Consider the following 57529-nt stretch of genomic DNA (forward strand, 5'->3'; position numbering starts at 1 on the left):
GCCGACGGGATCCCCGTGGCGGTGACGTGCCGGGTGTTGAAGATCGCTCGTCAGCCCTACTACCGGTGGCTGGCCCGACCCGTCACCAGCGCCGAGGAGGTGGCGGCGTATCGGGCCAACGCGTTGTTCGACGCCCACCGTGATGATCCGGAGTTCGGCTACCGGTTCCTCGTCGACGAGGCCCGCGACGCCGGGCAGCCGATGGCCGACCGCACCGCGTGGCGGATCTGCTCCGGCAACGGCTGGTGGAGCGCATTCGGCAAGCGCAAGCGTCGCGGCAAGGCCGGCAAGCCAGGCCCACCCGTGCACGACGATCTCGTGCGCCGGAACTTCACCGCCGACGGCCCGAACCGGCTGTGGCTGGCCGACATCACCGAGCACCACACCGCCGAGGGCAAGCTCTACCTGTGCGCGATCAAGGACGTCTGGTCCCACCGCATCGTCGGCTACTCCATCGACTCGCGGATGAAGTCCCGCCTGGCCGTCGCCGCACTGGACAACGCCGCCGCCAGACGCGCCGGCCTGGCCGGCTGCATCCTGCACACCGACCGCGGATCCCAATTCAGGTCCAGGAAGTTCGTCCGAGCCATCAACCGCCACCACATGACCGGATCGATGGGCCGAGTCGGCGCCGCCGGCGACAACGCCGCCATGGAATCCTTCTTCGGACTCCTGCAGAACAACGTCCTGAACCGGCGATCATGGACCACCCGCCAGCAACTCCGGATCGCGATCGTGACCTGGATCGAACGGACCTACCACCGCCGCCGACGCCAGCGATCGCTGTCCCGGTTGACCCCTGTTGAATTCGAGACCATCATGCACGCACCGGCCAGTCAGGCCGCGTGACTACACCTGTCACCTGCCGGTGCAGCAGACCCGGACGACCCCCATCCGGTACGTCGAGCAGGTCCGGGTCGAGGCCGCGAAGACCCTGCTCGAAGCCACCCACGACGGGGTGGCTCGCATCGCCCGCGCCTGCGGCTTCGGCTCGGACGACAGCATGCGCCGCGCGTTCCTGCGCGGCATCGGCATCACCCCGGCCGAGTACCGCCAACGCTTCAGGTCCACGCACCCGACACCCGAAAGATGAGATACCCGTGACGCCTTCCTTCTCGCGGCGAACCGCCCTCGGCACCGGCCTGGCCGCCGGCGCCAGCATGCTCACCGGGCTGGTGCCCGCCGCCCCGGCCGCCTCCCACGCCGCGCCGGACGCCGACCTGTCCTTCCCGTCGACCCGGCTGGCCCGGGAGGCTGCCCGACTGATCGGCGAGGCGCAGGAGGCCTACCTGCGCAACCACAGCCTGCGTAGTTTCCTGTTCGCCCGCGAGGCCGCCGCGCAGGCCGGTCGGCGGCCCGGACGCGACTACGACGAGGAGGTCGTGTTCCTGATCTGCGCCCTGCACGACATGGGCCTGACCGCACGCGCCAACTCCGACCAGCGGTTCGAGATGGACGGCGCCGACTTCGCCGCCCGGTTCCTCGAGGAGCGGGGCGTCACCGACCGCCGGGTCGACACCGTGTGGGACGCGATCGCCATGCACACCACGCGCAGCTTCCGCGACTCACCCGTCTTCCAGCGTCGCCGGCCGCCGGAGATCGGCATCGCCCAGACGGGAATCAGCATCGACCTCATGGGCATCAACAGCCCGGTGCCACCCGAGTACGCCGACCGCGTCCACCGACGTCATCCCCGCCTCGGCGGCGCCCGGGCCGTCACCGACGCGATCGTGGCGCAGGCACTCGCCAATCCCCGCAAGGCCCCGGCCGCCACCCTCCCCGGCGAGATCCTGCACCAGCGTCACCCCGAACTGCCCTACCTGACCTGGGACATGCTCCTGGACTCCAACGCCTGGGGCGACTGACCCGGCCCGTACACCAGGGCCTTCCTCGGCGACCTGACCTCGCCGTGCCGATCCCGGCAACAGAGGCGGCGGGCCGGTTACCCTCGCCGTCGTGACCCACGAGAACGAGATCACCGAGCCGGTCGACCTGTGCCTCGCGGGTGGGCGGCTCAATCCCGCCGCCGTGGGCTGGAGCCGCCGCCCGCTGCACCGGGCGAACCTGCGCGGCTGGGGCCGCAACAAGCGCTGGGAGTACTGGGGGGTCGTCACGCCGACCCACATCGTCGGCCTGGTCGCCTCGTCGCTGGACTACGCGGGAGTGCACAGCCTCTACCTGCTCGACCGCGCGACCAAGGCCGAGATCGACAGGAACGCGGTGGTCCCCTTCGCCCGGGGCGCCCTCTTCCCGCCAGTCAGCGGGGCGGGCGCCGTTCGGGCGCGCGGCGGCGGGCTCTCGATCGACATCGACCAGGCGCCGTCGGGCACCACCATCCGCGCCACCGCCCCCGGTCTGGAGGTCGACCTCGTGGTGCCGCTGCCGGCGGGTCACGAGTCGCTCGGCGTGGTGGTGCCCTGGAGCACCCGCCGGTTCCAGTACACCGTCAAGGACCTCGGCCGCCCGGTGCGCGGCACCCTGCGGGTCGACGGGGTGGCCCATCCGATCGCCGAGGCCGACTCCTTCGCCGTGCTCGACCACGGTCGCGGCAAATGGCCGTACGCGATCCGCTGGAACTGGGCCGCCGGCAGCGGCCCGGGTCGGGCGATCCAGCTCGGCGGTCGCTGGACCGACGGCACCGGCTCGACCGAGAACGGCCTCTTCCTCGACGGCCGGCTGCACAAGATCGGCGACGAGCTGCGCTGGGAGTACGACCGCGCCGACTGGTCGCGGCCGTGGCGGATCAGCGGTGCGCGGGTGGCCGTGGAGTTCCACCCCTTCCACGAGAAGATCGCCAGGACTAACCTCGGTGTGCTCGCCAACGAGACGCACCAGTGCTTCGGGCACTTCACCGGCTGGGCGGCGGCCGACGACGGCGAGCGCGTCGACCTGGACGGGCTGGTCGGCTGGGCCGAGGAGGCACGCAACCGCTGGTAGGGGCGCCGGGGCCGGACGTGGGCGCCGGGCGGGACCGAGGCGGCACCTGGCCCTATGGTGGGCGGTATGGCAAGCCCTGGCCCCTCCGCCGACGGCTCGGCGGCCCGGAATCCGCTCACCCTGCTCACGCTCGACGCACTCCGGCAGCGCACCAGCGTGAAGTGGCGCATGTTCCCGCCCGACGTGCTCCCGCTCTGGGTCGCGGAGATGGACGTGCCCCTCGCTCCCCCCGTGGCCGACGCGCTCCGCCGCGCGGTCGACCTCGGCGACACCGGCTACTCGTACGGGACGGCGTACGCGGAGGCGATCGGCGACTTCGCCGCACGGCGTTGGGGCTGGCGGGACTTCCGCGTCGCGCACACCTCGGTCGTGCCCGACGTGATGATGGGCGCCGTCGAGCTGCTCCGGCTCGTCACCGATCCCGGTGACGCGGTCGTGGTCTGCTCCCCCGTCTACCCGCCCTTCTACGCCTTCGTCACCCACGCCGACCGGCGGGTCGTCGAGGCCCCGCTCGGGCCCGACCGGCGCATGGACCCCGCCGCCCTCGACGAGGCCTTCCGCCGCGCGCGGGCCCACGGCCGCCGGCCGGCGTTCCTGCTGTGCAATCCGCACAACCCGACCGGGGTCGTCCACCGGCGCGAGGAGCTCGAGACCGTCGCGGCGCTGGCCGACCGGCACGGCGTGCGGGTGGTCTCCGACGAGATCCACGCTCCCCTGGTGCTGCCGGGGGCGCAGTTCACCCCGTACCTCACGGTGGCCGGCGCCGAGAACGCGTTTGCCCTGGTCTCCGCCTCGAAGGCGTGGAACCTGGCGGGTCTCAAGGCGGCGCTCGCTGTCGCCGGACCGCAGGCCGTGGCCGACCTCCGCCGCATGCCGGAAGAGGTCAGCCACGGGCCCAGCCACCTCGGTGTCGTCGCGCACACCGTCGCGTTCCGCGAGGGCGGGCCGTGGCTCGACCTCCTCCTCGACGGTCTCGACGGCAACCGCGCGCTGCTCGCGACGCTGCTGGCGAAGCACCTCCCGTCCGTCCCGTACCACCGCCCCGAGGGCACCTACCTCGCCTGGCTGGACTGCACGGGGCTGGGCGTCGACACGGAGCAGCCGGCCGACGACACCGGCGTGGTCAGCGACGTCGCCGGGCCGGCGAAGATGTTCCTCGACGACGCGCGGGTCGCCCTCAGCTCCGGGCACGTCTTCGGCACCGGCGGGACGGGCTTCGTGCGGCTCAACTTCGCCACCTCGCCGGCGATCCTCACCGAGGCCGTCATCCGCATGGGCGACGCGGTCCGCTGAGGACGCCCGCCGTCGGCAGGGGCCTGGGGCGACATCGCGTCCGGCGCGCGTTCGCGGTTCGCGCACGGGTCGTGGGCTGGCCCGACGACCCGAGGCGTTCAGTCACCGTCAGCGCCGCCGGTGCGCCCGGCGTCGGCCGGCTGGTCGAACAGCCGCTGGTAGCGCTGCACCGCGAGCAGGACCGCCAACTGACCGAGCGCGCTGACGGCGGCCGCGAACTGGTCGAGGTAGAACACCAGCAGGTTCACCACGCTCAGTGAGGTGACCAGGCCGGCCTGGGCGAGCTCGACGGCGCGGCGCGCCATCCCGCGCAGCAGCAGCCCGGCCGCCACGATGAGCGCGGTGCCCACGCCGGCGTCCAGCAGCGCCCGGACGAGCAGGAGCAGCACCCCACGGCGGTCCTGGATGTCGACGCGGGCGAACTCGTTGGCGGTGGCGAGCACCCCCTCGCTGGTTCCGTCACGCAGGTCGACAGCGACGGCGACGATCGTGGTGAGGTCGCTGAGGGTGGCGAAGCCGAGCAGCCCCAGCGCCAGGACCAGCCCGACGCGCAGCCGTCCCCGGGTCAACGACCGCGCCAGCCACGCCCGCACGGCGACCGCGAACCGGGCGATCCGTCCGGACCGGTGCTCGTACGGCGGCAGCACACCGGGCCCCGTCAGCTCCAGCAGCGCCGCGGCCAGCGGCTGCAACCGGTCGTCGTCCGGACTCGCGGCGGCGGCGCCGAGTCGTCTCCGCAACTGCGCCCGGTCCCGTTCGCTGAGCCTCCCGTCGACGGCCTCGCCGAGCAGTTCCAGCGCGGCGTGCAGTTGCGCCCGCGTGCCCTCGACCCGCGTGCCGCGGGCGCGCACGTACAGCCACACGCCGATGAGGAAGGCCGCGTAGGCGATGGGCGCGGCGGCCGGGAAGAAGTAGTCGTTGTCGGCGGTGATGAACTTGCCGACCTCGTCGATGAAGAGGCCGGTGCCGATCCCGGCCAGCAGCGCCGCCCCGAGCAGCGCGGCCCGGTTGACGACAAGCAGCGGGACGAGCGCGGCGACGAACAACGACAGGCCACCCCACAGGGCGTGCGAGATGTGCAACGTGCCGCCGCCGACCTGCGGATAGCCGGTCAGCGCCAGGAATGCGCGGGTGCCGAGGACCGCGCCGCCGAACCCGATCAGCATCAGCAGCATGTAGTGCTCCGCGTCCAGTCGCGCCACCAGGCGTCGGGAGGAGCGACGGTGGCGCTGCCAGTGGGACGGGAAGCTCATGTGGACAGCAAACACCTGACGGCAGGGTGCCGGTGGCGCCTCCGCCAAACGCGGGCACGGCCTCGATCCGTCGACCGGCGGGCGGTGCCGAGCGTCAACCGCCGGTGCCGGCGGTCAGGTCGAAGTCGGCGACGACCGGCGCCCGACCCACCCACACGAGGTTACCGTCGGCGAACCTGTCGCCGGCCGGATACCAGCGGCCGGGCCCGTAGGAGCAGTCGCACCGCAGCTTGACCAGTTGCCCGGGGAGCATCGGCAGTCCGTACGACGTGCCGACGTCCACCGCGCCGACGACGTCCCCGGTGAGGGCGTCGAAGGCGACGACCGTGCTGTAGGCCGCCAACTCGTCGGTGCGGACCGCGCCGCCCACGGTGGTCGGAGACCGCAGGGCCTGGTGAAGCGTCGCGGTGCCGCCGGGGCGCACCCGGACCGTCCGGGCCAGCAGGGCGGCGCCGACACCACCGGACCACTGGGTCGCGATCCCCGTGCCGGAGAACCGCAGGGCCCAGTCGTACGGCCCGAGCCCGGTGATGCTGTAGCGGCCGGTGTCGTCGGTGATCGGCGTGTCGGGGCTGTACTTCGGGTGGGGCACGAACGGCACCACGGCGACGTGGACACCCGGAACCGGACGCCCGCTCGCCGCGTCGGTGACCACGCCCGAGATCCGGCCGGGCGGGTCGAGCCGGACCGGTGGGGCGGCGGTCGTGGCACCGGCGCCGACAGTGACCACCCACGCCCGGTGGCGCTCGCCGGTGCCGCCCTGCCCGCCGACCCACTGGCGCCCGTACCGTGCCGCCTCGTAGGGCTGGGCGAAGAGCCGGTAGCGTCCCGGCTCCACCCCGGTCACCTCGATCCCGCCCCGGTCGTCGGTGCAGCCACCGACACTGCCGAGCTGGCTCTCGCCGGTGGACACCCGGGCGAGTCGTTCGCGGTCCAGCGGTACGAGGCTCACGCAGGCGCGGGCCGGCTCCCCGGTGCCGGCGTCCTGCACCGTCGTCGTCACGCTGCCGGTGGCCGCCGCGGCGCTGGCGGGAGCGGGCGCGACCGGCAGCAGGAGAAGCGCGGCGGCCACGCCGACGGCTGCCCGGATGCGTCGTCTGAGCTGAGGATCGGTCATCGAGGGCTCCGGTGGGCTGCGGTGACGGCCGGCACCCGCCACCGTAGCGGCCACCCGTGGGCCGGGCTGTCGGGTCGGTGACCGCCACGCTGTCAACCCGCGGGATGACACTGACTATGATCGATCGAATGAATCAGCATGACGGATCCGGCTGCTGCGGGGGCGGCGACGAAGGCGTACCCGGCATCAGCCGCCGTGGCGTGCTGCGCGCCGCGGCGTGGGGCGCGGGCGCCATGACCGTGGGCGGGGTTGTTTGCTGTAGCCAGTTTTGTGTGCGAATGTTGGTGGACGTGGGCTAACGTTGGCGCATGAAGCTTGCCGAGTGGGCGCGCCGTAACGGTGTGCACCCGCACACCGCTTACCGGTGGGTCCGTGAAGGAACCATGCCGGTACCGGTCCGCAAGCTTCCCTCCGGCACGATCATGGTCGACGTCGACACTCCCGCCAGTCGCGCGGAAACCGTCGTGGTGTACGCCCGCGTCTCGTCCGCTGACCAGCGCGCCGACCTGGACCGGCAGGTTGCCCGGGTAACCGACTGGTCCACCAAGCAAGGCTTGCCCGTCTGCCGCGTGGTCACTGAGGTCGGGTCGGCGCTCAACGGCAAGCGGAAGAAGTTCCTTGCGCTGCTGGCCGACCCGAGCGTCACGACGATCGTGGTAGAGCACCGGGACCGGTTCGCGCGCTTCGGTGCCGAGTACGTCGAAGCGGCGCTGACTGCACAAGGCCGGCGGCTGCTGGTGGTCGACCCCGGTGAAGTTGACGACGACCTGGTACGCGACATGACCGAGATCCTGACCAGCCTTTGCGCACGCTTGTATGGACGCCGTGCCGCCGCTGACCGGGCCAAGCGTGCTGTGGACGCGGCCACCGGGGGCGACCAGTCGTGAAGACGATGCAGGCGTATCGGTTCGCGCTCGACCCCGCCCCGGTGCAGCAGCGGGACATCCTCGCCCACTGTGGTGCGGCCCGGGTCGCGTACAACTGGGGTCTAGCCACGGTCAAGGCCGTCATGGACCAGCGGACGGCTGAGCGAACCTACGGTGTCCCCGATGAGTTGCTGACCCCTTCGATCGGATGGAACCTCCCGGCGCTACGCCGAGCGTGGAACGCTGCCAAAGGTGATGTCGCCCCTTGGTGGGTGGAGTGCTCCAAAGAGGCGTACAACACGGGTCTAGACGGTCTGGCGCGCGCGTTGAAGAACTGGGCCGACTCCCGTGCCGGTAAGCGTGCCGGCCGCCTGGTGGGCTTCCCCCGATTCAAGTCGAAGCGTCGCGCTACGCCGTCCGTGCGGTTCACCACCGGTGTCATCCGGGTGGAGCCAGACCGTAAGCACGTGGTGCTGCCTCGGCTGGGCCGGATCAAGCTCCACGAGTCGGCGCGGAAGCTGGCCCGGCGGATCGACAACGGCACCGCCCGGATCATGTCCGCCACTGTGCGCCGCGAGGGTGGCCGCTGGCACGTGTCGTTCACCTGCGAAGTTGAGCGGACCGTACGGGCGCCACAGCGGCCGAACGCGACGGTCGGCGTAGACCTGGGCGTGAAGACCCTGGCGGTGTTGTCCACCGGCGAGATGGTCGTCAACCCGAAGCATCTGGCTGGTGCGTCTCGGAAGCTGCGGCGGCTGTCCCGGTCCGTATCCCGGAAGGTTGGCCCGGACCGCCGTACCGGCCAGCGGGTATCGAAACGGTGGGAGCGTGCCAACCGGGCTCTCGGCAAGACGCACCACCGGGTCACCAGCCTGCGACGGGACGGCATCCACAAGCTGACCACCCGGCTCACCAGCGAGTACGGCACGGTCGTCGTGGAAGACCTGAACGTTGCCGGAATGGTCCGTAACCGGAAGCTTGCCCGTTCGATCTCCGATGCCGGGTTCGGGGAGATCCGCCGGCAGTTGGCGTACAAGACCGAGTGGAGCGGCGGCCGGCTGGTGACGGCTGACCGCTGGTATCCGTCGAGTAAGACCTGTTCGGGCTGCGGCGCGGTGAAAGCCAAGCTGCCGCTGCATGTTCGAACGTACGTGTGTCAGTCCTGCGGCATGTCCCTTGACCGGGATGAGAACGCGGCACGGAACCTCGCGAAGCTGGTAGTCGCCGGGAGTGGCCCGGAGACGCTAAACGGACGTGGAGCCGACCGTAAGACCCCGCTTGCGGGGCGGGTGACGACGAAGCGTCAACCTCGCGCCGCGCAAGCGGATCAGACGAGGACCGTTGGCCGGCAACGGTCAGCTGTTGATCATGTGCCTACATTTGCACACTGATCGGCAACGGTTCCGGCCCAGATCTCCCGCAGCAGCGTGATGGCGTGCTGATCCGCCCGTAGCCTCGCCATCGGCCAGCCGGAGTCGGCGCGGACACCGCCCCCGACCTTGGGGACGACCCGGATACCGCCACGCGACGAGAAGCCGCCCGAAGGCACTGATCTTGCCATTTCGATGCTCCTACGGTGGTCGCGGGTAAGGGCAGGGAGGGCGGATCCGCAGGGCTGCCTTGCCCACGCAGCCACCCGGAACGCCCGGTCTCGCTTCGGAAGTCCTTCGGCGCACCGGCGAGCAACGGTAGCGTCGCCGGTGTGAGGGTGTTGCTGCGGCACGGCCCTGGCGACGGGCAGGTGGTCGACGGCCGAGGCGAGACAGTGGTGTGGGGTGCCTGCCTGTACGAGCGGACCGGTGACCGCGAGGAGCGCCACGGTCACACCCTGATCGTGTTCCGGCACCGGCCGGACTGCTGCGAGCCGTACGGGCGGGGCGGCGAGGACCGCTGCGAATGACGCCCTCGACGATCCGGTGTTCGCGCCGGTGTTCCTCGTGCTGCCATGTGGCGGCCCGGACCCGACGGCGTCCTGGAATCGGGTACGGGCGACGGCCGCGAGGCGCGCGGGGCGGTTGACGGCGGTTCCGCCAGCCTCAGCGGCGGGCGCCGCCGGGCCGACCACGGCCGGTTCCCGAGGCCCGGTGGCCGATGCGCGGAGCCCGCACCACCGCGGCGTTGCCCGCCCCCGGGCGGAAGTCCCGCGCCGCGGCGGCGACCATCTCGTCGGGATCGCCGCCGAGCGCCTGCCGGATGTGCGGCGGCACCACCTCCGACGTCGCCAACGCCATCCGCACCTGCACCGAGCGGTCGTCGACCAGGCGGCGCAGGTCCGCGTCGTCCAGCTCGACCGCGAGCACGAGCGCGACGCGGACGTCCACCACGGGGTCCTGGGCGAGTGCGCTGCGCTGGGCGGCGGTGGTCCGCGGGTTGCGGGCGAGCCCCTTGCGTACGCGCGCGGTGCGGTCGGCCATCAGGGCGGTGATCACGTCGGGGTCGTGGGTGTGGGTGGCGAGCCGTTCCCGCACCTCGGGCGACACGTCGTCGACCAGCCGCGCGGCCAGCTCGGGCTCCAGTTCGCGCGTCTCCGCCAGGAGGCCGCGGAGCTCCTTGTCGGGAGCTTCCGCCATCACCCGGCGGACCGACTCGTTGCAGGCCGGGTTACCGGCGACCGCCCAGCGGACCCACCGGTCGGCGTCCTTGACGAGTACGAGGAGGTTGCCGATCGAGGTCGAGGGGTTTCTCGCCACGGCCTCCCGGACGTCGCGATCACGGTCCCGGGTCAGCGGGCGCAGTGCCTGCGCGGGCGCGTCGGTACGGGTCGCGACGGCCTTACGGACCACGGCCGACGGGTCGGACGCCAGGTCGATGAGGGTCATCTGTGGCGTGGTGGGGTCCTGCGCGACGGCGAGCCGCGCGTCGACGCCGCCACCCGTCGCGTCGGCGGCACCCGACCCACTGTGACGGTCGGGTCCGCCGACGTCCTGCTGTTTCCCCATGGGCGCCATCATGTCACGGGCCGTCATCGGCGCCGCGAGCCCCGCCCAGGGCTTCGACGGCGCTCGCGGCGCCGCTCCTGCGGCTGCCATGGGCAGGTCGACACCGGCGCGCTGGCGCGGCCGGCCCGGCCCACGCCGGTCAGTTCTTGGCCTTCGCGTGGTCGAAGAGGTCGGCGACGTCCTCGTCGAAGTACGGGCCGTACATGTTGCCGGAGAACTTGTACGAGGCCACCGAGTTCACGTGCCCGAAGCCCTGCGAGTTGTTCCACGCCCGCAGGAAGGGCCCGCCGCTGGTGCCCTCGTTGAGCGGGCAGTCCATGAGCTTGACCCGCTGGGTTCCCGCGGCCTTCGTCGTGCTCTGGCAGTAGTGCTGCCACTTGCCGTCGAAGGGTGCGACGCCGGGATAGCCGAGCAGGGTGGCGGCGACGCTGTGGGGGTAGTTGAAGCTGATGCCCTCCCCGCCGGTGACATCCACCAGCCGCTTACCGTTGCGCGGCCACACGGTGACGAAACCGTAGTCCCACCACAGGATGTCGTGGTCGACCCAGCCCTTGGTGGAGGTCATGCTCCGGGCACTCCACAGCCCCCAACTGGACGGGCCGTCGGCGTAGTTCGGGGCGAAGACCCAGTTGGTGTACCAGTTGTCGGAGCCGTCGCCGGGGTGCAGGCAGTGCCCGGCGGTGGAGAGCAGGTTCGCCTTGGCCGTGTTGATCGCGCTGGCGGAGCAGAAGTAGTCCTCACCGTTGACGTCGGTGAAGAAGACCCGCCCGACACCGGGCGAGGGATTGACGGACTGGGTTCCCGCCCCGGCGGAGGCGTTCCGGGCCGAGACCGATGGGCCGGGAACCGCCGTACCCGTGCCGCGCGGGCCGATCGGCTCCGCGCCCGAGCGGGGTTCACCGACCCGGCCCGGCCGGTCGGCGGCCTCCCCGGTCAGCTCCTCCTCGCCCACCAACGGTTCCAGCGGCGCCGCGGATCGCATCCGCTCCGGCGTCCAGTACGCCTCGGCCAGGGTCTGTGCGGCGGCCGCGTCCCGGATCGGTCGGCCGTGGAACGTCGCCTCCGCCTCGACAGGGATCCCGTTTGGCGTGGTCGCGCTCGCCTGTGCCGGCGTGCCGAGCAGAGCGAGCCCGCAGAACATGGCGGTGGCCGCCGAGATGATGCCGTGACGCCTTCGCACCCGATCCTCCTCAGGAGCCGGCCCGGTGGCCATCCGCCACAGGTCCGGCAGAGGTGACGCTAGGGCGCTGGCCCGCCGCCGGGCAGCGGTCTGTCAGCATTGATCCAGAGACATGTATCTGCTTGCGGCCGGGCGACTCGGGACGGCGTGGGATCGCCCAGACGGGTCAGCGCTCACGCGCAGGGCTTCCGCCCGCAGACGTCGATCACCTTGCCGGTGAGCAGGAACACCGCCTTCTGTCTCTGGGCCGCGGCCTGGGCGCGCGGGAACTCGTGCGAGTCCTCGCCGTACTCCGGCCCGGCCGGGGCGAGGTTCGTCGGCGGTGGCGCGTACGCCGCGCCGCTGTTCCAGACCACCATCGCCGAACCGGTGTACGGGTACCTGCGGATCGGCGCGATGCCCCAGTACGGGCGCACGTCCGGCGACCAGCCGTCGGCCAGCGCGGGGGTGTGCAGGCGGGCGCCGATGGTGCGCGCCTGGACCTCCGCCGCGGCGGGGGAAACCTGCTGGTCGCCGAAGGCGACGTGCATCAGCACCTGGTGTGCCGGGGTGCCCGGCAGCGGGCGGTCGGTCATGTGCTGGGCGTACCCGTTGGCCTCGGACCGGTCCCACAACATCTGCAGCAGCGCGAGGATCAACTGCTGGTCGACCTTGTCCGGGTAGTAGCCGTCCATGATCGTCTGGAACGGGGTGAAGGACACGCTGCGTTGCAGCAGCGTGGAGTAGTTCATCGCCGGCACGCCGAGCACCGACCGGGTCCAGTCCTGGGCGATGGCGGTGAGCGCGCCGCCGTTGATGCCGCCCTGGCTGTTGCCGTCGTAGTGCAGCCCGCCGGCCACGTCGATCAACGGCCGTGCGGTGGCGTCCCGGAACGCCGGGTGGGCGGCGAACCCGCCCGGGTGGATCATCGCCCGGCCCAGGAAGAGGAAGTTCAGGTAGCTCTGCTGCAACCGGTCGGCCACCGCGGGGAAGCCGCTGAGGTCGGTGAAGGCGCCGGCCACGTAGGGGACGTCGGCGGCGGCCATGCCGATCCAGCTGGTCGCGCAGAAGGTGAAGTCGTACGTGTGCGACATCGTCTTGACGTTGCCGGCGTTGATCTCGGTCGGCTTGCCGAGCAGGCCGTGGCCGTAGAGCGAGAGGTGTGCCGGCTTCGCGGCGGAGGCGCTGCGCGGGATGTTGCAGACGAAGTCGGCCGCCACCGTCTCGCCGGACGGTGTGGGCAGGGCGTCCGGCGTCGGTGGCGCTCCGCCGCCGCCGGCCGGCCCGTAGTGCAGCCGGGAGCCGGGCCCGCCGTCGCCGGTCAGATACGACGGTACGCCGATGGTGCCGGTCACCTGCCGGGCGATCAGCGGCTCCTGCTCCGGCGGGTAGTCGGTCACCTGGGTCACGGTGAAGGACGGTGCGGCCCGGCGGAGGGAGGCGAACGCGCCGTCGCGGACCGCCAGCATCCGCCCGGTCAGACCGTGCCGGCTGGCCACGGTGAAGTCCCAGGCCAGGTGGAGGCTGTGCCGCTTGACGCCGGCCCTGGTCAGGTCGGCGAGGATCCGCTTCATCTGCGGGACGCGACGGTCCCGATGGCCGAGGCCGGCGCCGGTCACGTACGCCGTGAACGACTTCGGCGCCGGGATCAGCGCCCCGGTGCCGTCGCGCATGCCGCGCAGGCCGACGACGTAGCGGGTGCCCTCGGTCAGCGCCACCGCCGGCCGGATGATCAGCACCTGCCGCTCCGGCTGGCCGGCCGCGTGCGCGTCCAGCTCGGCCCAGTACGGCGTGCGCCTGCCCGTCCGGGCGTCGAGCAGCACGATCGGCGCGTCGGGCGCCAACGAGCGGCCGATGTCAGTGACCGGCGCGATCCCGGTCGCCGCCGCGTCGAGGCCGGGCACCCGCACCAGGATCGGCGAGCCGGGACTGAACCCGTCCTGCCGGTTCCATTCCGTCGGGTCGATCGGGGTGCCCTGGACGTTGGCGGGCATCGCGGAGGCCGGGAACCGCACCCGCTTGCCGGTCGGGCTGCTGCGGTCCGGCACGGTGAAGTAGTCGTTCGGGAACGGCAGCAGGCAGGCCGTCGGGTCGATCGGGTCGCAGCCCTGGTGCCCGGCCGGTGCGGGAGCCGCGGGCGGCGCCGCGGCGGCGGCAGCGCCGAGCAGGACGGCGCCTGCGGTCACCAGCACGGACACGGCGAGACGGAGCCGTCTGGGTGTGGTCACGCGCATCTCCTTCGGCACCGGACCGTGGTCCGAGGCAGGGGCCGACGATGGTGGTGGAGCGTGGTGTTCTTCCTACGCTCGTGAATGGATCTCGGCAAGAGGGCGCTACTCGCCGCCGGTATCCCCGGCACGGCGACTCCAGCGCACCACGACACGCGTTTCGACAGCAGCGGCGATCGCACCGACTCGAAGTGGGCAGAACGCTGCCCTCGTCGCGCCGGAACCCCGTCGCCTCCCGTACGGCATCCGCCACACCGCGGCCCTGCGGACCGGCCACCAGAACAGCCCTTGGTCACTGATGCCCTTCTCTGGACAAGAAGACCATCGACCAAGGGCTGTTTCCGTGCCCGGTCGCGATTCCCGCAGGGCCCCGGGAGTCAGGAATCAAGTTGGTGGCTGGTGAGACGACGACTGCGCGTCGGGCATCCTCACACTCGCCGCAGATAGCCGCCAGGGAACCAGGTGAACATCAGTTCCTCCTTCGACCTGTCGACTTCGAAGCGCTGATCGGGCAGGAATTCCTCGAGCGCCTCCCAGGGCCCGTCGCCCGGTTCCCACGGCCCCGCCTGGACCGGGTGCCCGCTGAGGTTGGTGTCCTGCACGATCAGGTAGCAGCCCGGCGTCACCAGGTCGGCGTACGCCGCGAGTTCCGCGAGGACGTGCTGCTTGCTGTGGTCGCTGTCGAGGATCACCATGACCCGCTCGACGGCCTGCGCCTTTTCCCGCATCTGGGCGACGACGGCAGGATCGACGGACGACCCGGTCATGGTGTCGACCCGGTCGAAGTACGGCGATTCGATCGCCATTCCTTCGCCGTCGATCCAGCCGCTCGGTCCGGCGAGATGTTCGGGCTTGACGTCGACCGTGGCGACCCGGCCGTTACCGACGAGTCCGAGCATGGTCGCGTAATAGAGTGCGGACCCACCGTGCCGGGTGCCGGTCTCGATGATCAGATCAGGTCGCGTCTCGTGAATGATCTCCTGGATCATCCACATGTCCATCGGATTCTGGTGACACGCCACGCCGAGCCATGTCCGGCGACGCCACACCTTGCTCTTGTAAAAGGCCCGCTGGAACGTGTCCACAGCCCCAGAAACATCAGCATCCATGGGGGGGAAACTATCACGACAAATGCTGGCCGGTGATCATGCCTCTGACCAAAAAACGCCGGTACGGGGTGACCCCTTTTCTCGAACAAAACGCCCAGGAGGCACGCCTGAGAAAGGGTCGGGCACTGCGGCTCGTTCCATAACCGTAACCATCGGTCACGGCCGGTTCCGGACCGTGACCGTCTGATTCCCGCCAATGCCGGCAGGTGCGACAGGGGACCCGCCGGCCACGTCACCGACAAGGCGGACGGAGGCGCCTGAGCGAGGTGCCCAAGCGCCTCCTGCCGCCTTACTGGCAGGCCATCGGGCCGCCGACGACATCGTCCAGCTCGTCGTCGGCCATCTCACGGATGTCGACAGCCTCGAAAGTCACCTCGATCATGTTGGTTCACCCCCTCCCCGCATCATCGGTCACACTGCACCCGACCAGCTGGTCGGATGAATCACATGCAACGGGCCGCGCCCACCACATCGTCCAGCTCCTCGTCGGACATCTCACGGATGTCGACAGCCTCGAAAGTCACCTCGGTCATGTTGGTTCACCCCTTTCCGTATCATCGGTCCTTCTCCACCCGACGGGTTCGATCCGCAAGCCGTGGCAGCGGACTCAAGTCCACAGGTTCCACACGGATCGACAGCCCTTCCATAGCGGGCTGGGGGCCATAGGATACCTCCGTCATGTCCACGGGCGATGTCGCGTTGGTCGCGTTCAACTGACAACTGTCAGGGGGCTATCGACCCGCCTCCAGATCGGCCTTGACCGCGCGCAGGAACGCCGCCGCGGACCGACCGTTGACAAAACGATGGTCGTATGCCAAACCCAGATGGAAATAGTCACTGGTGGTGACCGAGCCATCATTCTGAAGCACCAACTCGCGCTGCATCGAGGCGAGAGAGACCGCGCATGTGTGTTCCGGGAAGATGAGCGGCTGCGCATGCACGACGTCCGCGTCCGTATGTATCGTGAGCGCGATGTTCGACCCGGCCAGATCAGCCTCGGCGAATTCCCCGCGCACGGCGGCGCGACGGAACCGCAACAGGTCGGCGGCGACGTCCCGTAGCGGCCGGGTGTCGGCGTCGGCGACGACCGGCAGGTAGAGGCCCCTCCCGACGTCGATGGTGACACCGACGTGCGCTCCCGGCCGAACCGTCGCCGCCTGATCGCCCTCCGCTCGCGCGAAGCACAGCGGGAACTCCGCCCGCCGCGCCGCGATCGCCTCGACCACCAGCTCCGGGATGCCGACGAATCCGATGGTCGCCGCCTCGGCACGCAGGCGTTGTTTCAGTCGATCGGCGACCACCTTGACGACCGTGTACGCGGCGGGGATCTCGCGGTGCGAAGTGGACACCGTACGGGCGATCCGTCGCTGGGCCGCGGACACGGTCACCCGCTCGGCCGTGGCCGGCGGCGCCTGCCCGGCGACCAGCTGTTCGATGTCCGACCGCGCGATGACCGGCTTGCCGATCGACCGTACGGCCGCCTCCGCCACACCGTGTTCGGCCATCAGCCGCCGGGCCGGCTCGGTGATGGTGATCGAATCCGGATCGGCGGTCTGCTGTGCCGGCGGCGGGCGGTCGCCCCCGCCGACGGTCGCCACCACCTCCCCCGGGCGGCAGGTCGACGGTGCGGACGTCCGCTGCCACAGGACGCCGGCGTCGTCCGCGACGAGTTCGTGCGCCGCCTTGGACGTCTCCACCAGAGCCACCGCGGTGCCCGCCTCCACCGGCGCCCCATCGCCGACCAGCCACTCGATCAGCGTGTACTCCTCGTCGGTCGCGTTGAGCCGCGGCAGCCGGATGTCACCCACCGGCGACCGCCGTCACCACAGCGCGGATGTCGTCCGCCTGGACCAGCACCGCACGCTCGAGGTGGGGTGCGGCGGGGATGGTGCTCGGCGGCGCGTGGAGCAGCCGGACGGGCTGGGACAGCAGGTCCCACATCTGCTGGTGGATGGTGTGAGCCACCTCGGCCCCCCACGTGCCGCCGGCCGTCGCGTCCTCGACGACCACCACCCGTCCGGCCCCGGCGACCAGAGCAGCCAGCGGCGCGGGGTCGAACGGGTAGAGCCGCGACGGCACCACCGCACGCACCGCGATCTCGTCAGCCAGATAGGCACCCCGCATCCCGCCGAGCACCCTGTCGGTGAGGCCGCCCGGTGCGATGACCACGACGTCGGCCCGGTCGACCCCGCGTACGCCCAGCACGGCGAAGTCGCAGGCGCCACCGATCCGCTCGCAGTGGAACAGCTCGTCTCCGGCCGCCGCGCCGAACCGCCGACGGCCGTAGAGCACCTTGTCCTCGAAGTACATCGCGGGGGCCCCCGAGTCGAGGATCCGGGCCAGTGTGGCGTGCGCGTCGTGCACCGGGCTCAGCTCGTGCACGGCGAGGTTGGGGACGCCCACGAAGTGCTTCTGCAGGCTCTGGCTGTGGGTGGGCCCGTATCCGCGGTTGCCCCCCGTCGGGCACCGGATCACCAGCGGCATCCGCACCGGTTCGCCGTACATCGTGACGGCCTTGCTGGCCAGGTTGACGATCTGGTCGAAGCACAGGGTGGCGAAGTCGGAGAACATCACCTCGACCACCGCCTCCCGGCCCCGCAGGGCCAGGCCGACCGCGAAGCCCACGATCGCCTGCTCGCTGATCGGAGTGCTGAGCACCCGTTCGGGATACCCGGTGGACAGCCCGCGGGTGACGCCGAAGGCGCCGCCGTACGGGTCGGCCATGTCCTCGCCGATCAGATGGAGATCCGGCCTCTCCGCGAGCAGGGTCGCCAGGGCACGGTTGAGGCCCTCCCCGACCCGCTCGGCCCCCGGCTCAGCCATGACCGGCACCGATCAGCGGTCGGGCGAGTACCGACTCGACCACGTCGCGGATCTTCCCGGTCGCCGCCGCGTCCAGGCGGTCGACCTGCTCCGGGAACGCCGCACGGTAGTGCGGGTACCAGTCACGCCCGGCGACGGCCTCGAGCTCCGCCGACGTGCGGGTGTCGTCGCCCTTGCTGTGCGGGCCGAGCCGCACCGTGTCGAACTCGACCACCAACGGAGACCCGTCGTCACGTACGGCGGCGACGAGCGGCGCCAGACTGGCCCGGATGGCGTCGACGTCGATGCCGGTCACCCTGACGTGACGGATGCCGAAGGCGGCACAGCGGTCGGCGACGCTACCGGCCATCTGCGCCGAGGTCGGGGTGGACTGGGCGATCCCGTTGTGTTCGACGACGACGACCATCGGCACCCGCCAGAGCGCGGCGAGGTTGAGCGCCTCGTACACCACCCCCTCGCCCCAGGTGCCGTCCCCGACGTACGCCACGGAGATCGAGTTCGCTCCGGTGCGCCGCATGTCGAAGGCGGTGCCCACCGCGACCGGGACCAGTTGCCCCTGGATGCCGGTGGACATGAAGCCCGGGCGGCGGATGTGCTGCGAACCGCCCATTCCGCCGCACACCGCGCCCTCACGGCCGGCGAGCTCGGCGAGCAGGCCCGCCGGATCGTCGTAGCGCGCCAGGTAGTGGCCGTGTCCCCGGTGGTTGCTGAACACCTCGTCGTCGTGGCGCAGCAGGGACTCGACCACGACCGGGACGTGCTCCTGGCCGAGGCAGGTGTGGCTGGTGCCCGGGATCAGTCCCCGGCCGAGCAGGTCGAGGACCGCGTACTCGAAGCGTCGGATGGACAGCATCGCCCCGAGGGTGGAGTCGGCCAGCGGGCGCAGCCGGCTCTCACGCATGGGTGACCTGTCCGCCGGCCACCAGGTCCCGGGCCCGCGCGGCGAGCACCCCACGGTCGATCTTGCCGTTCGCCGTGTGCGGGAACGCGTCGATGTCGCGGCACAGCAGCGGCACCATGTATCCCGGCAGGATCGAGGACATCGGGCGACGGATGTCCACGCCCGGGGTGCCGACGTAGAACACCGCCAGCTCCGTCCGCCCGGCCGCCTCGAACGCCACCGCCACGGCCCGTTCCACCCCCGGCAACTGCCCGACGTGCCACTCCAGCTCGTCCAGCTCGACCCGGTAGCCGCGGACCTTCACCTGCCGGTCGACCCGACCGAGATAGACGAGTTCACCGCCGGCGCACTCCCGGACCCGGTCGCCGGTGCGGTACCAGCGCACCGAGTCGCCGTCGTGGAAGCGACCCTCGTCGTCGGCCGGATCGAGATACCCGGGGAACATCTGCTCCCCGGTCACGCACAGCTCGCCTTCGGTGCCGTCCACCCCGTCCTCGACGATGCGGTACCTGAGATGCGGGTACGGCGCGCCGATGGGGACGACGCCGTGCACGGCGAGGTCGGCGGAGTCCCCGGACAGCCGGTGCGCGGAGCAGGCGATTGTCAGCTCGGTCGGGCCGTACAGGTTCTCCACCACCGATCCGGCCGCCGCCCGCTGCCAGTCCTCGGCATCCGTCATGCGCAGCGCCTCACCGCAGAAGAGGCTCCACCGCAGCGTCGGCATCGAGCCGGGGGTCAGCCCGCCCCGGCGCCGCACCAGAGCGATGGCGCTGGGCACGGAGAACCAGAACGTCACCCGCTCGGCGGCCAGGAACTCCGGCAGCGCGGTGAACACCTGCGGCGGTGTGGACACCACGGTGGCACCCGCGCCCCAGGCCACGAAGAGGTCGAACATCGCCAGGTCGAAGGTCTGGTCGAAGGTCTGCGAGCACACGTCGCCGGGGCCGAGGTCGTAGCGGTCGAGGTTGTACCGCAGGAAACTGTCCATGTTGGCGTGCGTGATCGCCGCGCCCTTGGGCCGGCCGGTGGAGCCCGAGGTGAACAGCACGTACGCCACGTCGTCGTAGCCGGCCCGGGGCAGGGCGGCCAGCGGCGTCGCGGCCTGCGCCGCCACGGTGAGGCCGGGCAGGGCCGCCGTGAGGTGCGCAAGCGCCGCCGCCCCCGACCGGTCGACGATCACCGTGTCGACGCCGGCCTGCGCCGCCATCCGGCAGGTACGCGCGGCGGGGAAGCCCGGGCTGAGCGGCACCGCCGTCGCGCCGGCGTAGAGCGTGGCGAGGAGCCCGGCGTACGACTCGATGCTGCGCACCGCGAGGATGCCGACGCTCCGCGCCCCGCACGCGACCAGCCCGCCAGCCCAGCGCCGGGCCACCTGGTCCAGCTCCGTGTACGTCCACTCCTGGCGACCGATCCGCAGCGCGACCCGGTCCGGCGCCATCGCCAGGCCGGCGATGAACCACTCGTGCAGCAGACGTCGTGGCAGCTGACCGGTCACCAGGCCACCGTGTCTTCCGTGAAGAGCCCCAACCGGTCGAAGAAGCGGGTGGTCTTGTGCATCACGGTCCGGTGGAACTCCTGACGGTACTGGTCGCCGAGCACCTCGGCGCGGATCCGCCGGGCCTCGGGAAGGGCGGCGTCCGCGTACACCTCGGGGTGGTAGAACGCCCGCAGGCACGAGCTGACGTAGCGGGCCAGGTACGTCCCGGCTCCCGCCAACTCCTCCGGCGTCGCGCTCTGCTTCGCCTCCTCGTACAGCGCCCGCATCATCTGCCGGCCGAACGCGATGTGCCGCGACTCGTCCTGGTGGTGGACGGCGTTGATCTGCTGCGCGATCTGCGGCAGCCGGCCGTCGGTCGCCATCTTCGCGTTGTAGTAGTCGCACAGCTCCTCCGCGATGAGGATGCGACCGAAGATGACGAGGTCACGGATGGCGGGGCCACCGTCGATCGCGCTGCCGGCGACGCGCTTGGTCTTGTAGACCTTCCCCCCGTACCGCTGGCAGAACTGGGCGAAGAACCACATGTGTTCGTTCTCTTCGTGGATGAAGTCGTGGAAGAACTCCGACAGGCCCGGGTACCGCGTGTCGTAGATCCGCCCGGCCACCTCGCCGATCAGCTCACGGATGAGGTGGACGTTGAGACTGAAGAAGTTCACCGCCTCGGCCTGGGTCAGGCGCACCCGTTCGGCATCCGACAGGCGGTCCCACACCGCGGTGCCGTGGCACGTCGTCAGCTCCGGGCTCATCCAGAACTGGTCCGTCGGCAGTTCCGCCGGCCAGTCGAAGATGTCGAAGACGTGGTAGCGCTGGTCCCGCGCCTGGTCGCTCAACCTGGCGGCGACCGTGGTGAGCCGCTCCCACGACTGGTGCATGTCCGCGTGTCTCTCCTCGACGGGGCCGGTCACATCAGGCTCCTGACCGCGTTCCAGATGGTGCCCGGAGTCGCGAAGACCTCCGGCTGCAACAGCTCGGGTGGGATCTCGATGTCGAACTCGGTCTCCAGGTTGACGATCAACTCGACCACTTCCAGCGAGTCGACACCGAGCTCGGTCAGGCTCTGGTCAGGCTCCAGGGGCGAGTCGGCACTGAGCAGCCGGCTGCGCTCCCGAATGAGCGGTTCAAAGGCGGGTGGCCAATCCACCATGTCACCCTCCCGTGTCGCGGTAGGTTGGGAATCTCGCGAAAACCGGCTGACCGGCATGCGTCACCAGGTCGCGCCAGCTGGGTCCGACGCGGCCGAGAATGGCACCGAGCGAGCGGTCGCGCTGCCACTCCGGCCCGGCCATGCCCCACTGCCCCAGGGCGTCCAGGAGCACCGGGTCGACCGGGACCCAGACCCCGTCGACCTGGAACTCCGCCCACGAGTGCGATGCGGAGATCGGTGGGGTCAGCGACCTGCCGAAGGAGAACCGGGCGGTCAGTCCCCGCCTGCGGGCCTCCTCGACCAGCAGGTGGGCCACGCCGACGCAGTCGCCGATCCCGGTGTCACGGACGAAGGCGCTGTCGGCGCGCAACGTCTCCGGCAGCCAGAGGAACCGGATGTGCCGGGTCTCCGCCAGCAGGTCGAGCACCGCGGTCGGCAGTTCCGGCCAGGTCCGCGGCCGGTCGAACGTCACCGAGTGCAGCACGCCGCCCCGGTCCTGTGCCGACGTCGTCTCGTGCCAGGCGTCGTCCGGCACCGCGAGGCGCCACCGGCACGGCTCGTCGTGCCCCGGCTCCGGGCACTGCGCCACGTAGTCCATCCGGTAGCGGGCGTGGGCGGTGGGGCGCCCCAGCTCGCGGATCCACCAGGAGAGGACCTTGCGCCCGCGCGAGCGCGGGTCCAGGTGCACCGAGACGTTGCGCAGGTCGGTGGCGTCGAACAGGAGGCCGTCCGCGCCGGCCGCCGAGGGCAGACCGGCGGCGACGAGGACGTCGAGGCCCGGCCCGTCGATCTGGTACTCGGCGGCGGCCGTGGCGGCGTCCATCTCGAAGCGCCGGTGCGAGTGCGGCACCTGCAGGATCAGCGGCAGCAGGGCGTCGAGCGCCTGCCGGTCGAGCCAGCGCTCGGCTGTCACGAGGCACCTCCCACGAGGCGCCGGTACAGACCGTCCTCGGCCATCAGGTCCTCGTGACGGCCACGCTGGACGAGCCTGCCATCGCTCATGACGAGGATCTGGTCGGCGGCCTCGGGATGGGAGAGCCGGTGGGCGACGACCACCAGCGAGCGCCCGGTCCGGCGCAGGTTGGCCATGATGCGGTCCTCCGTGAGCCGGTCGAGGGCGCTGGTCGCCTCGTCGAGGATCAGCAGCTCGGAGTTCCGCAGCAGGGCCCGCGCCAGGGAGATGCGTTGGATCTGCCCACCGGACAGGCCCGCCCCGGAGCTGCCGAGCAGCGTCTCGTACCGCATCGGCATCGCGTCGATGTCGTCGTGGACCTCGGCCAGCCGGGCGGCGGCGATGACGTCCTCCAGGGAGCACTCCGGCCGGCCGAGCGCGATGTTCTCCCGGATGGTCCCGCCGAACAGCCGGGCGTCCTGCCGGACGTACGCCATCGACCGCCGCGCGGCCGGCCGGTCCAGCTGATCGGTCGGCGTGCCGTCGAGGGACACCGTGCCGGCGCTGGGCAGGTAGAGCCCCGCCAGCAGCATGGCGAGCGTCGACTTGCCGGAGCCGGACTCACCGAGGATGAGAGTGAACTGCCCGGGCTCGATCTGTGCGTTGACGTCCACGAGCGCCGGCGTCCGCGCGCCCGGATAGGCGAACCGCACGTCGTCGAGCGTGATGGCGCCGGTGACGCGGGACGGCGCCACCGCGTCCGGGCCGGCTTCCGGGCGCGCGTCCAGGATGTCGGCGAGCCGGGTCAACGTGGCCCTCAGACCGGCGACCTCCAGCCCGGTCTGCACCAGACTCGCCAGCGGTACGAACATTCCCATGGCCAGAGCGGAGAAGCCCACCACCCGGGACAGGGAGATCTCGCCGCGACCGAGCAGGACCAGACCGGCGGCGAGCACGGCGAGCGGAGCGAGGAACTGGATCGCGGTGCTGGCGGCCTCGCACACGCCGAGGAACCGCCGGCTGCGGGTCCTGGCGTTCACCTCGGCGACGAACGTGTGGCTCCAGGTCTCCGCCGCGGCGCCCTCCAGCCCGGAGGCCTTGAGCGTCGGCACGCTGTCCAGCAGCTGGAACAGCTCGGTGTGGCTCTTCGCCTGCGCCTCCAACAACGCCGCGGTCAGGTATTCCTGCTTGCGCCAGCTGAACGCGAGCAGGGCGAGCTGGGCGACGGCGAGGGTGAGCACCAGGGCACCGAGGCGCCGGTCCGCGACGACGATGAGCCCGCCGTACACGAGCACCAGCACCCCGTCGAGCACGGCCGACAGCGCGGATCCCGTCAGGATCTGACGGACCGCGTTGCTGGTGCGGACCCGCATGGAGAGGTCGCCGGTGTGGCGCTGGGCGAAGTAGTCGAACGGCAGGGCGACGAGGTGGTGGACCGCTCCGAGGGTCACCGACTTGTCGGCGAGGGTCTGCACGGACAGCAGGGCCAGCCGACGGACGGTCTGCATCCAGAAGTACATCCCGAACAGCACGACCGCCGCCCCGAACAGCAGCCAGGCGCTGACCGGTTCGCCGGGCTGGCTCGCCCGGTGCACGACGTAGGTGGAGGCGGCCGGCACCGCCAGGCCGCACAGGGTCAGCGCGACCGAGGTCAGCGCGAGCGGAACCCAGGCGGCCGTACGCGGGAAGAACTTCGACAGGTACGGCAGGCGGCTCGCGCCGAGGTTCCGGGCGTTGGCCCCTCGCCGCGACGTCGTGGCGCCGACCGGTGGATGGAACTCCAGCGCCACACCGGTGAACGCCTTGCCGGCCTCGGCCAGGCTGACCTTACGGCGACCGAAGGCCGGATCGACGATGTACAGGTGGGTGTCGGTCACCCGCTCCAACACGACGAAGTGGATGAAGTTCCAGAAGAGGATGGTCGCCGGGGGGAGGTTGCGCAGCCCTTCGATGGAGACCCGGACCCCGCGCGCGACCAGGCCGCGCCGCCGCGCGGCAGCGAGCATCGCGCGGGCCGCGACTCCGTCCCGGCCCGTGTTGGTCTCGGTGCGCAGCTCGTCGAGGGGGACCGGTTGACCGAAGTAGGCGAGGACCATCGCCAGCGCGGCGGCCCCACACTCGCTCATCTGCGACTGGAGCACGACCGGAACCCGGGTGCGCGAGACCCGCAGCGCGGCCCGCACGTTGCGCCACCGCAGGCCACGCAACGCGGCCAGGCCGGGTAGCGCCCGCCAGCCGAGCTCCACCGCGTCGCCGGCGTCCCGGTTGACGCCGTGGTGACGCAACGCCTCGCGCCGGAAGCGCTGCCGTCGGTCGGTGAACTCCGTCGGTAGGCTCGTCGCCTCCGGCGGCCGGGGGGCCTGTTCCGCCTGCCCGGTCTTGTCCAGCGTGCTCATCCGCCGCTGCCCGAGTCGACCCGGAGCACCTGCGCGGTGATGGCCTCCGCGGCGGGCGAGAGCAGGAACTCCACCGACCGCGCCACGTCGGCGACGGTGGCGGCCCGGTTGAGCATGTTCCGTCGGTTGATCGCGGCACGGAGGCCGTCCTCGATCGATGCGGTCATGGCGGTGTCGATGAAGCCCGGAGCGACGCAGTTGACCGTGATGCCCCGGCTGCCGACCTCGGCGGCGAGCACCCTCGAGAACCCTTCCAGAGCGCACTTGGTCGCGGTGTACGCGCCGAGCCCGCGGAAGGTCCGATGGGCCGCGATCGAGGTGATGTTGACGATGCGCCCGCCACGGCGGTACATCGCCTTGACCGCCGCCTGGGACAGGGACATCGGGACCTCGACGTTCAGCTGCCACATCCGGGTCATGTCCGACCGTGCGGCGGCCACGTGCAGAGCCGCGCTCGCCACCCCCGCGTTGTTGACCAGACCGTGGAGATCGGCGCACTCCCGTAGCCGGTTGGCCACCGTGAGCCGATCGTCGCCGCTGGTGAGGTCGGCGGCGAGGAACGTCAGCGGGTCACCGACGGACTCCCGCAGGGCCGCGAACTCGTTGGGGGCGGTCCGTGCCACGGCGACCACCCGGTAACCGACGGTCAGCAGCTGCCGGGTGACAGCCAGCCCGATGCCCCGGGTACCGCCGGTGACGAAGACCGTCCCGAGCGCCTCACTCACCGCGGGCCGCCTTTCCGGACGGTGCCATCGGAAGCTGGTCGACGACGGTGACGCGACGCGGTTGTTCCGCCGGGGCCAGTACGCGGCGGGCATGGGCCTTGACCCGCTGCACGACCAGGTCACGGTCGGAGCCCGGCGGCGTGACGACGTCGGCGCCGACGACGGCGCCGAGCACGCTGCTGCGCACCGGGTAGACGCGGACCGCGACGACGTCCGGATGTTCCTGCAGCAGCCGGGCCACGTGGCCGGGTACGACCTTCACGCCACCCACGTTGATGACCTCGCCGCGTCGCCCGAGGATGTGCAGGCGCCCACCGTGGATCGCCGCTTCGTCCCCGGTCGGCAGGTACGGTGCGCCGGGCGCCGGGGACAGGAGCAGCTCGCCGTCACGTACCGCCAGCGCCTTCCCGGTGGGCCCGTACCCGTCGAGGACGGAGAGCGGCAGGCCCGGCAGTCCGTCGGAGACGGTGGCGATCCGGCCCAGCTCGGTGCTGGCGTAGAACTGCAGGACGCGTTGCGGCGCGAACGCCGACTCGATCAGGCGTAGCAGCTGGGCGTCCACCGGCTCGCCGCCCATCGAGACGGTGTGCACCCGCGGTCGGGCCTCGTCGGTCCCCCGGTGCAGCGCCGCCATCCGCCAGAACGACGGGGTGCCGGCGACGACGTCGTAGCGCGCGCCCGTCCCGGCGGCCAGGTCGGTCGGCGTGAGGAAGTCGATGCTGGCCGCCCTGCCCAGCGCCTGGCTCACGGCCTCCACCCCGGCGTAGGTGAAGGGTGCGTAGCCGATCCCCCACCTCTCGTCACGGTGCGCGGTCTCCCAGTCGGCGCCGCGGGTCAGCTCCGGCCAGGGCCAGTAGGTCGGGGTCGGGGTACCCGTGGTGCCCGACGAGAAGATCCACAGCCCGCCCTGCGCTGCGCCGGTGGGCCGGCCGTCTTCCCCGGTGGGCCGGATCCGCCCGCTGGCGACGTTCAGCACGGCCTGTGGGCGCAGCTCCGCCAGCGCCGACGCGGTGACGGTCGGACCCACCACGACCACTGACGCGTCGAGCGGGCGGAGCGCACGCAGTGCGGCCACGAGATCCGGCCCGGAGGCCACCTCGACCGCGAGGTGGCGCAGGCCGGTCGCCGCGACCGCCTCTCGCAGCCGGACGATCCGTTGCGCCAGCGGATCGGCATGGGTAGTCACGGGCATGGCTCAGCCTGCTGCCGGCTGCAGCGCCCGGCAGAGGTCCGCGAGCGTCTCCATCCGGTCGACGGCGACGACGTCCAGCAGTACACCCAGCTCCTGCTCGAACTCGACGATGAGTTCCGCGACGACGAGGCTGTCGATCTCCAGCTCGGCCAGCTGCATCGCGCCCGTGTAGCGCGGCGCGTCGCCGACCGGCGGCACGGTGAGCACCCGCTTCGCCACCGCGTCAAGGGTTTCCTCGTCGATCACCGTGTCGACGTGGACACTCTCCACGCTCAACCAACTCCATCCATGAATAGCTCCTCGGACCGTTCGTCGGCGGCGGTGTCGGACACCACCGCGATGCGCACCGGGACCGCCAGGAACGGCCGGCCGGCGACGTGCGAACGGACGTGGCTGGCGAGATCGTCCGCCGTGACCACGGCGTCGGCGGTCGTCACCTCGGCGGCGAGTCGCGATCCGCCGTCCTCGGCGACCTCCACCGAGACCCTGGCGGAGGCGACCGCGGGGTGCGAGTCGAGGACCGAGGTCACCTCGGCCAGGTCGACGACCAGCACGACCGCACCGTCGGGTGCGCGAAGTGGCGTGAGCCCGGGGCCGCTCTCCCTCGCCGGCGCGGCGCTGGCCGGGTCGTCTCCGGCCAGCAGTGCGCGGAAGGCGGCGACGAACCTGGTGAAGGTGGCCTGCGACATGGTCTCGCCGTCGACGGTCAGCCGGACGCCCAGCCCGTTGGGCCGCTCGTTCGCGGCGATCCGCAGGCCGTCGGCGGTCCTGGCCCACGTCGGGGTGTACGCGCCGCGCTCGATGGCGACCGCGCCGCCGTCGGCGTCGTCGCGGTCGGCGGTGTCCTCCAGGTACGTCATCGACAGGGTGTCGTGGACCGGACGACCCAGGCGTCGGACCGCTGTCGCCCACATGTCGTCCAACGCCTGCCGCGTGACGGTGCGGCGCGAGGTCGCCGACAACAGCTCCCGCCGCACCTGCACCAGCAGGTCGGCGGGCCGGTCCGGCCGGTCCAGCACGACCGGCACGACGACGTCGAACATGCCGACGACGCCCTGGTCGGCGTGACGCCGGCCGTTCAGCTTCATCGAGACGACGATGCGGTCCTGCGGCGTCAGCTGGAACACGGCGGCCGCGAACAACGTGAGGAGCCACTGGACGGTGCTGAAGCCGGCGGTTTGCCAGCGCTCGCGCACGTCCTTCCACTCGTCCTCGAGCAGGGTCAGCAGCTCGGTGTGGGCGACGGTCGCGGACGGCCCGCCGAGCCCCGGAAGGAACTGGCACCGGGGCGGCAGCCACGGGCCACGCCGCCGCCAGTACGCGGACACCGCCTGGGCGCGCGCCGAGTCGGCGGCGGCGGCCTGGCCGGTCACCGCGGCGAGGTAGTCGGCGTCCACGGGGTCGGCGTCGGTCCCGCCGCCGAAGTAGGCGCCCCACAGGTCGCGTACGACGATCATCCGGGCGGTGGCGTCGACGGCGTAGTCGGAGAACACCCCGAGCACGGCGTGCAGAGTCGGAGTGAACCGCAGCAACCGCAGCACGAACGGGTACTCGACCGCGAGGTCGAAGGGGCGCCGGAGGTCCGCCGCCAGGACGGAGCGCACGTACCGGGCGAACTGCTCGGTGTCGTTCGCCGTGACCTGGGTCATCGCCACGAGCCGGCGATCGTCGGGCATCGGCCGGACCCACTGGACAGGTTCACCGTCGAGCGTCGTGACACCGATCCGCAGCGCCGCGTGCCGGGCGACCGTCGAGCGCACCGCGCCGACGAATGCGGCGACGTCCAGCGGGCCGGTGACCTGGTAGGACATCCAGGCCGCCGCGCCCTGCTCCGCCGTCCCCGACAGGGCGCGGTGGTGCGCGAGCTGGCCCGGCAGCAGGGGATGGACAGCGGTGTCGAGATCGACCGCCTCAGGGCGGGTGGGTCGCGACGACATACGGTCCTCATCCCAGCAGCAGTGGTCACCTACCGGAGGCCAGATTCAAGATCGGCAGATTAGCAACTCCCCGGACACCGTCAAGGAATCCGCACTTGAACGGGAGTCGGCGGTGGGTGCGGACGCGCGATCGCCCGGATCTGTTGACGGTCCACCTTCCCGTGCGGGGTGAGCGGCAGCGCGTGAACCGCGACGCAACGCTCCGGCATCTTGGCCGGTTCGAGGCGGCGCGCCAGCTCCGCCAGCACGTCGTTCACCGGCAGGAGAGTGGCCACCACGACGGTGAGCGGGTTCGCCTCGTCCGGCGCGAGGGCGGCGGCCCCGTCGACGCCGTCGATGTCCATGGCCGCCGCTTCGATCTCGGCGGTGCTCGACCGTACGCCCCGGTGCTTGAAGACGTCGTCGCCGCGACCGTGCAGGTACAGGTGGCCGTCGACGTCGAGGTGGCCGCGATCGCCCGTGTGCAGCCGCCGGCCAGCCGCGGTCGCCCGGAAGGTGGCGGCGCTCAGCTGCCGGTCGCGCCAGTATCCGGCCATGACGTTCGCGCCCTCGACGACGACCTCGCCGACCTCGCCGGCGGGTAGCGGCCGGCCCTGCCGGTCGACGACGCGTACGACGGTGCCAGGGATCGCGCGCCCGACGGACCCTGGGCGTTCCAGGTCGCCGTCCGGCTCCAGGATCGTGGCCCGCTTGCATTCGGTCAGTCCGTACATCTGCACCACGGCCGCGCCCGGGAACGCGTCCCGCAGCCCGTCTGCGAGCCGTGGCGACATCCGGGCGCCGGTGTTCGTGAACATCCGGACCGACTGCGGCACCGGGAGCGCCGTCCTGGCCGCCAGCCGGAGCAGCGCGGTGGCGATCTCCGGCACGACGGGCACGACGGTGGCCCGCGCGCTGGTCATCCGTTCGAGGAGGGCGATCCCCTCGCCTGCCTCGAGCGCCTCCCACCGCGCGCCCGCAGCCGTGGCGAGCAGGAGCTGGTAGAGCCCGTAGTCGAACGAGGGCGGCACGCAGGAGAGCACGACGTCGTCCGGCCGGTAGCCGAGGACCTGTCCGATCGCCCGGGTCGCGAAGAGGACGCTGTCGTGCGGACAGACCACCCCCTTGGGCTGCGCGCTGCTGCCCGACGTGTACATCAGGAGGGCGGGCGTCTCCAGGTCACCGTCGGCGCGGCTGGCATCGGGCTGGCCCGCGTCCCCGACCGGCGCGTCGAGCGTCTCCAGGATCTCCCCGAACTGTGCCGACGACCAGGCGCGGGCGGGCGCCTCGACCACTGCGGACCCGATCCCCACCGCGAGGGCTGGTTCGATGTCGGCGAGTACCGCCCGAAGCTGGAACGGCCGCATCGTGGCCGACAGCGGCGCCAGCGTCAGGTCCGCGTACGACGCCGCGAACAGGATCGCGGCGAAGCCTGCGCCGCCGGACCGCACGGCGATCCGGTCCCCCGGCAGCAGGCCCAGTGCGCGGAACCGACCGGCCAGGTTGACGCTTCGCTGCCGGAGTTCCTGGTAGCTCCACCGGTGACTCCGGTCGACGACCGCGGTGCGCTGGGGATGCCGACGCGCGGCGGTGTCCAGCAGGGTGTGGATCCGCATGTCAGGACCGGGCTGAGCTGCCCCTGGCGGTGGGGCTCAACGCCCGACCGTCCGGTGGCGTCTGCGCTCCTCGGGCAGCATCTGGCTGAATTGGTACCAGCCCCCCGCGCAGGCCTGGGCGACAGCCCGAAGCGACTCGTGGCAGTGCGCGGGAACGTTGCCAGCGGTGTTCGACGACTGCGAGATGAAGGCGAGCGTCCCGGTGAGCAGCCGGAGCAGGGCCTTGCCGTGGTCCGTGTAGCGCAGCGCGGGATCCTGGCGGAGCCGCTCCAGCTGTAGCCGGATGCTGGCGGCGAGATCCTGATCCGTCACCGGCAGCCCGTCGGGGGACGAGACGGCTGCCAACTCGGCGAGCGGCGGCGCCGGGGCCTTCTGCCCGGCCGGGACGCAGGCGCCGCCTCCGAGCGCCTTGCGGCGGACGTCGAAAGCCGTCCCGACCGAGATGCCTGACCGGCGCGCCACCTCGCGCAGGCTGGCATCCGGCTCGCGACGCACGATCGCCTCGGCCAACCGCCGGCCCTCTTCCGTCGAGACCGGGTGCCGGCGCCCGTCCCGGCCGATCCGGACGTCCTGGTGGTGGCCCGTGTCCAGGGATCGCCGCCGCAGGCCGGCGACGGTCTTGGCGGCGACGCCACACACCGCCGCTATCCGGCGGTCGGACCACTGGGGGTGCGAGGCGAGGATCCGCTTGGCAGCGGCCAGCCGATCCCGGGCGCTCAGCGGCAGGCCGTCCTCGAGGTTCAACTGCACCGCGGCCACGAAGGCGTCCGCGTCGGAGCCGTCGAAGTACACGACCGGCACGTGGCGGTCACCCCGCACACGCGCGGCCCGCAGCCGGTGCATGCCGTCCACCACCCGCAACGAGGACCGCTGGACGACGATCGGTGGCAGCTCGACGGTCAGCTCGACGAGCGTCGTGACGTGTCTCGCGCTGATCCCGTCCAGTCTCGGCGAGAAGCCGACCCGCAACGAGCGCACGTCGGCCACGTCGACCTCCGGAGCCGCTGCCTCCCCCGCCTGAGCGGGCTGCGCGGTGGAGTCGCTATCCGGTCGTCTCTTCATTCGTCCCTCGCGCCAAGTCGCCACAGTCAGAATGGTTGCGCTGACGCTGATCGCCCGTGCGCCTGCGACAACGCACAGTCGCACTTACCCGACGATTTAGCCGCCCGCCACCATTACCCGTCCGTCACGAAATACCCGTGACGGTCATGCTACAACCGCAGGCAGGCGCCTTCCAGACACCGCCGACAGCAATTCGAACGGTAACGGCGAACGTACCGACAGTTCGACCTCAAGCAGGGCCGGGACACCTCGGCGGCATCAGCGCGTAAACGCCCCGCGGACGGTCGGTAATTGTCCGGCGCAGAAACCGCCGCAGTCCATGTCGAATTGCGACCGAGCAACACGGAGGGTGGCGACCCTCTGACGCAAATGGGATACGTGCATGCTTGTGGATCACCATCACGGTCGGTACTATGCAGGCCCCGAGACCGTTGGCCAGTGTCCGGTCGAAGGCGGGCGCGACGTTCGAGAAATGCCGTCCGTCCTTGCTCGACAAACCACTTCAGAGACACCAGCAAACCAATTAGTACGGGCGGGGCAATGCCACGGAAATTGAAGCTGCCGGCCACTGTCGCCGCGCACCGCCACCCCGCCCGGTCGACGGCAGGGTCGCCAGGATGTGGGGCACCGGCCGCCGGAGGAGGCGTCCTGCCAGGACACCGGCTCCGGGGGCGGACTCCCGCCGGCCCCGCGATACGGGCTGCGTGGTGAGCCGTACGACGCGGGCACGGACGCGCCTGAGCCCGCCCGACGGTCGATGTGCCGACCGCGGCACGGGGACAGGCACCGGCGCCGGGTCCGCGACGACGATTCGCCGGACACCGGGCACCAGACCGGAGCGGCGGTCGTGACCGAGCGGGAGACCAACCGGGTGCTGGTGGTGCGCCCCCTCGCCGTGCTCAAGCTCTACACCGCTGCCTGGCGCCGCGACACCGAGGTGACGGCGCTCGAGTCGCTGCGCGGACGCGCGCCGGTACCCGCGGTCATCGGCAGCGCGACGTTCGGACGGCACAGCGCGGCCCTCATCCGGTACGTGCGGGGCAGCGCACCGAACCCCGCCAGCGCCCTCGACGTGCGGGCATCGGTCGCCGCGTTGCGGGCCGCGCACACGATCACCGGACCCGCCTTCGGTCGGCTGCACGCGCCCGACCAACCGAGCTGGGCCGGATTCCTGGCGGGCCGGCTCGACTCGTACGCCGAGACACTGACGACGTTGGGTCTCACCACGCAGGCGCGGCAGTGCCGGACCCTGCACCACGCGCTCGACGTGCTCGAAGACACCCGCCCCCACCTGCTGCACAGCGACCCGAACCCCGGCAACGTCATCCTGACCGCACACGGCCCGGTTCTGCTCGACTGGGAGCTGGCGACGTTCGGCGACCCCGAACTGGATCTGGTCAGGCTGGCCTGGGAGTGGCGCCTGCCGCCGGCGCGGTGGGCGGAGTGGGTCGGCCTCGACCCACGGTCGCCCACCGTCGACCTCTACCTGCGGCTGCACCTGTTCAGCCGCCTGATGAGCGCGAGCAGCAGGCCGGGGGCCGCCTCGGCGGCGCTGGCGCACCGCTGCCTGACCGAGCTGACCGACCTGTACGACGGCGTCCACTCCCCCGGAGGCTCCGATGCAAGCTGACGCGCCCATCGACATCCTGACCTCGGTGGTACCGCAGGCGGCCCCGCTGGGGGCGACACCGGTCACGAAGGGCATCTTCAGCACCGGATGGCGGGTGCACACCACCGACGGCGACTACCTGGTCAAGATCAACGAAGACTCCCGGGCGGCGGACGACTTCCTGGGAGCCCGCAGGGCCACCGAGATCGCGCTGGCACACGGCGTGCCGGTGCCGCGCCTGCTGGGTTCGGGATCGGACGGCGACGGGCACGCCTTCCTCGTCCAGGAGTGGATCGACGGCACGGACGCCGAGGACCACTTCGCCGCCCGGGACGGGCGGGAGCGGCGGCGGATACTCGAACGGCTGGGCGCGGTGCTGGCCCGGCTGCACGACATCCCCTACACCGCGCAGGGGCCGACCAGCATCCACGACACGGTTGCGGTCAAGATCCGCCGCTACGCCGCCCGGGCAGCCAGATTGGAGATATTCACCCCCAGCGATCTTGATCGGCTCGTCGCCAAACTGCTGGAACTGGTCACCGAGGTGCTGCCGCCGATGTCTCCGCGGCTGACCCACCTCGATGTGCACCTACCCAACGTGCTTGTCGACGCGGCCGGCGACGTATGGCTGCTGGACATGGACTTCGCCCGGCCCGGTGACCCGGTGGAGGACCTCGTGAAGCTCGACTGGTGGTGCTTCGCGGACGACACCGAACGGGCGGCGTTCCACACCGCCTATGCGGCGCACCGGACCCACCCGACCCCGCCACGTGACGTCGAAGCCGGGCTGCACCTGCACAAAATCATCACGGCTCTTTCCTACGTCGCCCTCTTCGCCGAGAAGGAGCCGCAGGCAGTGGCCGAATGGAAGCAGCGCCTCAGCGACGAGCGCCGGTCGGCGGCCCGGCTACTCGGAGAGGCAGTGACATGACATTCGAAGGCTACGACCTGGTGATCGTCGGATCCGGCCTGTTCGGATTGACGATCGCCGAGCGGACCGCCGCCGAGTTGGACAAGCGGGTGCTGGTCCTGGAACGGCGCGACCATCACGGTGGCAACGCCTACTCGGAGGTCGACCCGGACACCGGAATCGAGGTGCACAGATATGGCCCCCATATCTTCCACACCTCCAACGAGCGAATCTGGGCGTACGTCAACCGTTTCACCGCGTTCACCGGATACCGGCACAAGGCTTTCACCCTCTATCAGGGGCAGGTGTATCCCCTGCCGGTCAACCTCGCGACGATCTGCCAATTCTTCGGCCGCTACCTCACCCCCGACGAGGCACGGGCACTGATTGCCGAACAGGCGGCCGAGATCGGCCAACTCCCCCCTGATCCGAGCCATGAGGAAAAAGGCATCTCACTGGTCGGACGGCCCCTCTACGACGCGTTCTTCCGGGGATACACGGCCAAGCAGTGGCAGACAGACCCGAAGGAACTTCCCGGGTCGGTCATCGCCCGGCTGCCGGTCCGGTTCGACTTCAACAACCGGTACTTCAACGACACGTACGAAGGCCTCCCGGTCGACGGGTACACCGCATGGCTGTCGCGGATGGCGGCCGACCCGCGCATCGACCTGCGCCTGAACACGGACTTCTTCGAGCTGGCCGACGCCATTCCGGACGGGACGCCGGTCGTCTACACCGGGCCGCTGGACCGCTACTTCCGCTACAGCGGGGGTCGGCTCGGCTGGCGCACGCTCGACTTCGAGCGGGAGGTGGCGCCGGTCCGCGACTACCAGGGCACCACGACGATCAGCTACGCCGAGGAGTCGGTGCCGTTCACCCGCAACGTCGAGTACCGCCACATGCACCCGGAACGGTCGTACCGCAGCGACCGTACGGTGCTGGTCCGGGAGTACTCGCGCTCCGCCGGCGACCAGGACGAGCCGTACTACCCGATCAACACGGCCGGCGACCGGGACGCGCTGCGGACGTACCGGATGTTGGCCCGGCAGGAGACCGCCGAGCGCAACGTGCTCTTCGGCGGGCGGCTCGGCACCTACCAGTACCTGGACATGCACATGGCGATCGGTTCCGCGCTGGCGATGTTCGAGAACCGGATCGTGCCCTACTTCCGCGATCGGCGCCCGCTCGGGTCCACCGGTCCGACCACCGACGACAAAGAGTAGGCACCATCTTGCAGACGATCACCGTGCTGGGCCGCGTCGTGGCGATCCTGTTCGCCGCGCACGCGGTCTGGGTACTCGTTTGGATCATCGTGGCGGCACGGGCGGTCCGCGACCGCCCTGCGGCGCCGGCCACGGCCCCCGCGGACCTTCCCGTCATCGTGGTCATGCTGCCGGCCCTGCGCGAGCAGCGACTGGTGCGCGAGACGCTGGAATCGTTCGCCACCGCGCGATATCCCGGGACGTTGATATCGGTCGCCATCACGAGCGAACGCGAGACGGCCGAACGTGCCGCCCAGGAGGCGGCCCTGCCCGCCGTGGTCACCGAACTACACGGTCTGGCCAGGCGTGGCAGCCGGGAGCGGGCGCTGGAGAAGGTGCTCGCGCCGTCGGTGATCGCCGCCACCCTCGACGAGCTGGAGCGGACGTCACCGGACGAGTGGCCCGGCGTGCTGCGCCGCGCCTTCGACGCGACGCCCACCACCGAGGAGCTGTGCCGGCAGATCACCGCCGAGTTGAACGGCAGGCCCGGTACGCACCGCTCGTGCCACGTCCACTTCCCCCACACCGACGGGCGCAAGGGTTCCCAGCTCAACTACGCGGTGGAGCTGCTACCCGAGCTGTTGCCGGGCGTCGACCCGGACAGCGTCTACCTGGCCGTCTACGACTTCGACGCGGTGGCCCACGGGGAGACGTTCGTGGCGGTGGGAGACCTGGTGCGTGCGGCGGTCGCCGCAGGCCGCCGCCCGCCGGCGCTGCTGCACCAGGTGCAGCTGCCGCTGCGGTTCCGGGCTCCCTTCGCCCCCGGTGCCGACGGCGCCCTGATGCGCGGACAGGTGCTGTACTGGCTGCGGCGTGGCCTGGGCGTCGAGGTCGGGCGGATACTCCAGAACGACCTGTTGCGCCGCAGCCCGCGCCTGGTGCGACTGCTCGCCGCGCCGTTCCGCCCGATGATCTACGCGATCGGCTCGGGGACGTTCGTCCATCTCGGCGCGTGGCGCGAGCTCGGCCCGTTCCCGGAGATGCAGGAGCCGGTCGGGCACCGTGCCTCGCTGCTCGGCGTCGAACAGGCGTTGGTGCCGAGCTTCAACCTGACCGAGCCCTACTACCAGACCAGGTCGATGATGAACGGGTGGGCCAACGTCTGCTACGGCAGCCTGGGGGTCGCCCGGGAACTGGACCACGTACGCCCCTACCCGTCACCGGTCAGCCGGCCGGGCAAGTGGCTGCTGGTGGCGAAGGAGCTGTTCGACATCGCCATCTGGTTCGCCGGAGTGCTGCTCATCCCCGCCGGGCTGGTGATCACGGCGATGGGGGGCGGCTGGTGGACCGTGCTCGCCGTCGGCGCCGGTGTGGTGGCGTATCCCGTCACCGCCGTCCTGCTGCTGGCGCTGCTGCCGCGACTGGGCGGAATCGACCGCCAGGACCGCTCCGTCAGCTGGTTGACCGGGATACGTCCGCGGCTGACGCTCGTGGCGACGTTCGTCGCCGCGCCCTTCGTCAGCGCCACCGGCCCGTGGCTGATGTTCCTGCGCATGCTCCGCTCCTGGCGGGTGGGCACGCCGGTGCTGTCCGGGAAGACCGAACGGTAGGCCGGTCCTCGCGTCGCTCGCGAGGCAGGAGGCGCCTGGGCGGCATCGCCCAAGCGCCTCCTGTCGTCACACGAGTGACTTCGAGGCCGGCAGGTCGCGGTCGGCGTCCGGGTCGAAGAACCGGGTGAGGAAGTCCTGCTGCCAGGCGCGCGGCTCCGGCAGGTCCCACTGGCCGTACTCGTTGAGCAGGCGCTCCGGCTCCGGGCACCGTTGCCGCAGGGCGGCCAGGGCGTCCGCGGGGACGACGTCCGGGTAGAGCATCCGCAGGTGCGCGAGCCCGTAGAAGACGGGTCCGGCCACCGCGTACTCGTCCACCCGCTCGAGCAACAGGTCCCACGAGAGGTCTCCGCCGGCACGGCGCACGACCTCGGCGATGTCGACGTACTTGAGCAACTGCCGGTGCTTGCCGCGGTTCATGAACCGCAGGGTCGTCGACGTCTTGTAGATGTGGGCGGCGAGGTCGATGACCGCGTCCTCCGGGGACGGCACGAGGAACGAGGCGTCCCCGTACCGGTGCCGGCCGGCGTGCGCCAGGACGGCACCTACCGGAACGTCGTAGCCCTTGCCGGGCAGCGCCAACGAGACGTTGATGTCGATGCTGACGATCGGCCGGTGGAACTCGCCGAACTTGTTCATCTTGGGCAGGTCACTGCCGTACAGCCGCCAGAAGGCCCGCTCCCGCTTGCTCAGCGGGACGATGTCGACCCGCGTCGGGTTGCCTTCCACATAACCGAGTCCCTCGAGCACCTTGACCAGGGTCGTCGCCTCCTCCCTGGTGACGAGGACGTCCAGGTCACCCATCGGCCGCGTCCCCGGCTCCTGGTAGACCGCGAAGGCCAGATGGCCGCCCTTGCGCATGAGCACCGTGATGCCCTGGTCCGCCGCGGCGTCGCTGATCGCCCGGACCTCAGCCAGCATGAGCTCGTTGGCACGGTGCGTGTCCCGGTAGGCGGAGTACAGGAGCAGCACGACGGGAGAATCGATGCCCGCGACCCTCTCGGTGGTCAACAGGCGCCAGAGATGCCAGCCCACGAGGGGGGCGACGCGGTGCCTGGCGGCCTGGACGGCGAAGTGCCCCCAGTCCAGGCGCGGCGCGTCCTGACCGATGATCGTGCGCACACGAGCCATCTGCGTATCCGTCACATGCTGCCTGCTGAGCAGGAGCAACAACTCCGATTCGGCTGACAACCCGGCCATTCGGCCTCCTTCTCGACGGTGCCCCGGCATGGCACGGCGCTTGACTCGACATCCGTCCGCAGTGGCCACGAGATAACTCTGCGTGAAGCTCACCCTGGGCGGGCGGCAAAGCTTAACGGTCCCCGGGAAGCGTTTCACCTGCCTGTCGGCCGGCCGCGTGCAAGGGCGTCGCCGCCGACGGGACGCGTTCCGCCGCTGGGTGGGGCGCTGGCGTGGGGCCCGGGCCGGCAGGAGGGTTGACCAGCGCTCAACTGCTGCCCGGCGATCGTTCAGCTGATTAGTGGACTCTCGCTCCGATCTTGATCACTATAACCGTCAGCGGCACAAGGGCCGCTGGGTTCGGTGGAGACAGCAGGGGGCGTGGATGGAGTTCCATCAACTGGGCCGCAGCGGCTTGCGTGTGTCCACGGTTACTCTGGGTACCTTCAACTTCGGCGGTCCGACCGACGAGGCCGCGGCAGAGGAGATCATCCACACGGCTCTCGACGCCGGCGTCAACCTCGTCGACACCGCCAACGCCTACCAGGACGGCCGCAGCGAGCAGATCCTCGGCAAGGCGATCCGTCACCGCCGCGACGACGTCCTGATCGCCACCAAGTGCTACAACGAGGTCGGCCCGGGCCCCAACGACTGGGGCAACTCCGCGTACGCCGTCAAGCGCGAGTGTGAGCGGTCCCTGCGCCGCCTGGGCGTCGACCACATCGACATCTTCCACCTGCACCGGCACGACCTACGGACGCCCGTCGAGGAGACCCTCGGCGCCCTGGCGGACCTCGTGCGGGAGGGGAAGGTCCGCTACATCGGCACGTCCACGATGCCGAGCCCGGAGGAGATGGCCGAGCAGCCCGGCCTCGGCGTGGTGCCGACCTGGCGTCTGGTCGAGATGGCCGTGCTGGCACGCGGCTCGCTCGGCACGCCCGGCCCGATCGCCGAGCAGTCGCCCTACAACCTGCTCGAACGCGAGGTGGAGCGGGACATCCTCCCCATCTGCCGCGAGTACGGCGTCGGCTTCGTCGCCTACAGCCCGCTGGCGATGGGTTACCTCAGCGAACGGTTCCTCGGGGAGCCGCCCGCCGACGCCCGCTTCACCGAATGGTGGTCACCGCGCGGCACGGTCTGGGAGCCGGTGCAGCGTGCCCTGGCCGCGCTGCTGGACCTCGCCGCCGAGCACGGGCAGTCGCTGCCCGAGTTCGCCCACTCGTGGCTGTCCGGCAGCAGCGACGTGACCAGCACCATCATCGGTCCCCGGACCCTCGACCAACTCACGCTCGCGCTCAAGGCGACAGCGACCACCGTCGACGCACAGGCCCGTCAGGCGGTCGACGCGATCGTCGCCCCCGGCAGCAGCCTGTGGTTCCGGACCATCGAGCAGGGCCATCGCGGCACACGTGACAGCGAGGAATCTTGAGCCAGGGCATGAACGACCTCACCTCCCGCCGACCCGTCGTGCTGCTGACCGACGACGGTCTGCTCTCGGAATTCTGGGCGTTCCTGCGCGAGCGGCTGGAAGAACGCCTGTCCCCGACCTGCGACATCCGCTACGTCGACGTACGCGAAAGCGACCTCGCCGCCGTCGACTGGGCCGACGTCGACGCGGTCGCCCTGTTCGGGGGCGAGCTCACCCATGACATGATCGCCGCCGCGACCCGGCTGAAGGTGGTGGCCAGCGAAACCGACACCTGCGGGATCGAGGCCATGGACGCGTTGTGGGACGCGGGCATCCCGTTCGTCGAGGGAACTCCCGGCTGGGGTCAGTCGGTCGCCGAGTGCGGGCTGAGCCTGATCCTGTGCGGGTTGCGTCGCATCCCGCAGTGGCACCACGAGGTCATCACCGGCTTCCGGCCCTGGGACTACCCGTACGTGCAGTTCTGCGACGACCCGCGCTTCGCCAACGGCACCGTGGCGGGCAAGACCGTCGGCATCATCGGGGTCGGCGAGATCGGCGGTCGCATCGCCAGCTGGTGCGCCATGCTCGGCGCGACCGTGCTGGCGTACGACCCGTACCGCTCCCCGCAGCGCTTCGCCGAGGTCTCGGCGGAATCGGTGGACCTCGACCGGCTGGTGCGGGACTCCGAGATCCTCGTCGTCGCGGCACCGGACACCCCCAGCGTCACCGGCGTGGTCGACCGCGACCACGTCTTCGCCCTGCGGCAGGGCGCACTCGTCGTGACCATCACCCGAGCCGCCGCGATCGATGCCGCGGCACTGCGGGAGCGGGTACTCGCCGACGAACTGGCCTGGGCCGCGGACGTGTACGACGTCGAACCGCTGCCGGAGGGCGATCCCCTGATCGGCAGGCACAACGTGGTCCACCTGCCGCACATCGCGGGGCGAACCAGGGACGCCAACATCGCGGTCGCCGACATCGTCGCCGACGACATCCTGCGCGTGCTGGCGGGCGAACAGCCGCGGCACCCGCTGACACCCCAGCGACTGCAGGTCCGGCTCGGCCGAACGCCGGCCGCCCGGCACGGCAAGGACGGTACCGGTGGGTGACCTGGAGAACGGCTGGACGATCAGCGACACGTTCCCGGCCGCCGGGCTGAGCCCGGGCGAGCTGACCGCCGGCCTCGACCGCGCGTACGCGGAGACGACCGGTTGGGACGATCCCACGGTGACCCGGCTCGGCTTCGCCATGTCGGCTCCGCACGAGGTGGCCCTCTCCGCCTGGACCCGGTTCCTGGCCCTCAACAGCAACAACGTCGGAGTGCACACCCCCTTCGGCGCCGGGCGCGCCGGCACCCGGCGGCTCGAACGCGAAGCTCTGCTGGGCCTCGCCGGCCTGCTGCACGCCGACTCGGCCGACGGCTACATCACCTCGGGCGCGACCGAGGCGGTGCTCCAGGGACTGCGCATCGGACGCAACGCCGTCCGGGCCGACGCGTCGTCGCGGGTCACCCTCATCACCAGCGAGTACGCCCACCACTCCGTCACCAAGGCCGCCGAGGTCCTCGGCCTCGACCTGCGCACGATCGCACCCGGCCCGAGCTGGGTCATCGAGCCGGAGCAGCTGGCGCAGGCCGTCGAGGCGGCGATCGCCGCCGGCGCGACCGGCATCATCGTGGCGCTGACGGCCGGCTACTACAACAGCGGCCTGTGCGACCCGGTCGACCAGCTGGCCGCGCTGCTGCGGCGCCGCGCGGTGCAGCTCGCCGATCAGGTGCGGTTCTTCTGCTACGTCGACGCGGCCCACGGCGGCTTCATCTTCCCGTTCAGCGATCCCGCGCTGGCCTTCGACTTCCGCAACGTCGGCGTGCACGCGATGGCCCTGGACCCGCACAAGTCGGGGCTGCTGCCGTACTCGTGCGGGGTGCTGCTCGTACGCAAGGGCCTGCTGGGACACGTCACCGAGGCGAGCCCGGTCACCGGAATCGTCGACTCGACCCTGACCGGGTCCCGCCCCGGCGCCGCGGCCGCCGCCCTGTGGGCCACCATCTTCGGCCTCGGCCACTCCGGTTTCACCGCGGCGATCCAGGAGTGCCTGCGTCGCCGGGACCTGATCGCCGACGCGATCCGGGCCGCCGACCCGGAGGCGGAGATCCGGCCGGCACCCGCCTCACCTGTCGTCGTGGCCGGCTTCTCCACACCGGACGGGCTGCTGCCGAAGGAATTCACCGAGCGCTACCGGCTCCTCGCGGTCAGCGCGCCCGCGCCGCAGGGCGGACGCCGCAGCTACCACCACTTCTACGCCGGACACAGTCTCACCGACGAGCAGATCGCCCGATTCGCCACCGGCTTGTCCGAGGCGGTCGCGCAGGCCAGGGCCGCACGTGCCAGGCCCGGGCGCGGGAAGGCCGACGCCGGTGTGCCGGAGCAGTTGCGTGACATCGCCGCCGACACCGACTGCTTCCGGCACTACATCGTGCACCCGCCGGGCCGCCGCGATCCGGACGAGCCCGGGTACTCCTTCCACACCTTCCTGCACCGCTCCGCCACCGGCGAACCCCTGCAGGTGCGTGACTGGGGCGAGACCGCGACGGGTCGCCAGGCGCACGTCTACGCCCCGGATCTCGCCGACCCGTTCGGCAACGAGCTGTTCGGCGTACGGACCGCCGACTACTACGTCGAAGTGCTCGACCGGTCGCAGCAGAAGCTGTCCCTGGTCGGGGGCGTGCACTTCTGCGTCGGCACCGGTGAACCCGGCGAGCGGGTGCTGATGAACCTGGAGAGCACGGGCGAGTTCCGGTCGCTGGAGTACAAGTTCGGCGAGGGCGAGTTCACCGACGAGATCCAGTGTTTCCGGGACCGCGTCGTGGTGAAGCTCGGCAAGAGCGCGCGTGGCTTCCGGCGGCGCGCCCACAGCGACGAGTACTCCTTCTCCATCGACACGTCGTTCGAGTGCACCGTCGAACTCGCCGACGACGACCGCCCGGCCCGGTTGGACATGCTCCGGGTCAGCGGCGATCCGCTGCTGCCCCGGCGGACACACCTGCTACGGCAGGAGTACCAGCGGTTCCCGAACCGCTTCTTCGACATCGAGTGCACGGTCGTGGTGGGCGCCCGGTCGCAGGACGCCTGGCGGTTGTCCGACCTGGTCGCCGCGTCGACGGCGGACGCGCTGGTCGCCCGGTCGGGCCTGGTCGGCCGCTGCGTACCCGACGTGTCCGGGAGCGCCGGCGAGCTTGTCGTGACCACCGCGTCGCTGCCTGCCGGACGGCGTACCCGGATGGCGGTCGACACCGGCGTGGGCCAGCGCATGGCCCGCCTCCTGCCCGTCTTCGACGTCTCCGAACCGGAACGGCTACGGGTCGACGACGTCGTCGCCGTCGCCGATCACGGCGCCGACCTGATCCGGGCGCACGCGGCGGTACGGAGCACGGACGGCGGATCCGGCACGGTCCTGGCCACCGCGGTCGGGGTCGCGGCATGACCACTTCCTTCATCGGCGCCGACCAGAACGCCGACGACCTCGCCGTGGCCGCGATGGACCCGCTGCGCGCCGACGACGTCCTCGCCGAACTGCCCGCCGCCAACGAGCGCGCCGACACGGCGTGGATGGTCGACGCGCTGGCCGACCTCAGCGCCGACTTCGATACGACTGACGTCCACACGGCCCGAGCCGCCCTGCGCGACCTGGGCTTCCTCGCCGCCTCACTCGTCCGGCACGATCCGGACGCCGACCTGCACGGCATCGAGCCGACACTCCTACGCCTGGCCGCCGTCGCCGACGAGGTCCCCCGCGACACCGTGTACAGCTACACCACGCGCAACCCGGTCGGCCCCCGCCGCCGCGGCTTCCTGCTCAGCGACGAAGAGCACGTGTTCATCGACTCGGTCGTCGCCGCGACCCAGGCACTGAACCTGGCCGTCGACGACCTGGCCGCCTGCCGCGACCGCGCCGACCTCGACGACGACGTGCTCCTCGCCGCACTCGGCCAGGTGCACGACGGGGTCGAGGTCCTGCGCAAGAACCTGCGTACGGTCCAGCGGACGATCACCCCCGACTACTTCTCGAACCGGCTCCGGCCCTACTTCCCGACGATGGACATCGGCGGGAAGGCCTACATGGGTCCCGGCGGCGCCCAGATGCCACTGCTCGTCCTCGACGTGCTCCTGCTCGCGCCGAGCGAACCGGGGCAGCTCGGCGCGTGGCACGACGACTACCTCGTGGAGAACGTGCTCTACCTGCCGCCCACCCACCGGGCGGTGTGCGACGACACGCTCCTGGCGTACCGCAGCGGCAACTCGCCGCTGCTGCGCTGCCTGCTCGAGTCGCCCCGGGTGCGCGCGGAGTACGCCGCGCTGCTCAAGCGCATCCTGCGCTTCCGCTACCCCCACCGCCAGGTGGCCCGGGCCAACATGGCGATCCGGGCCGAAGGCTCGCTGGGCAGCGGCGGCTACACCGTCGAGGCTCTCGACCACCTCATCGAGATCACCACGTCCAAGGCCGCGGTGACGCTGCCGTTGCCCCGACAGCGGAGAGGAAGCGCCGATGACCGCGACCGGTAGTGTGGCGGGCTTCGCCCCCGTACGGGTGGGTTCGGTGCGCGGCGCAGTCCCGCCCGTGCCACCCGTCGCCGGAATCGAGGGCCGGGTGCGCCTGCGCTACCCGAACCGGCTCAACGCGATGGCACTGGACCCGAGCAAGGTGCTGCCCGGCGCCGGCTCCTACCCCGCCGGTGAACTGGTCTTCGTCACCGACCTCTTCACGAGCGTCGAGGTCCAGGGCACGGCGTCCGGCGACGGCGTCGAGATCACCGCCGACAGTGCCCGGCCGGTCCTGGGGCGCCACGCCGCGCTGCTGATGCGCCAGGTCCTGGGCCTCACCGGCGGAATGCGGATCACGATCCGCTCGCACCCGCTGCCTCCACACGTCGGTCTCGGCAGCAGCAGCGCCGTCCTCTCGGCCGTGGCGGCGGCGATCAACGAACTGTGCGGTCGGCCGCTGGACCACCGGACGCTGATGCGGCTGCTGGTCGACAACCACGGCGAGGAGATCGACGGCAACGACGACGAGATCATGCCGGTCCAGTGCATCGGCGGCTCGGCCGCCGCCGGTCTGGTGCCCGGCGCGATCCAGGTGGTCTCCGGAAACGCCGTCGCGCTGCTGGCCGCCCCCGCGCCGGCCGGGCACACGATCGTGCTCGCCGTACCGCCGGACCTGCGCAGCTGGGACGCCTCGGAGAGCCTTCGCGCCGAGGCGGAGAACTTCGACGGGTTCCTGGAGACCGGCCGTCGGTACGCGCCGCAGATCGCCTACCGGTTGCTGCACGAGTGCTGGCCCGACCTGGTCACCGGCACTCCGCGCACCCTCGGGCAGCTCGTCTTCGACTACCGCTTCGAGATGGGCAGCATCCGCAACTGCGCCTTCTCGCACCCCCGCCTGCTGGAGTACGCGGCGCAGGTGCGGCAACTGTTCGAGTCGGGACAGGCCGCCGTGCTCAGCCTGTCCTCGGTCGGGCCGCTCTTCTTCGCTCTCACCGAGCAGCCCGACGCCGTCGCGGCCGGCTTCGAGGCCGCGGGCCTCACCACGTTCCGCGCGATGCCGTGGGACCAGGGCTACCTGATCGACGAGTGCACGGTGAAGCGCCATGCGCGCGACGGGTGACTACTGGAACCGGCCGGACGTGGTGACGGCGTTCGCCACGGCGTCGCCGCCGGGATACCTGGCCGACATCGTGCCGCAGGGCGACCCCGGCGCGGTGGCGCTCGACGTCGGCTGCGGTGGTGGGCGGAACCTGCCGCTGCTGGCCGAACGGGGCTACCGGGTCGTCGGACTCGACCTGCACGCCGAGATGGTGCTGCGCGCACAGGGCGTCGCCCCCGGTGCCGCCTTCTGCCAGGCGGACGTCGCTGCGCTGCCGGTGGCCACCGCGCAGGCCGCGGTCGTGGTGTGTCACGGGGTCCTGCACAACCTGCCCCGGCCGGAACAGGTCTCCGCGGCCATCGGCGAGCTGGGCCGGGTCGTCGCCACCGCCGGCGTGGTGTCGCTGAACCTGTTCAGCGCGGCGCATCTGGACCACCGGCTCACCCCGCTCGCCGACGACCGGCACCGGCTCCCCAACGGACAGGTGATGACGCTGCTGCCGCCGGAGCGGATCGCCGCGCTCTGCCGTACCGCCGGATTCGAGTTCGTCGACGGCCCGTTCGAATACCTCCACGATGCCGACCCCGGCCAGCGCTCAGTCTGGCGGGCCGTCCTGCGACCGACGGGGACCCGATGATCCAGAGCGAAGCGACCCTCCTCGACACCGATCCGGCCGAGCTGGCCGATCCGCACGCGCTGGCCGCACGGCTCGGCGTACGCGCCGGGACCGTCCGGCTGGGCCAGACACGGATCGCGGTGAGCAGCGCCGACCCGCGAGCCATCACCTACCTGCACGACCTGTTCACCCCGGCGAACGACATCTGGGAGCACCTACCCGACGACTTCTCGCCCTGTTCGCTGGCCGCCGTGAACCTCGCCGTCTCCGACGCGTGCTTCGCCCGGCTGGTCGAGCACTACGCGGCGCAGGCGGTCCGGCGACGAGCCGTACATCTGCACGTGGCCGCGCCCGGGACCCGCTACGAGCTGGCCGACGGGAACTGCGCCGTGGTCTCGGAGCCCGACGAGATCGACGGCACCAACCTCGTCGTGCAGTCCCCGCGCGGCCTGGTGTTCGTCACGACCGCGCGCCCCTACGCCCACCTGGCGATGGCCCGGCACCTGCGCGAGTTCGGCTACCGGCGCGGCGAGAGCGACGGTTGGGCCGGGCTGCACGCGTCCTGCGCGGCCACCCCGGAGGGCAACGTGGTGGTGGTCGGCCGCTCCGGTGCCGGCAAGTCCACCACCGCCCTGGCGCTGGCCGCTGCCTCCGGCTGCGCCTTCGTCGCCAACGACCGGGTCATGGTCCGCGCGGACGGAGAGCAGGTGACGGCCTGCGGCATGCCGGTGCCGATCCGCATCAACGGCGGCACCATGCACGCGCTGGGCCTGAAGGACGCGACCAGCTGGCAGCTGGCCCGCCGGCAGCCGGACTTCGTCACCAGCGACTGGCAGAGCTTCTGCGGAGACTCCAAGCTGAACCTGCTGCCCGTCGAGTGGCGTGCGCGCACCGGCACCCCCCTGGTCCCCTCGGTGCGGCTGGCCGCCATCGTGCTGCCCCGCGTGACGAAGGACTCCGCAGTGCTCAGCGTGCGTCGGGTCGATCCGGACCAGGCGCGCGAGGTGCTCACCGAGCAGCTGATGACTCCGGACGACGACGTGTTCGTCGAGGACTGGCTGCATGCCCGCACCCGCGACCGCGACGAGATCGGCACCATGGCGGGGCGGACGTTCGAGGCACTCATGCGGTTGCCGATCCTGGTCGCCGAGCTCGGCACCCGCAACACGCTGGTGAACCTGTCCAGCGCCATCCGCGAGGCGCTCGGAACGCTGCGTGCCTGACCTCGCCTTCGCCGCGTTCGACCTGGACGGCACGCTGGTCGACGAGCGCGGTGTGCCGATGCCCGGCACGATCGAGGGGCTCGCCCGGCTGCGTGAACGCGGTCTGACGCTCCTGCTGGTGACGGGACGATCGACGGTGCTGTTCGAGGCGCTCGGTCTACCCGAGCACCTCCTCGAACTGTTCGGGCCGCGCCTGCTGCTCGACAACGGCAACGTCGAGTACGACCGCGCCGCCGCCCGGGCGACGTACCGCCGCGCGCTGCCCCGCGAGGTGCTGCCGACGCTTCTCGCCGCGGGTTTCACCGAGCTGGTCGCGGAGCTGGATCACCGCTATGTCGCGACGTCCCGGCGGGCGTCCACGTGGTTCGCGATGGCCCACCGGCTGCCCCGATCGTCCATCGAGGTCGACCCGCAGCTCGGCGGGAGGGCGCAGGTCGGCTCGGTGCTGGTGCTGGACCGTGTGCCGCTGCCCGAGGGGCTGTTGGGCGGTGCGGTCGAGGCGATCCCGTTCGCCGGCACCGCGGCGAAGCTGCTGCGGCCTGCGGGGACCTGCAAGACTGCCGCTGTGACGGCGTTGCTGGCCGAGCAGGCCGGTGAGGCCGACCTGAAGCGGGTCATCGCGTTCGGCGACGGGCGCAACGACCGGTGCCTGCTGGCCAGTGCGGCGGTCGGGGTCGCGGTGGCCGACAGCCACGCCGACGCCGCTGCACGCGCGACGATGCGGCTGTCGGGCCCGATCGGAGACTTCCTGGCCGCCTTCCACCCGGACACGCTCGTCCGGCGTGACCGGCCCGACGTCGTGGAGGATTGCGCGCACTGACGGTCACCAGCGCCCGAGCAGGACCTCCTGGTCGTCCCGGTTGCGCCAGATCCAGGTGGTGCCGGCCGGCACCTCACCGGTCAGGTAGCCGAGGATCGGCTCCCGCTGGTTGTCGCTTTCGAGCTGCCCGATCAGCTTGAGGGCCTCCGGCAGCGGGAAGAATGCCGCCTCGGCGATCTCGTCGTCCTCCGGCAGGGTCTCGCCCTCCCAGTCGTTGATCTCGAACGCGATCGCCAGTGCCGACGGGTACCGCTCGGAGTCGATGTGCATCACGAACGCGGTGGCGACCGGGTCGCCGACCACCAGGCCGGTCTCCTCCTGCATCTCCCGCCGCAGCGCCTCGTGGAAGACCTCGCCGTCCTGGACGCCGCCGCCGGGGAGCGACCAGAGCATCTCGCCGTTCGCGCCGAGGCTCTCCCGCACCAGCAGGATCTCGTCGCCTCGCCGGACGATGCCGATGACAAGCTGCACGCGAGAAACAGGCGCCCGCGTCGGCGCTTCAGATTCAACAGAGGTCATAAGCAGAGAATCCTACTGGTCCGCCCGGCGGTGACACTCCCCGGGCGTGCACGTCGCCGGCGCCGCCTCGGGCGATGACCGGGGGTGATGCCGCTTCGGGGAAGCACTCCATCGCGGCCCGGCGACAGCTCGTGTACGGTCGACCCTGCCGTGCATGGTTGCCGACCGAGGAGGTGAGTCCGATCAACGCTGTGACAGGTCGGGACTCCCTGCCCCGCATGGTCTAGGGAGCGCCCGCAAAGGCATCCCGAAAGGCCCGCGTTCCCGATGCACATCCACGAAGAGTTCTTCACCGTCGGTGGCGTTCCCGCTGTCAGGTGGACCCCTGACGACGACACCACCGCCCCTCGGCCGCTGATCCTCCTCGGCCACGGCGGCGGCCAGCACAAGACCGCCCCCGCCATCCTGCACCGCGCCCACCGCTTCGTGACCAGCGGATTCACTGCCGTCTGCGTGGACGTTCCGAACCACGGCGACCGGCCGACCGACGACCGTTACCAGGACATCGCCACCGAGATCCAGGCCCGCGTCGACTCCGGCGACGAGCTGGCCCCGCTGCTCGCCGAATTCCAGGCCCTCGTCGCCGAGCAGACCGTACCGGAGTGGCAGGCCGTCCTGGACCACCTCGGGTCGGAACCCGTCGGCTACTGGGGAGTGTCGCTGGGATGCGGGCTCGGCGTGCCGTTCGTGGCCGCTGAGCCCCGGGTCCGCGCGGCGGTGCTGGGCCTGGGCGGCGCCGCGGCCCCGGCTTCCGCCGCAGCCGCCGCACAGATCACCGTGCCTATCGAGTTCCTGGTCCAGTGGGACGACGAGCGGGTGCCCCGCGAGCAGAGCCTGGCCCTGTTCGACGCGTTCGGCTCGGCCGAGAAGACCTTGCACGCCAACCCGGGCCGCCACGGCGACCGGCTCCCGGAACATGAACTGGACAGCGCGGTCCGGTTCTTCACCCGCCACCTCATGCCGCGCTGACCGGCATCGCATCCGCCGAGCCCCGCTCGATCGACACCAGGGCAGCGTCGGTCGAGCGGGGCTTGGTGGACGACGTCGACGCTGCACCGACCGGCCGACGACGACCTGAGCGGGCACATCGGCGGGTCCGGCCGGTCAGAACGGGGCGTCCACCGGGAGTCGGCGCACCTGCGTCAGGTAGGGGTCCAGCTCGCCTACCGCAGCGTGGCGGCGAACTCCTCGAACCGGGTCGGAGTCGTGTTGCCCTCGTTGCGGCCTTCGATCGGGCGCAGTCGACCGGCGCTGAGCGCCTGGTTGAACTCGACGAGCAGGGCGGCGAAGTCGGGCGAGAACCCGGCGGTCCCGGTGAGGATCGCCGCCATCTCCTCGTCGGGCAGCTGGACGTACCGGAGGTCCGGGCGGCCGGTCGCCGCACCGATCGCGGTCGCCACCTCTGCGTACGTCAGGTCGCGGGGGCCGATCAGCTCGCGGACCACCACGCCGCTCCAGTTCCGTTCGCGCAGCGCCCCGGCGGCGGCCACCGCGACGTCGGCCGTGGCGATCATCGGCACCTTCGCGTCGGGCGCGACGGAGTCGGCGACGACTCCCTCACGGCGGATCGTCTCCAACGCCGAGTAGAAGCCCTCGAAGAAGGCACCGGGACGCAGGAGCAGCACGTCGACCCCGTCCAGCGTCCGCAGTCGCTGCTCCTGCCGGTGCAGACTGGCGATGAATCCGTTACCGCCCGCCAGCTCCGCGCCGATCGAGCTGAGCGCGACCACGCGGCGTACCCCGCTCTTCCGGACCGCCGAGACGATGGCCTCCCCGCGTCGGTCCTGGTCGGCGTGGTAGTCGGGCAGGGTCGGGTCGAACGCGGTGAGCGTGTAGACCGCGTCGGCGCCGGCGAAGGCGCTCGCCAGGTGGTCGGCGTCGCGGGCGTCGCCGACGGCCGTCGCGGCCCCCAGCGCGGCCAACTCGGCGAGCTTCTCCGGCGAGCGGCCGAGCGCCCGGACCTCCTCGCCGGCTTGGAGCAGCAGTTCGGTGACCTTACGACCGGTGTTCCCGGTCGCCCCCATCACGGCGATCATGTCAGTCCCTCTCAGTCGGCGTATTGCTGTGCGTCCAGCCTCCACGGGACTTCAGGGACTGGCTATGACTTCCTGTCCGCATTGCATGCTCTTTCGTCCAGCCGACCTGGATCGTCAGTGCGTTGCTCCTGGCACACTTGCGGCATGCCCGACGAACGCGCCCCCTGGCCCTCGGCCGCCGACCCGCTCGGCGAGGCGCTGCACTTCCTCGAGCTGCGGGGGGCGTTCTACTGCCGTTCGGAGTTCACCGCCCCGTTCGGGCTCGAGCTTCCGCCACTCACGGACCACCTCTGGTTCCACGTCATCACGCGTGGGAGCTGCTGGCTCGACGCGCCAGGGGCGCAGCCGCGACGCCTCACCGGGAGCGAACTGGCCCTCGTCCCGCACGGCCAGGGCCACCGGCTGCGCAGCGAACCCGACGCGCCGACACCGAGCATCTTCGAGCTGGAGCGCGAACAGCTCGGCGAGCGCTACGAGATCCTCCGCCACGGCGGCGGCGGCGAGCGGATCGACATGGTCTGCGGAGCCGTACGCTCCGACCACCCGGCGGCAGGAAGACTGCTGGCCCTGCTGCCACAGATCCTCGTCCTCGACCCGGCGACGGACCCCGCCCGACTCGACTGGATCCAGTCCACCCTGCGACTGATGGCGGTCGAGGCCGACGGCCTGCGCCCCGGCGGCGAGACGGTGATCACCCGCCTCTCCGACGTGCTCGTCGTGCAGGCGCTACGCGCGTGGCTGGAGAACGACCCGGCCGCCCGGTCCGGCTGGCTCGGGGCCCTGCGAGACCCACTGATCGGCCGCGCGATCTCCCTCATCCACCGCGAACCCGGCCGACACTGGACCGTCGCCTCGCTCGCCGAGAAGATCCCGATGTCGCGCTCAGCCTTCGCCGCACGCTTCACCGAACTGGTCGGCGAACCCGCGATGAGCTACGTGACCCGCTGGCGGATGCACCTGGCCGCGACGGCGCTACGCGACGAGGGCGCCACCGTGGCCGAACTCGCCAGCCGCTTCGGCTACCGCTCCGAGGCCGCGTTCGCCCGGGCGTTCAAGCGCGTGGTGGGCTCTCCACCCGGAGCCGCCCGACGGACACTCCCCGCCCCTGGCCAGCAGACGGGAAGTATCTCGACCGCCTACTCGTCGACGAGTGCGGCGACTGGTTGACGTCAGCAGTCTCGAGTTCTGCCCATCTGCGCACAGTTTCCCGATGGATTTCCGCCGCCCGAAGGGGACCGACGCTGCCGAGCACGGAACCGAGGCCTTGACAGATCGAGGCGTACGCCGCAATCGTCGAGGTTCAACTCCCATTCACACTTGCCTGGCGGCAATGCCAACAACCGATATTCGGAACTTCAATACGCCCGCCACCATTGCCGAGCCGCCAGTATACGAACTGCGGCATGAGCGGGTGGCGTGATCGAATTGCGGTTGCGGCAGATTCACCTTCGCGCGGCCATGCCGTCATGCCGCCGACAGTCGCCACGGACCAGTCTCTACCGCCGGCCAGAGGCGCGATCGAACCGCCACCGGGTCGCGGTCATCCCATCCGCGCCGTAGCCGAAGGCCTGGACCGGGCAGATCTGGTAGAAGGCGTACTCGGGCGATCCGGGCAGGCTCCCGTCGTAGGCCCGGCCGTCCCGGACATCGAACGACCAGCGGTACTTCGCCCCGAAGGCGGCGGCCATCCGGCGCAGCATGGTGTCGCCGGAAACCCGGTGAACTTCACCCTTCACCACCAGGTCGAGGTCCTCGTTGCCGACCATGATGACACCGTGTGGGTTCCGGGCCAGGTTTCGGCTCTTGCGGGTGTTCGGGCGGCTCGCGACGCACGCCACCCCGTCCACCAGCACCAACAACACTGGCGCGGCGTGGGGATGGCCGTCGGGTCGCACCGTCGACAGCCAACATCTGGGGGCCGAGCGCAGGCACGCCAGCGCCTGGCTCCAGGGCTTCAAGGTCGCCGCGTCGGTGCTGAACGGTGTCGCATCCTCCGGCTGGAAGAGCAGCTCAGCGATCGGCGCGTCGACTGTGGCTACGGATCCTTGGGTATGTCGTACTCGTCGTGCAGGCGCCACCATTGGCAGGGCTGGGCCTGCGGCCAGCCCTCTGGCGAGTTCTTCCAGGTCCCCTGCCACGCGCAAGGTTTTCAGCGCGGCATGCCAGTCCTCGGTCGGCACGATCAGCGGATGGTTCACGCGGTCCTCCTTTTCGGCTTCGCGGCTGGAGTGGGGAGGAAGCAACAGCCCGGCTACCTAATGACATTGACCAATTCGAAGCTAACACGCCCACCCGCCTCGCGCATGGCTACCGAGACCTTCAACCGCGTCTTGACCTTGATGCGGAGCCGGGAATCTCAGAAATTGGAAGACGGGTTCGCGCTACTGCCGGACATGATTGAACAGCATGTCGAGTTGCTCGACGAGTGCGGCCAGGAGATCGACTATTCTGCGCGGTTTCGCTCTTGGAGCCCGCCGGAGAGGCCCGGTCTGCGCAGGCATTCGAGGTGCTATCCGCGGAACTCATGAACGACGACGAGGTGTTCAACTCAAACACGATCAACACGCACGAGGGCGGCACGCACGAGGAGTGCTTCCGGGCCGCGTTGACCAGCGTCGTCAACCGCTACGGCACCAGGCGGAACGTGCGTCATCGAGGTGGCCCGCCACAGGTCGACCGGTGGTCAGCGGCAAGGCCGGACCGCCGACAGCGGCCTCGCCCAACGCGCGCACCGGTCGCGTCGTGTGCCGCCGCAGAAGCAGTCCTCGGAGAAGCCGACTGCGCCGGCCCGGCTCTGACACTTGGCCAGGCACCACCGACGCCGCACTCCGCCCAGGCCTACTGCGCTTCATAGGCAATTGCATAGAATAGGCAACTATGGAGAGGCATGCCGGCACGCCGAGGCCGATCACCCGTTACGGCAACCCGGTGCTGCACCGCCGGGCCGCCCCGGTGACCGTGTTCGACGACGCGCTCGCCACGCTCGTCGACGACATGTTCGCCAGCATGTACGCCGCCCACGGCGTCGGACTGGCCGCCAACCAGATCGGCGTCGACGCCCGGATCTTCGTCGTCGACTGCCCCGACGCCACCGGCGCCCACACCGTCGCCCACGTGATCAACCCGGTCCTGCACCTGCCCGAACACCGGGAACTCGTGACCGACGTCGAGGGATGTCTGTCCGTCCCGGGACAACAGGCCGACCTGGCCCGCTCCGCCACCGCCGCCGTCACCGGAGTCGACCTGCACGGCGAGCCGATCCGCCTCGAGGGCACCGGTACCCTCGCCCGCTGCTTCCAGCACGAGGTCGACCACCTCGACGGCCTCGCCTACGTCGACCGGCTCCCCGTCAAGCAACGCAAGCAGATCCTGGCCGCCAGCGCCGAACACCCCGGCGTCGGTGTCGGCGTCCCCGACGGCAACTGAGGATGCCGATCGTCCTCGGCATCGAGACGTCCTGCGACGAGACCGGCGTCGACATCACCGTCGCACCGCCGGCCGGGCCTCGCCACCGCCGTGCTGGTCGGCCTCGCCGCCGCAGGTTCCTGGACCTTGCCGTGGTCGCAGTTCCGGAATGGCCGACGGCTGCACCGAACCAGAAGACCCGCAAGGCGCGAGGGAGACGAGGAGACCTGCGTCTCCCTCGATTCAGATCTGGCCGACCACAGGCAGTTTGGCTCAGGCTGCGGCGCGGTCGGTGAGTGGGCGGCGACGCAGCGCGGTGTCGGTCAGTGAACGCGGGGGCAGGGGAGCATTGGGGTTGTACAGGTTGGTTCCGGGCGGCACGATTCCGTCGATCCGGTCGAGGGTCGCATCGTCCAGGGTGAGCGCGGCGCCCTTGAGGAGATCCTCCAGCTGCGGCATGGTCCGCGGTCCGATGATCGCCGAGGTGACGGCCGGGTGGGCCACGGTGAAGGCAATGGCGAGCTGCGGAAGGGTACAGGCGATGTCTTCCGCGAGTTCGACGAGCTGCTCGACGACGTCGAGCTTGGCGGCGTTCTCCGCGATCGTGGGACCGAATCGTTCCGGCCGGATCGTGGGACGGCCGGTTGACAGGTCGATGGGCTGGTCCTTGCGATACTTGCCGGTGAGGAACCCGAAAGCCAGTGGGCTCCAGACCAGCACACCCATCCCGTAGCGCTGGCAGACGGGCAGGACCGAGGCCTCGATCCCGCGGGCCAGGATCGAATACGGCGGCTGCTCGGTGTGGAAGCGTCCGAGGCCACGACGCTCGGAGGCGTGATGCGCCTCGACGATCTTCTCAGCCTGGAACGTCGAGCAGCCGAAAGCGCGAATCTTCCCCTGCTGCACGAGGTCGCTGAGCACCGAAAGCGTCTCCTCGATGTCGGTCGAGTCGTCGGGGCGGTGGATCTGGTACAGGTCGATCCAGTCGGTGTTCAGGCGCCTGAGGCTGTCCTCGACCGCCCTGAGGATCCAACGCCGCGAGTTGCCGCTGCGATTGCGGCCCTCGCCCATCTGAAAGTGCACCTTGGTGGCCAATACGACGTCATCCCGGCGCCCCTGGAGTGCCTTACCCACAATCTCCTCGGACTCCCCCTGTCCGTACATGTCGGCGGTGTCGACGAAGTTGATCCCCTGGCCGAGGGCGGCGTGGATGATGCGGACGCAATCGTCGTGGTCGGAGTTGCCGCCGCTCTGGAACATCATGGTCCCGAGGCAGTAAGCGCTGACTTCGATACCGGTTCCACCGAGGGTGCGATAGCGCATGGTGACACTTCCCCTGCTATTCAGCCGTGAGTGCGGAGCGACGGACGCGTCGATCGCACGGGGAACCCTAGGAGCTAGAGTCGGCTCTAGGTCAAGCCACTACCCTGAACGGCATGGCTGAGGTCACCACGCGCCTGAGCATCGGGCAGGTCGCCGAACGCACCGGCTTGAGCGTGCACGCGCTGCGCTTCTACGAGCACGAGGGCCTCTTCGTCAACCCTGTACGACGCGGACCTGGGGGGCGCCGTGTCTACAGTCAGGATGATGTGGACTGGCTCACCGTCTGCATCATCCTGCGCGCCTCCGGCATGCCCCTGCCCGCGCTACGCCGATACGCCGACCTCGTCAGGCGGGGAGCCGGCAATGAGGAAGAACGACTCACGCTCATGCGCGAGCACCAGGCCCACGTCACCGCCCAGATCGGCAGACTCGCCGAGTGCCTGGACCTGATCAGGTTCAAGGTCGGGGTGTATGAGGACCTCCTCGGCCCGGACAGCGCCGGCGACCACGAGTGTCACGCTCCGGTCCCTTCGGCACCAGAAGGCCATCGATCTTGACGGTTTTCGCGTCGCGATCACTGGCGCGGCCCGGGGGCACGCCACGGCATCCCGCCCGGTCCACGCCGCCACGTTCCGCCCTGGTCCGCCGAGCCTGACGGGCCGAACACCGCCTATGACAAGGTGTGCCGACAAGCGGACGGAGCATCACATGACAGAGATCGACCTTCCTCTGCCTCCCGTTGTGGATGTCGAAGCGTGGGCGGAAGCACGGCGCGTGCTTCTCCTGCAGGAGAAGGCGCTCACGCGGATGAAGGACTCCGTCGCGGCCATGCGGCGGCGGCTGCCCGTCGTGGAGGTCACCACCCCCTACGTCTTCGAAGGAGCCGAAGGCCCGGTGAGTCTCCTCGACCTCTTCGGAGACCGGCCGCAGCTCATCGTGCAGCACTTCATGTTCGCCGGAGACTGGGAGGAAGGATGTGACGGCTGCTCGATGATGGCCGATCACATCGGCCCTCTCAGCCACCTGCAGGCGCGACGCACGTCGTTCGCGCTCGTGTCCCGTGCACCGATTGAGAAGCTCACGGCATCTCGAACGCGGATGGGATGGGACCTGCCGTGGGTGTCCTCCGGAGGGACGACCTTCAACGACGACTTCGGTGCCACCCAGGACGGTGCGGAACGGCAGGCGATCAGCGTCTTCATCCGACGCCGCGACCGCATATTCCATTCGTGGTCGACGTTCGCCCGGGGCGAGGAGCCGTTCATGCTCGTCTTCGACCTCCTCGACCTCACCCCCTACGGGCGACAGGAGTCCTAGGAGGATTCCCCCGAAGGGTGGCCGCAGGAGCCGACCTACTCCTGGATGCGGCTGCACGACCGTTACGGCGCCGAGGCTGACCCGTGTGCACACCACGCAGCGCCCCCGCACCCCACGGAAGGCGCCCTGCACCCCTGACGCGTCAGGTCTCCCGCCTCGACATCGGCCAGTGGTCCCAGCGCCTGACACAGGATGTCCAGCCGCGCGCCGAGATGGTCAGTTGCGGAGTGCTCGTTGCAGGACGGCGCGAAGGTGCTCCGGGTCGGCGGGCCCGTTGTCGAGGAGTATCGCGGTGCAGAGCCCGTCGGAGGCAGCCACCACTCCGGCGATGGCGACGGGGTCGTCGGTGAGGGCGGCGCAGAGTTCGGCGACGTTCTCCCGCCACCGCCGCGCCACGGGCCGCAGGACGGGCCTGCGGGCCGCGAGGGTGGCGAGTTCCCGTTCGGCAAGCGCACGCTCGCGGCCCGCACCGGCGGTCTCGGCGATGAGTTCGGCCAGGCCGGCGAGCTTGTCGCCGGGGCTGTCGATGATCTGGCGGATGCGGGCGGTGTAGGCGTCGGCGACGCTGGTCAGGGCGGCGACGAGCAGGTCATCGAGGGTGGTGAAGTAGTAGGTGCTCAAGGACGTCGTGATGCCGGCCTGCTTGGCGACGGTGCGGTGGGTGACGCCCGAGGCGCCGTCGCGGGTGACGACCGCCAGGGTGGCCTCGATGATCTCGGCCCGGCGTCTCGCGCCGCGGGCGAAGCGTCCGTCGGCGGGTTCGGGGTCGCCCCTGTCGGTCATCTCCACCTCCTCACGACTCTCATCCCGAGGATAGTCGGACCATCGTTCAAACGTCGGCGTCGATGCGCTGCGCCCGTCCGAGTGGGGGCACGCGGCGCAGCATGCGCAGGCACAGCACCGTGGCGACGGCGATCGCGAGCCCGGCGACCACGGTGGCAACGTTCAGCCCCGTGGTGAAGGCGAGCTGGGCATCGACAAGCGCGGCGGGTGGGAGGTCGTCGGCGATCGCGACGGCGCTGCTGAGGCTGTCGGTCAACGCCGTTGCCTCCCCGTCGGACAGGCCGGCTGGCACGGTCAGGTGGGTGCGGTAGATGGCCGTGGTCAGGCTTCCCAGGAGGGCCACGCCGATGGCGATGCCGAGTTCCTGGACGGTTTCGGACAGCGACGCTGCCGAACCGGACTTCGCCGCCGGTGCGGCGCCGACGACGATGTCGGTGCCCAGGGCGGCGATCGCGCCCAGGCCGAGGTAGACGAAGGCGAACCCCGCGGCCACCGGCAGTTCGTCGTCCAGGCCGGCGGTGGCCAACAGGGCATAGCCGATCAGCGAAACGCCAAGTGTGCCGCCCATGACGTGGCCCGGCCGGATGCGCCGGGCGAGCACGGGCGCGCCGATGCCGGCGGCGAACATCGCCAGCGCGGGCGGTCCCATCCACAGGCCCGCCACGAACGGACTCAGCCCTTCCACCAGTTGCAGGTACTGCGTGACGAGGTACATGGTGCCGCCCATCCCTACGAGTCCGACCAGCAGCACGGTCAGCGCGACGCTGAATGCCCGGTTCCTGAACAGGGAGACATCCAGCAGCGGGTCGACCAGGCGGGATTGCCGGCGCCAGAACGCCGTGCCGGCGATCACCCCCACCACCACG

Annotated in this window: 52 protein-coding genes and 1 pseudogene (1 of these 53 cut by a window edge); 26 read left to right on the forward strand and 27 right to left on the reverse strand. The window is 71.0% G+C overall.

Going from position 1 to position 57529, the window contains the following annotated elements:
• The 5 genes from AB0B83_RS13215 to AB0B83_RS13235 all read left to right on the forward strand — a co-directional run.
• Positions 1 to 849 (forward strand): IS3 family transposase (locus tag AB0B83_RS13215; RefSeq protein WP_357578362.1); only part of this gene is annotated, 849 nt, incomplete at its 5' end.
• A 19-nt stretch (positions 850 to 868) separates the two neighbouring features.
• A complete protein-coding gene (locus tag AB0B83_RS13220) occupies positions 869 to 1093 on the forward strand; it encodes a helix-turn-helix domain-containing protein (RefSeq protein WP_357578363.1) in 225 nt (74 codons plus the stop codon).
• A gap of 7 nt (positions 1094 to 1100) precedes the next feature.
• On the forward strand, positions 1101 to 1865 hold the full coding sequence (locus AB0B83_RS13225; protein WP_357578364.1) for an HD domain-containing protein: 765 nt from the start codon (positions 1101 to 1103) through the stop codon (positions 1863 to 1865).
• 91 nt (positions 1866 to 1956) lie between these two features.
• Positions 1957 to 2937, forward strand: a complete 981-nt coding sequence (locus tag AB0B83_RS13230; RefSeq protein WP_357578365.1) for a DUF2804 domain-containing protein — start codon at positions 1957 to 1959, stop codon at positions 2935 to 2937.
• 66 nt (positions 2938 to 3003) lie between these two features.
• Positions 3004 to 4230, forward strand: a complete 1227-nt coding sequence (locus AB0B83_RS13235; protein ID WP_357578366.1) for a MalY/PatB family protein — start codon at positions 3004 to 3006, stop codon at positions 4228 to 4230.
• Positions 4231 to 4328: 98 nt separating this feature from the next.
• Here AB0B83_RS13235 and AB0B83_RS13240 read toward each other — a convergent pair whose 3' ends face one another.
• Entirely contained in the window at positions 4329 to 5483 is a 1155-nt protein-coding gene (locus tag AB0B83_RS13240) for a hypothetical protein (RefSeq protein WP_357578367.1), read from the reverse strand.
• A 94-nt stretch (positions 5484 to 5577) separates the two neighbouring features.
• Positions 5578 to 6600, reverse strand: coding sequence for a carboxypeptidase-like regulatory domain-containing protein (locus tag AB0B83_RS13245; protein WP_357578368.1), 1023 nt, complete (start codon positions 6598 to 6600; stop codon positions 5578 to 5580).
• Positions 6601 to 6908: 308 nt separating this feature from the next.
• Here AB0B83_RS13245 and AB0B83_RS13250 point away from each other — a divergent pair, with 308 nt between their 5' ends.
• The 3 genes from AB0B83_RS13250 (at position 6909) to AB0B83_RS13260 (ending at position 9366) form a co-directional block, all read left to right on the forward strand.
• Positions 6909 to 7487, forward strand: a complete 579-nt coding sequence (locus AB0B83_RS13250) for an IS607 family transposase (protein ID WP_357578369.1) — start codon at positions 6909 to 6911, stop codon at positions 7485 to 7487.
• Positions 7488 to 7492: 5 nt separating this feature from the next.
• Entirely contained in the window at positions 7493 to 8857 is a 1365-nt protein-coding gene (gene tnpB / locus AB0B83_RS13255; protein WP_357578411.1) for an IS607 family element RNA-guided endonuclease TnpB, read from the forward strand.
• 311 nt (positions 8858 to 9168) lie between these two features.
• Positions 9169 to 9366: a hypothetical protein gene (locus AB0B83_RS13260; RefSeq protein WP_311411230.1), complete on the forward strand. Its 198-nt coding sequence runs from the start codon at positions 9169 to 9171 to the stop codon at positions 9364 to 9366.
• 136 nt (positions 9367 to 9502) lie between these two features.
• Here the strand turns inward: AB0B83_RS13260 and AB0B83_RS13265 are convergent, their stop codons facing one another.
• The 18 genes from AB0B83_RS13265 to AB0B83_RS13350 form a co-directional block, all read right to left on the reverse strand.
• Positions 9503 to 10405: a hypothetical protein gene (locus AB0B83_RS13265; protein WP_357578370.1), complete on the reverse strand. Its 903-nt coding sequence runs from the start codon at positions 10403 to 10405 to the stop codon at positions 9503 to 9505.
• A gap of 139 nt (positions 10406 to 10544) precedes the next feature.
• Positions 10545 to 11585, reverse strand: coding sequence for a hypothetical protein (locus AB0B83_RS13270; protein ID WP_357578371.1), 1041 nt, complete (start codon positions 11583 to 11585; stop codon positions 10545 to 10547).
• A gap of 173 nt (positions 11586 to 11758) precedes the next feature.
• Positions 11759 to 13792: a hypothetical protein gene (locus AB0B83_RS13275; protein ID WP_357578372.1), complete on the reverse strand. Its 2034-nt coding sequence runs from the start codon at positions 13790 to 13792 to the stop codon at positions 11759 to 11761.
• 428 nt (positions 13793 to 14220) lie between these two features.
• The gene (locus AB0B83_RS13280) at positions 14221 to 14901 is read right to left on the reverse strand and encodes a CmcI family methyltransferase (protein WP_357578373.1); all 681 of its coding nucleotides are present in this window, start codon (positions 14899 to 14901) and stop codon (positions 14221 to 14223) included.
• Between the two features lie 731 nt (positions 14902 to 15632).
• A complete protein-coding gene (locus AB0B83_RS13285) occupies positions 15633 to 16709 on the reverse strand; it encodes a 2-oxo acid dehydrogenase subunit E2 (protein ID WP_357578374.1) in 1077 nt (358 codons plus the stop codon).
• A complete protein-coding gene (locus tag AB0B83_RS13290) occupies positions 16702 to 17724 on the reverse strand; it encodes a transketolase C-terminal domain-containing protein (protein WP_357578375.1) in 1023 nt (340 codons plus the stop codon). Before AB0B83_RS13290 ends, AB0B83_RS13285 begins: the two co-directional genes overlap by 8 nt.
• Positions 17717 to 18625: a thiamine pyrophosphate-dependent dehydrogenase E1 component subunit alpha gene (locus AB0B83_RS13295; RefSeq protein ID WP_357578376.1), complete on the reverse strand. Its 909-nt coding sequence runs from the start codon at positions 18623 to 18625 to the stop codon at positions 17717 to 17719. The genes AB0B83_RS13290 and AB0B83_RS13295 overlap by 8 nt, the downstream gene beginning before the upstream one ends.
• Positions 18618 to 20120, reverse strand: a complete 1503-nt coding sequence (locus tag AB0B83_RS13300; RefSeq protein WP_357578377.1) for an AMP-binding protein — start codon at positions 20118 to 20120, stop codon at positions 18618 to 18620. The genes AB0B83_RS13295 and AB0B83_RS13300 overlap by 8 nt, the downstream gene beginning before the upstream one ends.
• Entirely contained in the window at positions 20117 to 21028 is a 912-nt protein-coding gene (locus AB0B83_RS13305) for a diiron oxygenase (RefSeq protein ID WP_357578378.1), read from the reverse strand. The genes AB0B83_RS13300 and AB0B83_RS13305 overlap by 4 nt, the downstream gene beginning before the upstream one ends.
• Positions 21025 to 21267, reverse strand: a complete 243-nt coding sequence (locus tag AB0B83_RS13310; protein WP_101409372.1) for a phosphopantetheine-binding protein — start codon at positions 21265 to 21267, stop codon at positions 21025 to 21027. Before AB0B83_RS13310 ends, AB0B83_RS13305 begins: the two co-directional genes overlap by 4 nt.
• A gap of 1 nt (position 21268) precedes the next feature.
• Positions 21269 to 22180 carry a transglutaminase domain-containing protein gene (locus AB0B83_RS13315; protein ID WP_327027953.1) on the reverse strand — a complete coding sequence of 304 codons (912 nt, stop codon included), beginning with the start codon at positions 22178 to 22180 and terminating at the stop codon, positions 21269 to 21271.
• Positions 22177 to 24555: a peptidase domain-containing ABC transporter gene (locus AB0B83_RS13320; protein ID WP_357578379.1), complete on the reverse strand. Its 2379-nt coding sequence runs from the start codon at positions 24553 to 24555 to the stop codon at positions 22177 to 22179. Before AB0B83_RS13320 ends, AB0B83_RS13315 begins: the two co-directional genes overlap by 4 nt.
• On the reverse strand, positions 24552 to 25280 hold the full coding sequence (locus AB0B83_RS13325) for an SDR family oxidoreductase (protein ID WP_357578380.1): 729 nt from the start codon (positions 25278 to 25280) through the stop codon (positions 24552 to 24554). The genes AB0B83_RS13320 and AB0B83_RS13325 overlap by 4 nt, the downstream gene beginning before the upstream one ends.
• Positions 25273 to 26472 (reverse strand): class I adenylate-forming enzyme family protein, encoded by a 1200-nt coding sequence (locus AB0B83_RS13330; protein WP_357578381.1) that lies wholly within the window; start codon positions 26470 to 26472, stop codon positions 25273 to 25275. Before AB0B83_RS13330 ends, AB0B83_RS13325 begins: the two co-directional genes overlap by 8 nt.
• Positions 26473 to 26475: 3 nt before the next feature.
• Positions 26476 to 26742, reverse strand: a complete 267-nt coding sequence (locus AB0B83_RS13335; RefSeq protein ID WP_089000851.1) for an acyl carrier protein — start codon at positions 26740 to 26742, stop codon at positions 26476 to 26478.
• Between the two features lie 2 nt (positions 26743 to 26744).
• Complete coding sequence (locus AB0B83_RS13340) at positions 26745 to 28409, reverse strand: condensation domain-containing protein (RefSeq protein WP_357578382.1); 1665 nt, start codon at positions 28407 to 28409, stop codon at positions 26745 to 26747.
• Positions 28410 to 28489: 80 nt separating this feature from the next.
• Complete coding sequence (locus tag AB0B83_RS13345; RefSeq protein WP_357578383.1) at positions 28490 to 30004, reverse strand: class I adenylate-forming enzyme family protein; 1515 nt, start codon at positions 30002 to 30004, stop codon at positions 28490 to 28492.
• 36 nt (positions 30005 to 30040) lie between these two features.
• Positions 30041 to 30991, reverse strand: coding sequence for a transcriptional regulator (locus AB0B83_RS13350; RefSeq protein WP_357578384.1), 951 nt, complete (start codon positions 30989 to 30991; stop codon positions 30041 to 30043).
• Between the two features lie 922 nt (positions 30992 to 31913).
• On the opposite strand from AB0B83_RS13350, the gene AB0B83_RS13355 reads away from it, so the two are divergent.
• The 4 genes from AB0B83_RS13355 to AB0B83_RS13370 are packed head-to-tail and all read left to right on the forward strand — an operon-like array spanning position 31914 to position 36397.
• Positions 31914 to 32696 carry a phosphotransferase gene (locus tag AB0B83_RS13355; RefSeq protein ID WP_357578385.1) on the forward strand — a complete coding sequence of 261 codons (783 nt, stop codon included), beginning with the start codon at positions 31914 to 31916 and terminating at the stop codon, positions 32694 to 32696.
• Positions 32686 to 33606 carry an aminoglycoside phosphotransferase family protein gene (locus AB0B83_RS13360; protein ID WP_357578386.1) on the forward strand — a complete coding sequence of 307 codons (921 nt, stop codon included), beginning with the start codon at positions 32686 to 32688 and terminating at the stop codon, positions 33604 to 33606. Before AB0B83_RS13355 ends, AB0B83_RS13360 begins: the two co-directional genes overlap by 11 nt.
• Positions 33603 to 34808 carry a UDP-galactopyranose mutase gene (gene glf / locus AB0B83_RS13365; RefSeq protein ID WP_357578387.1) on the forward strand — a complete coding sequence of 402 codons (1206 nt, stop codon included), beginning with the start codon at positions 33603 to 33605 and terminating at the stop codon, positions 34806 to 34808. The genes AB0B83_RS13360 and glf overlap by 4 nt, the downstream gene beginning before the upstream one ends.
• Before the next feature lie 8 nt (positions 34809 to 34816).
• Positions 34817 to 36397: a hypothetical protein gene (locus AB0B83_RS13370; protein ID WP_357578388.1), complete on the forward strand. Its 1581-nt coding sequence runs from the start codon at positions 34817 to 34819 to the stop codon at positions 36395 to 36397.
• Between the two features lie 66 nt (positions 36398 to 36463).
• Here AB0B83_RS13370 and AB0B83_RS13375 read toward each other — a convergent pair whose 3' ends face one another.
• Positions 36464 to 37525 (reverse strand): nucleotidyltransferase family protein, encoded by a 1062-nt coding sequence (locus tag AB0B83_RS13375; RefSeq protein ID WP_357578389.1) that lies wholly within the window; start codon positions 37523 to 37525, stop codon positions 36464 to 36466.
• A gap of 469 nt (positions 37526 to 37994) precedes the next feature.
• Between AB0B83_RS13375 and AB0B83_RS13380 the strand changes: the two genes are divergently transcribed.
• The 8 genes from AB0B83_RS13380 to AB0B83_RS13415 are packed head-to-tail and all read left to right on the forward strand — an operon-like array spanning position 37995 to position 47280.
• Positions 37995 to 39002: an aldo/keto reductase gene (locus AB0B83_RS13380; RefSeq protein ID WP_357578390.1), complete on the forward strand. Its 1008-nt coding sequence runs from the start codon at positions 37995 to 37997 to the stop codon at positions 39000 to 39002.
• Positions 38999 to 40090, forward strand: coding sequence for an NAD(P)-dependent oxidoreductase (locus AB0B83_RS13385; RefSeq protein ID WP_357578391.1), 1092 nt, complete (start codon positions 38999 to 39001; stop codon positions 40088 to 40090). The genes AB0B83_RS13380 and AB0B83_RS13385 overlap by 4 nt, the downstream gene beginning before the upstream one ends.
• Positions 40083 to 42464 carry a pyridoxal-dependent decarboxylase gene (locus AB0B83_RS13390; protein ID WP_357578392.1) on the forward strand — a complete coding sequence of 794 codons (2382 nt, stop codon included), beginning with the start codon at positions 40083 to 40085 and terminating at the stop codon, positions 42462 to 42464. The genes AB0B83_RS13385 and AB0B83_RS13390 overlap by 8 nt, the downstream gene beginning before the upstream one ends.
• Positions 42461 to 43543 (forward strand): monodechloroaminopyrrolnitrin synthase PrnB family protein, encoded by a 1083-nt coding sequence (locus AB0B83_RS13395; RefSeq protein WP_357578393.1) that lies wholly within the window; start codon positions 42461 to 42463, stop codon positions 43541 to 43543. The genes AB0B83_RS13390 and AB0B83_RS13395 overlap by 4 nt, the downstream gene beginning before the upstream one ends.
• Positions 43527 to 44642, forward strand: a complete 1116-nt coding sequence (locus tag AB0B83_RS13400; protein WP_357578394.1) for a hypothetical protein — start codon at positions 43527 to 43529, stop codon at positions 44640 to 44642. The genes AB0B83_RS13395 and AB0B83_RS13400 overlap by 17 nt, the downstream gene beginning before the upstream one ends.
• Positions 44626 to 45258, forward strand: a complete 633-nt coding sequence (locus tag AB0B83_RS13405; RefSeq protein ID WP_357578395.1) for a class I SAM-dependent methyltransferase — start codon at positions 44626 to 44628, stop codon at positions 45256 to 45258. Before AB0B83_RS13400 ends, AB0B83_RS13405 begins: the two co-directional genes overlap by 17 nt.
• Positions 45255 to 46460: a hypothetical protein gene (locus AB0B83_RS13410; RefSeq protein WP_357578396.1), complete on the forward strand. Its 1206-nt coding sequence runs from the start codon at positions 45255 to 45257 to the stop codon at positions 46458 to 46460. The genes AB0B83_RS13405 and AB0B83_RS13410 overlap by 4 nt, the downstream gene beginning before the upstream one ends.
• The gene (locus tag AB0B83_RS13415; protein ID WP_357578397.1) at positions 46453 to 47280 is read left to right on the forward strand and encodes an HAD hydrolase family protein; all 828 of its coding nucleotides are present in this window, start codon (positions 46453 to 46455) and stop codon (positions 47278 to 47280) included. The genes AB0B83_RS13410 and AB0B83_RS13415 overlap by 8 nt, the downstream gene beginning before the upstream one ends.
• 3 nt (positions 47281 to 47283) lie before the next feature.
• On the opposite strand, the gene AB0B83_RS13420 is transcribed toward AB0B83_RS13415, so the two are convergent.
• Positions 47284 to 47751, reverse strand: a complete 468-nt coding sequence (locus AB0B83_RS13420; protein ID WP_311411259.1) for an NUDIX hydrolase — start codon at positions 47749 to 47751, stop codon at positions 47284 to 47286.
• A 315-nt stretch (positions 47752 to 48066) separates the two neighbouring features.
• On the opposite strand from AB0B83_RS13420, the gene AB0B83_RS13425 reads away from it, so the two are divergent.
• Positions 48067 to 48768, forward strand: coding sequence for an alpha/beta hydrolase (locus tag AB0B83_RS13425; protein ID WP_357578398.1), 702 nt, complete (start codon positions 48067 to 48069; stop codon positions 48766 to 48768).
• A 194-nt stretch (positions 48769 to 48962) separates the two neighbouring features.
• Here the strand turns inward: AB0B83_RS13425 and AB0B83_RS13430 are convergent, their stop codons facing one another.
• Positions 48963 to 49835 carry an NAD(P)H-binding protein gene (locus tag AB0B83_RS13430; RefSeq protein ID WP_357578399.1) on the reverse strand — a complete coding sequence of 291 codons (873 nt, stop codon included), beginning with the start codon at positions 49833 to 49835 and terminating at the stop codon, positions 48963 to 48965.
• Positions 49836 to 49979: 144 nt separating this feature from the next.
• Here AB0B83_RS13430 and AB0B83_RS13435 point away from each other — a divergent pair, with 144 nt between their 5' ends.
• Positions 49980 to 51002: an AraC family transcriptional regulator gene (locus tag AB0B83_RS13435; RefSeq protein WP_357578400.1), complete on the forward strand. Its 1023-nt coding sequence runs from the start codon at positions 49980 to 49982 to the stop codon at positions 51000 to 51002.
• A 329-nt stretch (positions 51003 to 51331) separates the two neighbouring features.
• Here the strand turns inward: AB0B83_RS13435 and AB0B83_RS13440 are convergent, their stop codons facing one another.
• Positions 51332 to 52033: a pyridoxamine 5'-phosphate oxidase family protein gene (locus tag AB0B83_RS13440; protein WP_357578401.1), complete on the reverse strand. Its 702-nt coding sequence runs from the start codon at positions 52031 to 52033 to the stop codon at positions 51332 to 51334.
• Between the two features lie 335 nt (positions 52034 to 52368).
• On the opposite strand from AB0B83_RS13440, the pseudogene AB0B83_RS13445 reads away from it, so the two are divergent.
• Together AB0B83_RS13445 and def are read left to right on the forward strand one after the other, a co-directional pair.
• Positions 52369 to 52689: pseudogene (locus tag AB0B83_RS13445) on the forward strand (hypothetical protein); the annotation flags it as partial.
• Positions 52690 to 52712: 23 nt separating this feature from the next.
• Positions 52713 to 53261 (forward strand): peptide deformylase, encoded by a 549-nt coding sequence (gene def / locus AB0B83_RS13450; RefSeq protein WP_357578402.1) that lies wholly within the window; start codon positions 52713 to 52715, stop codon positions 53259 to 53261.
• Between the two features lie 252 nt (positions 53262 to 53513).
• On the opposite strand, the gene AB0B83_RS13455 is transcribed toward def, so the two are convergent.
• Positions 53514 to 54563, reverse strand: coding sequence for an aldo/keto reductase (locus AB0B83_RS13455; RefSeq protein ID WP_357578403.1), 1050 nt, complete (start codon positions 54561 to 54563; stop codon positions 53514 to 53516).
• A 113-nt stretch (positions 54564 to 54676) separates the two neighbouring features.
• On the opposite strand from AB0B83_RS13455, the gene AB0B83_RS13460 reads away from it, so the two are divergent.
• Both AB0B83_RS13460 and AB0B83_RS13465 read left to right on the forward strand, forming a co-directional pair.
• Positions 54677 to 55120: a MerR family transcriptional regulator gene (locus tag AB0B83_RS13460; RefSeq protein WP_357578404.1), complete on the forward strand. Its 444-nt coding sequence runs from the start codon at positions 54677 to 54679 to the stop codon at positions 55118 to 55120.
• 151 nt (positions 55121 to 55271) lie between these two features.
• Entirely contained in the window at positions 55272 to 55880 is a 609-nt protein-coding gene (locus AB0B83_RS13465) for a DUF899 domain-containing protein (protein ID WP_357578405.1), read from the forward strand.
• A 216-nt stretch (positions 55881 to 56096) separates the two neighbouring features.
• On the opposite strand, the gene AB0B83_RS13470 is transcribed toward AB0B83_RS13465, so the two are convergent.
• Both AB0B83_RS13470 and AB0B83_RS13475 read right to left on the reverse strand, forming a co-directional pair.
• Positions 56097 to 56663: a TetR family transcriptional regulator gene (locus AB0B83_RS13470; protein ID WP_357578406.1), complete on the reverse strand. Its 567-nt coding sequence runs from the start codon at positions 56661 to 56663 to the stop codon at positions 56097 to 56099.
• A 46-nt stretch (positions 56664 to 56709) separates the two neighbouring features.
• Positions 56710 to 57529: the 3' portion of an MFS transporter gene (locus AB0B83_RS13475; RefSeq protein WP_357578407.1), read on the reverse strand. Its footprint extends 134 nt past the window's final position; the window shows 820 of its 954 coding nt (coding positions 135–954); its start codon lies off the right edge, out of view; the stop codon is at positions 56710 to 56712.

This window comes from Micromonospora sp. NPDC049060 (assembly GCF_040649055.1).
GTDB lineage: Bacteria > Actinomycetota > Actinomycetes > Mycobacteriales > Micromonosporaceae > Micromonospora > Micromonospora reichwaldensis.

What these genes read in the sequence shown, in the direction of transcription:
- AB0B83_RS13235 (WP_357578366.1), top strand. Translation starts at nt 3,004, where the DNA reads ATGGCAAGCCCTGGCCCCTCCGCCGACGGCTCGGCGGCCCGGAATCCG.
- AB0B83_RS13240 (WP_357578367.1), bottom strand. Translation starts at nt 5,483, where the DNA reads ATGAGCTTCCCGTCCCACTGGCAGCGCCACCGTCGCTCCTCCCGACGC.
- AB0B83_RS13245 (WP_357578368.1), bottom strand. Translation starts at nt 6,600, where the DNA reads ATGACCGATCCTCAGCTCAGACGACGCATCCGGGCAGCCGTCGGCGTG.
- AB0B83_RS13250 (WP_357578369.1), top strand. Translation starts at nt 6,909, where the DNA reads ATGAAGCTTGCCGAGTGGGCGCGCCGTAACGGTGTGCACCCGCACACC.
- tnpB (WP_357578411.1), top strand. Translation starts at nt 7,493, where the DNA reads ATGCAGGCGTATCGGTTCGCGCTCGACCCCGCCCCGGTGCAGCAGCGG.
- AB0B83_RS13265 (WP_357578370.1), bottom strand. Translation starts at nt 10,405, where the DNA reads ATGGGGAAACAGCAGGACGTCGGCGGACCCGACCGTCACAGTGGGTCG.
- AB0B83_RS13280 (WP_357578373.1), bottom strand. Translation starts at nt 14,901, where the DNA reads ATGGATGCTGATGTTTCTGGGGCTGTGGACACGTTCCAGCGGGCCTTT.
- AB0B83_RS13290 (WP_357578375.1), bottom strand. Translation starts at nt 17,724, where the DNA reads ATGGCTGAGCCGGGGGCCGAGCGGGTCGGGGAGGGCCTCAACCGTGCC.
- AB0B83_RS13295 (WP_357578376.1), bottom strand. Translation starts at nt 18,625, where the DNA reads ATGCGTGAGAGCCGGCTGCGCCCGCTGGCCGACTCCACCCTCGGGGCG.
- AB0B83_RS13310 (WP_101409372.1), bottom strand. Translation starts at nt 21,267, where the DNA reads ATGGTGGATTGGCCACCCGCCTTTGAACCGCTCATTCGGGAGCGCAGC.
- AB0B83_RS13320 (WP_357578379.1), bottom strand. Translation starts at nt 24,555, where the DNA reads ATGAGCACGCTGGACAAGACCGGGCAGGCGGAACAGGCCCCCCGGCCG.
- AB0B83_RS13330 (WP_357578381.1), bottom strand. Translation starts at nt 26,472, where the DNA reads ATGCCCGTGACTACCCATGCCGATCCGCTGGCGCAACGGATCGTCCGG.
- AB0B83_RS13340 (WP_357578382.1), bottom strand. Translation starts at nt 28,409, where the DNA reads ATGTCGTCGCGACCCACCCGCCCTGAGGCGGTCGATCTCGACACCGCT.
- AB0B83_RS13345 (WP_357578383.1), bottom strand. Translation starts at nt 30,004, where the DNA reads ATGCGGATCCACACCCTGCTGGACACCGCCGCGCGTCGGCATCCCCAG.
- AB0B83_RS13360 (WP_357578386.1), top strand. Translation starts at nt 32,686, where the DNA reads ATGCAAGCTGACGCGCCCATCGACATCCTGACCTCGGTGGTACCGCAG.
- glf (WP_357578387.1), top strand. Translation starts at nt 33,603, where the DNA reads ATGACATTCGAAGGCTACGACCTGGTGATCGTCGGATCCGGCCTGTTC.
- AB0B83_RS13375 (WP_357578389.1), bottom strand. Translation starts at nt 37,525, where the DNA reads ATGGCTCGTGTGCGCACGATCATCGGTCAGGACGCGCCGCGCCTGGAC.
- AB0B83_RS13395 (WP_357578393.1), top strand. Translation starts at nt 42,461, where the DNA reads ATGACCACTTCCTTCATCGGCGCCGACCAGAACGCCGACGACCTCGCC.
- AB0B83_RS13400 (WP_357578394.1), top strand. Translation starts at nt 43,527, where the DNA reads ATGACCGCGACCGGTAGTGTGGCGGGCTTCGCCCCCGTACGGGTGGGT.
- AB0B83_RS13405 (WP_357578395.1), top strand. Translation starts at nt 44,626, where the DNA reads ATGCGCGCGACGGGTGACTACTGGAACCGGCCGGACGTGGTGACGGCG.
- AB0B83_RS13410 (WP_357578396.1), top strand. Translation starts at nt 45,255, where the DNA reads ATGATCCAGAGCGAAGCGACCCTCCTCGACACCGATCCGGCCGAGCTG.
- AB0B83_RS13425 (WP_357578398.1), top strand. Translation starts at nt 48,067, where the DNA reads ATGCACATCCACGAAGAGTTCTTCACCGTCGGTGGCGTTCCCGCTGTC.
- AB0B83_RS13430 (WP_357578399.1), bottom strand. Translation starts at nt 49,835, where the DNA reads ATGATCGCCGTGATGGGGGCGACCGGGAACACCGGTCGTAAGGTCACC.
- AB0B83_RS13435 (WP_357578400.1), top strand. Translation starts at nt 49,980, where the DNA reads ATGCCCGACGAACGCGCCCCCTGGCCCTCGGCCGCCGACCCGCTCGGC.
- def (WP_357578402.1), top strand. Translation starts at nt 52,713, where the DNA reads ATGGAGAGGCATGCCGGCACGCCGAGGCCGATCACCCGTTACGGCAAC.
- AB0B83_RS13455 (WP_357578403.1), bottom strand. Translation starts at nt 54,563, where the DNA reads ATGCGCTATCGCACCCTCGGTGGAACCGGTATCGAAGTCAGCGCTTAC.
- AB0B83_RS13460 (WP_357578404.1), top strand. Translation starts at nt 54,677, where the DNA reads ATGGCTGAGGTCACCACGCGCCTGAGCATCGGGCAGGTCGCCGAACGC.
- AB0B83_RS13465 (WP_357578405.1), top strand. Translation starts at nt 55,272, where the DNA reads ATGACAGAGATCGACCTTCCTCTGCCTCCCGTTGTGGATGTCGAAGCG.
- AB0B83_RS13470 (WP_357578406.1), bottom strand. Translation starts at nt 56,663, where the DNA reads ATGACCGACAGGGGCGACCCCGAACCCGCCGACGGACGCTTCGCCCGC.